The sequence below is a fragment of the Streptomyces sp. CA-250714 genome, assembly GCF_050936705.1.
Lineage (GTDB): Bacteria > Actinomycetota > Actinomycetes > Streptomycetales > Streptomycetaceae > Streptomyces.
Genome location: NZ_JBNJMI010000001.1, coordinates 566734 through 623661, shown reverse-complemented (window position 1 = coordinate 623661; position 56928 = coordinate 566734). Strand labels below are relative to the sequence as shown.

52 protein-coding genes and 1 pseudogene (2 of these 53 cut by a window edge) are annotated in these 56928 nt (G+C 72.4%); 32 read left to right on the top strand and 21 right to left on the bottom strand.

Annotated features, from left to right (window positions below; genetic code table 11):
• From ACQEU8_RS02990 to ACQEU8_RS02980, 3 genes and pseudogenes are all read right to left on the bottom strand, one after another.
• A pseudogene (locus ACQEU8_RS02990) lies at positions 1-195 on the bottom strand (PLP-dependent cysteine synthase family protein) (it extends 947 nt beyond the left edge of the window).
• A gap of 671 nt (positions 196-866) precedes the next feature.
• Positions 867-1310, bottom strand: a complete 444-nt coding sequence (locus ACQEU8_RS02985) for a hypothetical protein (protein ID WP_433096476.1) — start codon at positions 1308-1310, stop codon at positions 867-869.
• Between the two features lie 108 nt (positions 1311-1418).
• Entirely contained in the window at positions 1419-2117 is a 699-nt protein-coding gene (locus tag ACQEU8_RS02980) for an HAD family hydrolase (protein WP_433096474.1), read from the bottom strand.
• A 113-nt stretch (positions 2118-2230) separates the two neighbouring features.
• Here ACQEU8_RS02980 and ACQEU8_RS02975 point away from each other — a divergent pair, with 113 nt between their 5' ends.
• Both ACQEU8_RS02975 and ACQEU8_RS02970 read left to right on the top strand, forming a co-directional pair.
• Positions 2231-3799, top strand: coding sequence for an FUSC family protein (locus tag ACQEU8_RS02975; RefSeq protein ID WP_433096472.1), 1569 nt, complete (start codon positions 2231-2233; stop codon positions 3797-3799).
• Positions 3800-4057: 258 nt separating this feature from the next.
• Complete coding sequence (locus ACQEU8_RS02970; protein ID WP_433096470.1) at positions 4058-5179, top strand: lactonase family protein; 1122 nt, start codon at positions 4058-4060, stop codon at positions 5177-5179.
• Positions 5180-5385: 206 nt separating this feature from the next.
• On the opposite strand, the gene ACQEU8_RS02965 is transcribed toward ACQEU8_RS02970, so the two are convergent.
• From ACQEU8_RS02965 to ACQEU8_RS02950, 4 genes are all read right to left on the bottom strand, one after another.
• Positions 5386-6363, bottom strand: coding sequence for a sirohydrochlorin chelatase (locus tag ACQEU8_RS02965; protein WP_433096468.1), 978 nt, complete (start codon positions 6361-6363; stop codon positions 5386-5388).
• 156 nt (positions 6364-6519) lie between these two features.
• Entirely contained in the window at positions 6520-7662 is a 1143-nt protein-coding gene (locus ACQEU8_RS02960) for an N-acetylglucosamine kinase (protein WP_433096466.1), read from the bottom strand.
• Complete coding sequence (locus ACQEU8_RS02955; RefSeq protein ID WP_433096463.1) at positions 7659-8336, bottom strand: uracil-DNA glycosylase; 678 nt, start codon at positions 8334-8336, stop codon at positions 7659-7661. The genes ACQEU8_RS02960 and ACQEU8_RS02955 overlap by 4 nt, the downstream gene beginning before the upstream one ends.
• Positions 8337-8401: 65 nt before the next feature.
• A complete protein-coding gene (locus ACQEU8_RS02950) occupies positions 8402-9511 on the bottom strand; it encodes a WD40/YVTN/BNR-like repeat-containing protein (RefSeq protein WP_433096461.1) in 1110 nt (369 codons plus the stop codon).
• 188 nt (positions 9512-9699) lie between these two features.
• Here ACQEU8_RS02950 and ACQEU8_RS02945 point away from each other — a divergent pair, with 188 nt between their 5' ends.
• A complete protein-coding gene (locus tag ACQEU8_RS02945) occupies positions 9700-10533 on the top strand; it encodes a DUF6214 family protein (protein ID WP_433096459.1) in 834 nt (277 codons plus the stop codon).
• A gap of 153 nt (positions 10534-10686) precedes the next feature.
• Here ACQEU8_RS02945 and ACQEU8_RS02940 read toward each other — a convergent pair whose 3' ends face one another.
• Positions 10687-11406 (bottom strand): TetR/AcrR family transcriptional regulator, encoded by a 720-nt coding sequence (locus tag ACQEU8_RS02940; RefSeq protein WP_433096457.1) that lies wholly within the window; start codon positions 11404-11406, stop codon positions 10687-10689.
• A gap of 356 nt (positions 11407-11762) precedes the next feature.
• On the opposite strand from ACQEU8_RS02940, the gene ACQEU8_RS02935 reads away from it, so the two are divergent.
• Entirely contained in the window at positions 11763-11888 is a 126-nt protein-coding gene (locus tag ACQEU8_RS02935) for a hypothetical protein (protein WP_433096455.1), read from the top strand.
• A 43-nt stretch (positions 11889-11931) separates the two neighbouring features.
• Here the strand turns inward: ACQEU8_RS02935 and ACQEU8_RS02930 are convergent, their stop codons facing one another.
• The 4 genes from ACQEU8_RS02930 to ACQEU8_RS02915 form a co-directional block, all read right to left on the bottom strand.
• The gene (locus tag ACQEU8_RS02930) at positions 11932-12630 is read right to left on the bottom strand and encodes a phosphatase PAP2 family protein (RefSeq protein ID WP_433096453.1); all 699 of its coding nucleotides are present in this window, start codon (positions 12628-12630) and stop codon (positions 11932-11934) included.
• Positions 12631-12731: 101 nt separating this feature from the next.
• On the bottom strand, positions 12732-13670 hold the full coding sequence (locus ACQEU8_RS02925) for a M56 family metallopeptidase (protein ID WP_433096451.1): 939 nt from the start codon (positions 13668-13670) through the stop codon (positions 12732-12734).
• A gap of 148 nt (positions 13671-13818) precedes the next feature.
• Positions 13819-14439, bottom strand: coding sequence for a DUF5134 domain-containing protein (locus ACQEU8_RS02920; RefSeq protein ID WP_433096449.1), 621 nt, complete (start codon positions 14437-14439; stop codon positions 13819-13821).
• A 94-nt stretch (positions 14440-14533) separates the two neighbouring features.
• On the bottom strand, positions 14534-15004 hold the full coding sequence (locus ACQEU8_RS02915) for a hypothetical protein (protein ID WP_433096447.1): 471 nt from the start codon (positions 15002-15004) through the stop codon (positions 14534-14536).
• Between the two features lie 656 nt (positions 15005-15660).
• Here ACQEU8_RS02915 and ACQEU8_RS02910 point away from each other — a divergent pair.
• The 5 genes from ACQEU8_RS02910 to ACQEU8_RS02890 all read left to right on the top strand — a co-directional run bounded on the left by ACQEU8_RS02910 (position 15661) and on the right by ACQEU8_RS02890 (position 21116).
• Positions 15661-17112, top strand: coding sequence for a hypothetical protein (locus tag ACQEU8_RS02910; protein ID WP_433096445.1), 1452 nt, complete (start codon positions 15661-15663; stop codon positions 17110-17112).
• A 130-nt stretch (positions 17113-17242) separates the two neighbouring features.
• Positions 17243-17431: a hypothetical protein gene (locus ACQEU8_RS02905; RefSeq protein ID WP_433096443.1), complete on the top strand. Its 189-nt coding sequence runs from the start codon at positions 17243-17245 to the stop codon at positions 17429-17431.
• A 290-nt stretch (positions 17432-17721) separates the two neighbouring features.
• The gene (locus ACQEU8_RS02900) at positions 17722-18966 is read left to right on the top strand and encodes a cytochrome P450 family protein (RefSeq protein WP_433096441.1); all 1245 of its coding nucleotides are present in this window, start codon (positions 17722-17724) and stop codon (positions 18964-18966) included.
• Positions 18967-19434: 468 nt separating this feature from the next.
• The gene (locus ACQEU8_RS02895) at positions 19435-20190 is read left to right on the top strand and encodes an SDR family NAD(P)-dependent oxidoreductase (protein WP_433096439.1); all 756 of its coding nucleotides are present in this window, start codon (positions 19435-19437) and stop codon (positions 20188-20190) included.
• An 83-nt stretch (positions 20191-20273) separates the two neighbouring features.
• Positions 20274-21116, top strand: a complete 843-nt coding sequence (locus ACQEU8_RS02890; RefSeq protein ID WP_433096437.1) for a helix-turn-helix transcriptional regulator — start codon at positions 20274-20276, stop codon at positions 21114-21116.
• Between the two features lie 163 nt (positions 21117-21279).
• On the opposite strand, the gene ACQEU8_RS02885 is transcribed toward ACQEU8_RS02890, so the two are convergent.
• The 6 genes from ACQEU8_RS02885 to ACQEU8_RS02860 all read right to left on the bottom strand — a co-directional run bounded on the left by ACQEU8_RS02885 (position 21280) and on the right by ACQEU8_RS02860 (position 24639).
• Complete coding sequence (locus ACQEU8_RS02885; RefSeq protein WP_433096435.1) at positions 21280-21660, bottom strand: tautomerase family protein; 381 nt, start codon at positions 21658-21660, stop codon at positions 21280-21282.
• A gap of 121 nt (positions 21661-21781) precedes the next feature.
• Positions 21782-22405 carry a TIGR03086 family metal-binding protein gene (locus ACQEU8_RS02880; protein ID WP_433096433.1) on the bottom strand — a complete coding sequence of 208 codons (624 nt, stop codon included), beginning with the start codon at positions 22403-22405 and terminating at the stop codon, positions 21782-21784.
• A 94-nt stretch (positions 22406-22499) separates the two neighbouring features.
• Positions 22500-22973: an SRPBCC family protein gene (locus tag ACQEU8_RS02875; RefSeq protein ID WP_433102105.1), complete on the bottom strand. Its 474-nt coding sequence runs from the start codon at positions 22971-22973 to the stop codon at positions 22500-22502.
• A 44-nt stretch (positions 22974-23017) separates the two neighbouring features.
• Positions 23018-23359, bottom strand: a complete 342-nt coding sequence (locus tag ACQEU8_RS02870) for an ArsR/SmtB family transcription factor (protein ID WP_433096431.1) — start codon at positions 23357-23359, stop codon at positions 23018-23020.
• 4 nt (positions 23360-23363) lie between these two features.
• Positions 23364-23744 carry a VOC family protein gene (locus tag ACQEU8_RS02865; protein WP_433096430.1) on the bottom strand — a complete coding sequence of 127 codons (381 nt, stop codon included), beginning with the start codon at positions 23742-23744 and terminating at the stop codon, positions 23364-23366.
• Between the two features lie 49 nt (positions 23745-23793).
• The gene (locus ACQEU8_RS02860; RefSeq protein WP_433096429.1) at positions 23794-24639 is read right to left on the bottom strand and encodes a class I SAM-dependent methyltransferase; all 846 of its coding nucleotides are present in this window, start codon (positions 24637-24639) and stop codon (positions 23794-23796) included.
• Positions 24640-24746: 107 nt separating this feature from the next.
• Here ACQEU8_RS02860 and ACQEU8_RS02855 point away from each other — a divergent pair, with 107 nt between their 5' ends.
• The 14 genes from ACQEU8_RS02855 to ACQEU8_RS02790 all read left to right on the top strand — a co-directional run bounded on the left by ACQEU8_RS02855 (position 24747) and on the right by ACQEU8_RS02790 (position 42720).
• Positions 24747-25346: a TetR/AcrR family transcriptional regulator gene (locus tag ACQEU8_RS02855; RefSeq protein WP_433096427.1), complete on the top strand. Its 600-nt coding sequence runs from the start codon at positions 24747-24749 to the stop codon at positions 25344-25346.
• Positions 25347-25527: 181 nt separating this feature from the next.
• Positions 25528-27759 (top strand): MMPL family transporter, encoded by a 2232-nt coding sequence (locus ACQEU8_RS02850; protein ID WP_433096425.1) that lies wholly within the window; start codon positions 25528-25530, stop codon positions 27757-27759.
• Between the two features lie 4 nt (positions 27760-27763).
• Positions 27764-28954, top strand: coding sequence for a sensor histidine kinase (locus tag ACQEU8_RS02845; RefSeq protein WP_433096423.1), 1191 nt, complete (start codon positions 27764-27766; stop codon positions 28952-28954).
• Positions 28951-29613, top strand: coding sequence for a response regulator (locus ACQEU8_RS02840; protein ID WP_433096421.1), 663 nt, complete (start codon positions 28951-28953; stop codon positions 29611-29613). Before ACQEU8_RS02845 ends, ACQEU8_RS02840 begins: the two co-directional genes overlap by 4 nt.
• Before the next feature lie 256 nt (positions 29614-29869).
• Positions 29870-30913, top strand: a complete 1044-nt coding sequence (locus ACQEU8_RS02835; RefSeq protein ID WP_433096419.1) for a polyprenyl synthetase family protein — start codon at positions 29870-29872, stop codon at positions 30911-30913.
• 96 nt (positions 30914-31009) lie between these two features.
• Positions 31010-32086, top strand: coding sequence for a UbiA family prenyltransferase (locus ACQEU8_RS02830; protein ID WP_433096415.1), 1077 nt, complete (start codon positions 31010-31012; stop codon positions 32084-32086).
• Positions 32083-32337: an acyl carrier protein gene (locus ACQEU8_RS02825; protein ID WP_209213861.1), complete on the top strand. Its 255-nt coding sequence runs from the start codon at positions 32083-32085 to the stop codon at positions 32335-32337. Before ACQEU8_RS02830 ends, ACQEU8_RS02825 begins: the two co-directional genes overlap by 4 nt.
• A complete protein-coding gene (locus tag ACQEU8_RS02820) occupies positions 32338-33657 on the top strand; it encodes a beta-ketoacyl-[acyl-carrier-protein] synthase family protein (protein ID WP_433096412.1) in 1320 nt (439 codons plus the stop codon). It begins immediately after the preceding gene.
• On the top strand, positions 33654-34865 hold the full coding sequence (locus tag ACQEU8_RS02815) for a beta-ketoacyl synthase N-terminal-like domain-containing protein (protein WP_433096410.1): 1212 nt from the start codon (positions 33654-33656) through the stop codon (positions 34863-34865). Before ACQEU8_RS02820 ends, ACQEU8_RS02815 begins: the two co-directional genes overlap by 4 nt.
• On the top strand, positions 34862-36508 hold the full coding sequence (locus ACQEU8_RS02810) for a benzoate-CoA ligase family protein (RefSeq protein WP_433096408.1): 1647 nt from the start codon (positions 34862-34864) through the stop codon (positions 36506-36508). Before ACQEU8_RS02815 ends, ACQEU8_RS02810 begins: the two co-directional genes overlap by 4 nt.
• 123 nt (positions 36509-36631) lie before the next feature.
• The gene (locus ACQEU8_RS02805) at positions 36632-37360 is read left to right on the top strand and encodes an ABC transporter ATP-binding protein (RefSeq protein ID WP_433096406.1); all 729 of its coding nucleotides are present in this window, start codon (positions 36632-36634) and stop codon (positions 37358-37360) included.
• Positions 37357-39924: an FtsX-like permease family protein gene (locus ACQEU8_RS02800; protein ID WP_433096404.1), complete on the top strand. Its 2568-nt coding sequence runs from the start codon at positions 37357-37359 to the stop codon at positions 39922-39924. The genes ACQEU8_RS02805 and ACQEU8_RS02800 overlap by 4 nt, the downstream gene beginning before the upstream one ends.
• Positions 39925-39934: 10 nt before the next feature.
• Positions 39935-41308, top strand: a complete 1374-nt coding sequence (locus tag ACQEU8_RS02795) for a cytochrome P450 (protein WP_433096402.1) — start codon at positions 39935-39937, stop codon at positions 41306-41308.
• The gene (locus ACQEU8_RS02790) at positions 41305-42720 is read left to right on the top strand and encodes a cytochrome P450 (protein ID WP_433096400.1); all 1416 of its coding nucleotides are present in this window, start codon (positions 41305-41307) and stop codon (positions 42718-42720) included. The genes ACQEU8_RS02795 and ACQEU8_RS02790 overlap by 4 nt, the downstream gene beginning before the upstream one ends.
• 86 nt (positions 42721-42806) lie before the next feature.
• On the opposite strand, the gene ACQEU8_RS02785 is transcribed toward ACQEU8_RS02790, so the two are convergent.
• Entirely contained in the window at positions 42807-44618 is a 1812-nt protein-coding gene (locus tag ACQEU8_RS02785; protein WP_433096398.1) for a hydroxysqualene dehydroxylase, read from the bottom strand.
• A gap of 209 nt (positions 44619-44827) precedes the next feature.
• Between ACQEU8_RS02785 and ACQEU8_RS02780 the strand changes: the two genes are divergently transcribed.
• The 5 genes from ACQEU8_RS02780 to ACQEU8_RS02760 all read left to right on the top strand — a co-directional run bounded on the left by ACQEU8_RS02780 (position 44828) and on the right by ACQEU8_RS02760 (position 51490).
• Positions 44828-45874, top strand: coding sequence for an SAM-dependent methyltransferase (locus tag ACQEU8_RS02780; protein ID WP_433096396.1), 1047 nt, complete (start codon positions 44828-44830; stop codon positions 45872-45874).
• Positions 45875-45930: 56 nt separating this feature from the next.
• On the top strand, positions 45931-47124 hold the full coding sequence (locus tag ACQEU8_RS02775; protein WP_433096394.1) for an FAD-dependent oxidoreductase: 1194 nt from the start codon (positions 45931-45933) through the stop codon (positions 47122-47124).
• A 59-nt stretch (positions 47125-47183) separates the two neighbouring features.
• A complete protein-coding gene (locus tag ACQEU8_RS02770) occupies positions 47184-48092 on the top strand; it encodes an NAD-dependent epimerase/dehydratase family protein (RefSeq protein WP_433096392.1) in 909 nt (302 codons plus the stop codon).
• Positions 48093-48307: 215 nt separating this feature from the next.
• Positions 48308-50323 carry a GTP-binding protein gene (locus tag ACQEU8_RS02765; protein WP_433096390.1) on the top strand — a complete coding sequence of 672 codons (2016 nt, stop codon included), beginning with the start codon at positions 48308-48310 and terminating at the stop codon, positions 50321-50323.
• A 165-nt stretch (positions 50324-50488) separates the two neighbouring features.
• On the top strand, positions 50489-51490 hold the full coding sequence (locus ACQEU8_RS02760; RefSeq protein WP_433096388.1) for an alpha/beta fold hydrolase: 1002 nt from the start codon (positions 50489-50491) through the stop codon (positions 51488-51490).
• Between the two features lie 82 nt (positions 51491-51572).
• Here ACQEU8_RS02760 and ACQEU8_RS02755 read toward each other — a convergent pair whose 3' ends face one another.
• The gene (locus ACQEU8_RS02755) at positions 51573-52199 is read right to left on the bottom strand and encodes a TetR family transcriptional regulator (protein ID WP_433096386.1); all 627 of its coding nucleotides are present in this window, start codon (positions 52197-52199) and stop codon (positions 51573-51575) included.
• Between the two features lie 81 nt (positions 52200-52280).
• Between ACQEU8_RS02755 and ACQEU8_RS02750 the strand changes: the two genes are divergently transcribed.
• The 3 genes from ACQEU8_RS02750 (at position 52281) to ACQEU8_RS02740 (ending at position 55227) form a co-directional block, all read left to right on the top strand.
• Entirely contained in the window at positions 52281-53219 is a 939-nt protein-coding gene (locus ACQEU8_RS02750) for an oxidoreductase (RefSeq protein WP_433096384.1), read from the top strand.
• 144 nt (positions 53220-53363) lie between these two features.
• A complete protein-coding gene (locus ACQEU8_RS02745; protein WP_433096382.1) occupies positions 53364-53921 on the top strand; it encodes a TetR/AcrR family transcriptional regulator in 558 nt (185 codons plus the stop codon).
• 160 nt (positions 53922-54081) lie between these two features.
• Positions 54082-55227, top strand: a complete 1146-nt coding sequence (locus ACQEU8_RS02740; protein ID WP_433096380.1) for a PP2C family protein-serine/threonine phosphatase — start codon at positions 54082-54084, stop codon at positions 55225-55227.
• A 45-nt stretch (positions 55228-55272) separates the two neighbouring features.
• On the opposite strand, the gene ACQEU8_RS02735 is transcribed toward ACQEU8_RS02740, so the two are convergent.
• Positions 55273-55704, bottom strand: coding sequence for an ArsR/SmtB family transcription factor (locus ACQEU8_RS02735; RefSeq protein ID WP_433096378.1), 432 nt, complete (start codon positions 55702-55704; stop codon positions 55273-55275).
• A gap of 97 nt (positions 55705-55801) precedes the next feature.
• Between ACQEU8_RS02735 and ACQEU8_RS02730 the strand changes: the two genes are divergently transcribed.
• Positions 55802-56928, top strand: the 5' portion of a protein-coding gene (locus ACQEU8_RS02730) for a heavy metal translocating P-type ATPase (RefSeq protein WP_433096376.1). 883 nt of this gene lie beyond the right edge of the window; the window shows 1127 of its 2010 coding nt (coding positions 1-1127); the start codon lies at positions 55802-55804; its stop codon lies beyond the right edge, outside the window.

Sequence of the window (56928 nt, the reverse complement as noted above, 5' to 3'; positions counted from 1 at the left end):
ACGGACCCGGGCCCGTTCGATCATGTGCAGCCCCGGGCGGTCCTTGATCCCGCCGGGATTGAAGCCCTCCAGCTTCGCCCAGAAGCCCCGTCCGGGCGGGCTGAGGGGTTCGCTCACGTGCAGTACGGGTGTGTTGCCGACGAGGCCGGAAAGGGCGTGACGGCCGGTCGGGGCAGGTGTGGTGGGAGGATGCATCTCTCACTCTCGTTGGTGCTGGTCCGATGGTGGGTGGCAGGCGGGAAGCGCACTGCCGCACGGACTTGAGCGGTGCCTTGCCTGTGCTCGGTGACCGCGCGGAGCTACGGCGCGGCCCGGCTAAATGAGCCACCGGCAGACGAGAGCGAGAGTGGTATGTCGTGGCTGGACGACGGCGGGTCTTGCGCCGCCTGTTCCTGCGCGGCGGCCTGGCGATCGCGTGGCCGTGTCGCACCGGAGGCGTACCACCGGCAGGACGGACGCCTTGTGGGGTAACGCACTCCTGACATGGACGGTGGGCGGAAGCTCACGCGCAGGTGTGCACGAGGCTCCCGGACGGGTGGCGACCGGCCGGTCCGGCGCGAGGTGTTCCACTGGGTCGGTGACGGTCCCGATGGAGACCACATGCTGAACTGACGTGTTCTCGTGGCCGGTCGGTATGCAGGCGGAGGCGGTCAGCGAGAACAGACCGGACAGGACCACCAGCAGCCAGACCCAGCCGATGCGGGCGCGATGCGGCACAGTTCCTCCGTGCGACCACTGTTCCGGCGTGGGAGCCGCCGAGCAGGGGGCATGGATCGATCACTGGAAGGGACGAGCGGGAACGCCTGTGCCTGCGCCGTGGGATGTTCTGTTCGGCATGACGGGGTCAGGCAGCGGCGCGGCCGCCTCTAGACCCGCAGAACCGTGCTTCTTCTCTGCTGCGCTGAAAGACCCTCCCGGGGAGGGTCACTCACCGGGGCCGTACGGCACTGCCGGATCTCCGCGGAAGCGTGCGCCTCGTGCTGGGGCGAGGAGAGCGGGGCATCGAGGACGGGGCCGCTCTCCGGCTGTCCCGACAGGCAGTCCAGATGCTTGTCCTGGTGCCCGTCGTGTCCGTGGTCGGACGACGAATCCGGGTGGGAGTTCCCCGACGCGCCAGTATCGAAGTGGGCGCTCGCCGGCACGGAGGCGCCGAAGTGCGGTGCGCCGTCGGTATGGCCTGCGGGGTTCTCCGCGTTCATGCCGTGCGTGAGCATCAGCCCCAACAGGAGCACGGCCAAGGCGAGGAAGCGCAGCGGAGCCGCCGACGGGCGGTTCGCCTGCGCAACGCAGCGCAATCGGGCCGTGATCACGGCGTCATCCTAGCCCGGCCGTCTCACCGTGGTGTGCCGGGACCCCATCTGTCCGTCACCGGCCGGGCCCACCTCGTCGTACGGGGCGGGAGGGAAGAGGCACGGCCGTCACTGGCCGACCGGCTGGCCGATGATCCAGTCGTAGACCTTCTGCGCGTCGAACTCACGCTGTCCGCCCGGGAACAGCAGCTCCGCACCGGCGACCGCCGGGTCGGTCGCATGAGCGGGAACGTACGGTACGGCCACGCACCGCATCCCCGCCCGGTGGGCCGCCTCCGCGCCGGGTGGGGCGTCCTCGAGGACGACGCAGTCGGCGGGCGAGACGCCGAGCCTGCGCGCCGTCTCCAGGAAGATGTCCGGCTCGGGCTTGCCGTGCGGCACCTCCTCCGCCGACACTCGCAGCGGTAGCAGCGCATCCAGGCTGGTCGCTCCCAGTACGGCGTCGATGGCGGCGCGCGAAGAACCGGAGGCGACAGCGAGGGGGAGTCCGGCCGCGTGCAGACGTTCCACGAGCTTCCGCATCTCGGGGAATACGTCTGTGCCCGAGCGCGCTAGCTCCAGGTAGAGACGGTTCTTCTCCGCCAGCAGCCGGTCGACCGATGACGTGAGCCCGTGCTCGCGGCGGAGCGTCTCCAGAGTCTCCCGGGTGCCGATCCCGATGAACCGCGAATGGTCCTCCCAGCTGAAGCCGGGAACGCCGTGTGCGGCCAGCAGCCGCCTGCCCGCCTCGTAGTAGTGCGGCTCGCTGTCGACGAGGGTGCCGTCCAGGTCGAAGACGACCGCGGGGCCGGCAGGAGAACTGATCATGCGCTCCAGCATGCCAAACGCATGCGATTTGGTCGCAGGTGGGAAGGGGTGCTTTCCTCTTCGTATCAGCATGTGGACACATGGCCGACAGGTCGGCCCGGATTGGAGGGGTTTTGGAGAAGTCGCTTCGGAAGCCCGGGGGAAGGACCCCAGCACATCTCCTCCGTCGCACCGTCGCGACACTCGGCCCGGAACGCTCCCTCAGGGTGCGCGTCTCGTCCCGCGCCGTCCTCGGTATCGGACTGGCCGTCGCCGTCTGCGCCCTCAGCGGCCTCCCGTTGCAGGCCACTGTCGCAGGCGGGCTGGTGGCGCTCCTCGCGCTGTTCACCGTCGCGGACACCACCGTACGGGCACAGGCCGTCACCACCGCACTGCTGCCGGTCGTCGGATTCCCCGTCCTCGCGCTGGCCGCCTTCCTGCACGAGCTGCCGCTCGCCCGGGACGCCGCGTTCCTCGCTGTCGTCTTCGCCGGCGTCTACGCCCGGCGCTGGGGGCCGCGGGGCAACGCCCTCGGGATCTTCGCCTTCATGGAGTTCTTCGCCGCGCAGTTCCTGCACACCGGCCCCGGTCAGCTGCCGCAGACCCTCGTCGCCGGCCTCCTCGCCCTCGCAGCCGCCGCCCTCACCCGGTTCGTCCTGTGGCCCGTCGAACGGGGCACCGGACCGCAGCCCGCGATCGCGCCGGTGGGCGGCCGAGGACTGAGCCGCCCCACCACGCGGCAGGCGTTCCAGGCGCTGGCCGCCTGCGGATTCGCGCTGGCCGCCGGGCAGGCACTCTCACTGGACCGCTGGTACTGGGCGGTCGGCGCCGCCTGGTGGATCTTCGTGAACACCGCGTCGCGCGGTGAGACGCTGGTCCGCGGCTTCCGCCGGGTCCTCGGCACCGTCACCGGACTCGCTGCCGGACTGCTCGTCGCGGTGCCCACGGACGGCGCGATAGCGCCCACCCTCGCCGTCGTGGCCTGCTGCGTCTTCGGGATCTTCTACACGGCGCCCCTGTCGTACTCGTGGATGATGTTCTTCGTCACGCTCATGGTCGGCATGCTCTACGGCCTGCTGGGCGTGCTCCACCCCGGCCTGCTCGGACTGCGGCTGGAGGAGACGGCCGTGGGCGCCCTGGGCGCCGCGCTCGCTGTCGTCCTGGTGCTGCCCGTCACCACGCATGCCGCGACAGAGGTGTGGATACGGCGGGCGGTGCACTGCGTCCACGAGTGCGCCCTCGACGCGGCACGCCGCCTGGCGGGGGAGAGCGGCGACGGGCCCGAGGCCCGCATCGCCGAGCTGGAGCTGCTGTTGGGGCGGGTACGGCTGTCGGTCGCGCCCCTCGTCCACCCGCTGAGCCCCATGCGCGCCCGTAAGGCCAGGGCCCGGCGGGTGCTGGCTCTGCTGGACGACTGCGCCCGCCAGGTTCGCGGCTTGGCCGAGGCCGCCGCCGACCCGGCCGCCTCGCACGACGCGCGGCTCACGGCCGCCTGCGAGCGCCTCGAAGCCGCCGTACGCCGCCTTGCCGCCCCCGCGCCGACCCCGGCCGCCACGGCACCGAGCGCCGCCGTCCCGCCCGCCACCGCCACCGTCGACCCGCCACCACCGGGCGACCGCGCACTGGCCCACCTCCACGCCCTGGAAGACACCCTCCACCAACTCGCCACCCCGCTGCACACGCCCCCGAGGGCGACCGCTTAGGACGTACCCGGCATCGGGGGCTGCGCTTGCCCACCCTGCGCCCCTGGCGCAGACTGCCCAAGCACAGCGCAGGGGGACGGGACCGCGCCCCGTCAGGGGCGCGGGGAACTGCGCGACAAGCCACGACGTAGCCGCACGCCGCAAGCGCCGGGCAGGCGCACCCCCTTATCGGCACAACAGAGGGACGCAGCAATCGACGCCGGACACGGCGGGCCGAACAGCGAGTCGACGGAACGGCGAAGGGGCGGGGCAACCACGATGGCCGACGGCACCCAAATGCAGCCCCGCGCATACATCGGCTCGTTCACCTCCGCAGGAGGCCGCGGAATCACCACCGCGGCCCTCGACCCCCGCACCGGCGCCCTCACCCCACTCCACCACACAAAAGACGCCGTCCCCGACCCCTCATTCCTCGCGCTGGCGCCCAACAGCAGCGTCCTGTATGCCGTCAGCGAGACCGATCAGGGCACAGCCGCGGCCTTCTCCCTCAACAGTGGTGAACCGCCCAGCGATCACGGGCCGTCCCGCGACGGTCCCGTACTGCTCGACGGGACCGTTCCCGTGGCGGGCGCCGGACCCACGCACCTCGCAGCGACCGACAGCACCCTCTACACCGCGAACTACACCTCGGGCAGCGTCACCGCACTCCCGCTGCACGCCGACGGCCGCCTGAGCTCTGCTGCGGTCACTCACCAGCACCACGGCCGAGGCCCGGTGGGGGAGCGGCAGGAGGGGCCGCACGCGCACGCCGTCGTCCCGGACCCGTCCGGACAGTGGCTGCTCTCCACCGATCTGGGAACCGACTCGGTGTGGATCTACGACCTACGGGGAACGGCAGCCGGCCTGCGCCTGCACCGCGAGATCCCGCTCCGCGCCGGAACCGGCCCCCGCCACCTGGCGTTCGCGCCGGTACACCCCGGGCAACGGGACACGCCCCGGCGTGCGTACGTCGTCAACGAGCTCGACTCGACCGTGACGACCTGCCGTTGGGACGCCGAGACGGGCGAGCTGGAACCGCTGGGCGAGACGCGTCTTCTGCCGCCGGAGCGCGCGGCGGCCGCCAACTACCCGTCCGCACTCGCCGTCTCGCCGGACGGCCGCTTCGCCTGGGCCGCCAACCGGGGCGACGACAGCGTGACCGTCCTCGATCTGACCTCGGCGGACCTGCCGACGTATGTGACCACCGTGCCCTGCGGCGGCCACTGGCCCCGCGACCTGGCCCTGCACCCCACAGGCCACTGGCTCTACGCCGCCAACGAGCGCTCGGGGGACGTCACCTGGTTCGAGGTGGATCCGGCCACCGGAACGCCGTTCCTGGCCGGGTCCCTCGCCGCTCCGGCCGCCTCCTGCGTGGTCTTCGAGCAGGCCACCGACGGGTGAGCGGGCGAGCTGCGGCGCAGGCGGGCGGGGAACGCAGGAGCCGCAACCACTCGCCACGAGGCTCCCAGGAGGCGCATCGCAGCGTCGAAGGACAGTGGCCGGTACGGGGCCGGAGAAGTCAGCTCTCCGGCCCTGTCGGCGGTGCTCCAGCTGTCCGCCTGCCCGGGCGGCAGCGCTGCGAGCCTGCCCAGTCCGCGGCGCGGCCGTCAGCGAACCGGCGCGCCCTGCGGGGCCTGGGGCTGGGCGATCCCCGCCTTGGCGGCGTACGTCGAGGCCACCAGCTTGCCCAGCGCGGGATAGGCGCCCAGCGGCTCGGCTGTCGGACAGCCCGCTTCCTCGGCAGCCGCCTCCAGCAACCCCTCGGCGATCTCCGGGCCGATCAGGCACGGTGCTATGGCCAGCTGCTGCGAACCCGAGGTACGCAGCTGCTCGGCGGTGTGCTGGATGGCGCCCTCGTCGTCGAGTGCGGCGGCGAGCACCGGTACCGCCAGCCGTGCCGCCAGCAGCATGCCGGTGATACCGGCCGCCTGCACGGCCTCCTCGCCGCCGACGGTTGCCAGGACGATGCCGTCCGCTGCCGTCGCCACCGTGAAGAGCCGCGCCCGGTCGGCACGCGCCAGACCCGCCTCGGAGAGCCGTACGTGCACGGCCTCGGCGAGCAGCGGGTGCGGCCCCAGGACATCGGTCAGCTCGGCGCCGGAGCCGCTGTTGAGGACCTCCTGGCGGATCCGCCGCAGCTGCGCGGCGTCCGGGCCCGCCAGCAGCGGCACCACCACCGCGGGCAGGCCGTCGTCGGCGGTCCCGCGTGCGGGGGCGGCCACCGCGGCTTCCTGCTCCTGCGCCGCTTCCTCCGCCATGGCGGCCGCCTCGCGCGCGTACCGGCGGCGCGTCGCGCGATCGGTCACCGCCTGGGCGAGAGCGGAGCGGATGGTCGGGAACTCCTCGCCGTCGCCCTCGGTGAAACCGACGCGCGCGTCGAGACCGGGCAGCTCCGAGCGCGCGATGCTCAGCGTCTCCTCGGCGAGACTGCGCATGGCGCTGGAGGGAGTCCCGGGGACAGCCAGAACCAGTGCCGGCGCGCCCTCGGGGGCGACGACGGGCTCCGGTCGGCGGTGCCGTCCGGGCTGGCGGGGACGTGGCATTCGTACGGGCAGGCCATTGTCCGGTCCTGTGGGGGAGCTCATGCGCCCGCATGCTAATGCCTTCATGGGCTTTGCTGTTCGGCCGGGGGAGACCGATGGGCTTATGTCCCGATTCATCCAGGCGGGGCAGTGGTGTTGACCGGCGCACTGCGTGCACCAAGCTCGGGTCGTGCCCGAAACTGGGCAGGCGCCGACCCGCTACGCGACCGACAGCAGCGCCGGATCCGACGGCAGCGCCAGACCGCCGACCGCGAGCCGGGCGGCGATCAGCAGCGCACCGTCCAAAGGCCCGCCGGCCGCCTCGACGACCCGGGCCCCCGGCAACTGCTCCGTCAACGCCGCGCGCAGTGGCCCGTGCAGCGCCTCACCGAGATTGAACAGCCCTCCGGTGAAGGCGACCCGCACATCTTCGCCGACGGTACCCGCCGAGCCGTCGCCGGACCGGGGCACGGCCCCTCCACCCGGGCACACCGCGAGCGCACTCGCGGCCATCTCCCGCGCCGCCGCCCGCATGATCCCCGCGGCAACCGGATCCTCCCCGGCGCACCGTGCCACTTCCGGGGCGAACGAGGCCAGGACCGCGGCCCGGTCCGTACGCGGATACAACTGCCCCGGCAACACGCTGAGCGGCGCGCCGAACATCGCCTCCGCCCGGGCCCGCAGCGCCGCAGAGCCGCCCGCACGGCCGTCGAAGGCGCGCATGGCGGCCTCCAGCCCCGCGCGTCCGATCCACGCGCCGCTGCCGCAGTCGCCCAGCAGATGCCCCCAGCCGTCGGCACGCCGCCAGGACTCCAGATCGGTGCCCATGGCGATCATGCCCGTCCCGGCAGCAACCACGGCGCCCGGCCGTTCGCCCAGCGCCCCGGCGTACGCCGTCACCGCGTCCGCCGCCAGCGCGAGCCGTCGCACCCCGAACGCCTCCGCCAGCATGCCCGGCAACTCGGCCCGCAGCCCCCTGCCGAGAGTCGCCATTCCGGCGGCGCCCACACACGCTGCCGCGATGCGCGCGGCTCCGCCCTCCTCCGCACCCGCCCCGGCGTCCGCCAGCAGCGAGCGCACCGCGGGCACCAACTGCGCGGCCATGTGCCCCGCGTCGATACCCGCCTCACTCGTGCGCACCGGTTCGGGACAGGTGACGGCACCGACGACCTCCGGCCTCCCGCTCGGGCCCGCCGCCCCTGCACCGTCCGTACGTTCCGCAGCCGCGCCCGCGCCCGTGCGCTGCCGCGCCAGGGCGACCCGCAGCCCGGAGCCGCCCGAGTCGACGCCGAGCAGCCATCCACCCGCGTCGTCCGCGGCTCTGTCAGCGCCGTCGGCGGCTCCGTCAGCAGCCGGGCTCACGGCAGGCGCCAGTCCACGGGATCCGCCCCCTGCTGGGCCAGCAACTCGTTGACCCGGCTGAACGGACGCGAGCCGAAGAACCCGCGGTCCGCCGACATCGGCGACGGGTGTGCGGACTCGACCGCGGGCAGATCCCCCAGCAGCGGCCGCAGATTCCGGGCGTCCCGGCCCCACAGCACCGACACCATCGGGCGGCCACGCGCCACCAGGGCGCGGATCGCCTGCTCGGTGACCTCCTCCCAGCCCTTGCCACGGTGCGCTGCCGGCTGGCGCGGCGCTGTCGTCAGCGCCCTGTTGAGCAGCAGCACACCCTGCTCCGTCCAGGGCGTCAGGTCACCGTTGGAGGGCCGGGGGAGTCCAAGATCGCTGTTCATCTCCCGGAAGATGTTCTCCAGACTCCCCGGCAGCCGTCGGACCTCCGGCGCCACCGAGAAGGACAGCCCGACCGCGTGCCCCGGCGTCGGATACGGGTCCTGGCCGACGATGAGGACGCGCACCTCGTCGAAGGGCTGCTGGAACGCCCGTAGGACGTTCGCCCCCGACGGAAGGTAGGTTCTCCCCGCCGCGACCTCCGCGCGGAGGAAGTCGCCCATCGCGGCGATCCGTTCGGCGACCGGCTCCAGCGCCTTCGCCCAGCCTGGTTCGACAATTTCGTTCAACGGTCGTGCAGCCACGAGCCGTCACTCTACTGGCTCAGCGGCCCGCACCGACCCGCCCTCCGGAAACCGCTCCCGCAGTCTCAGTCGATCACCGCCGCCCGCACGCACAGCACATCCGGCAGGTGGGACGCCAACTGCCGCCAGCTCTCGCCCTCGTCCGCGCTGGCGAAGACCTCGCCGTTGCGGTTGCCGAAATAGACGCCGGCCGGATCGGCGTCGTCCGTACACAGCGCGTCCCGCAGCACTGGTCCGTAGTGCGCCGCCTCGGGCAGACCCGTGCCCAGCGCCTCCCAGCTCTCACCGGCGTCCTGGGTGCGGTGGACGCGGCAGCGGTGCTCCGCGGGCACCCGGTCCGAGTCCGCGTTGAGCGGGAAGAGGTACGCCACGCCGCCGCGCCGGGGATGGGTGGCGACGGGGAAGCCGAAGTCCGAGGGGAGGGAGTCGCCGATCGACTGCCAGCTCGTGGCGCCGTCGTCGCTGCGGAAGACTCCCCAGTGGTTCTGCAAGTAGAGCCGGTCGGGATTCTCCGCGTCCCGGGCGATCTTGTGCACACACTGCCCGTACTCGGGATAGCGCATGCTCTCGGGCAGGAAGACCGCGGAGACGCCCCTGTTGCACGGCTCCCAGCTCTCGCCACCGTCCGCCGTGCGGTACGCGCCGCCCGTCGAGACGGCGATCGTCACCCGCCGTGCGTCCCGCGGGTCGACCAGAATCGTGTGCAGCCCCAGCCCGCCACCGCCGGGGGCCCACTCCTGGCGTGTGGGGTGCTCCCACAGCGAGCGGACGAGCTCGAAGGACTCGCCGCCGTCCGTCGAGCGGAACAGCCCTCCGGGCTCCGTCCCGGCGTACACCACGCCCGGTTCGCTCTCTCCTCCCGGCTGCAACTGCCACACCCGTTCCAGAGACGTTCCGGTGTCCTTGGGGTACTTGATCGGGGGCTGCTCGGGCTCCGTCCAGGTCTTGCCCAGGTCGTCGGAGTGGAAGACCGAGGGGCCCCAGTGCGCGCTGTCGCCCCCGGCCAGCAGTCTGGGCGAGCCGGGGCCGCGCCGGTCGATGGTGAAGGAGTAGACCGCCTGCGCGTTGAAATGCGGGCCGGTGAACTCCCAGTCCCCCGAAGCTCGTCGGCCTGCCCTCTGCCGGGCGAGGAACAGACCCTTTCTCGTACCTACTGCGAGCAGTACATCCGCCATGGCGGCACCGCCTTCGAGACGTCGTTGTCTGAGGTACGGAACAGTCTGCACCCGCCCACTGACAATGCCTCCCGAGCTGCACAGACGCTCTGCCCGGGCGTGCCCCGACGCTCGCACGGCGGCACGCCGGTGCGCCGTTCGGGCTGCCGCGGCCTCCGTCGTCAGGGTTGCCCTCAGCGCGGCCGAGCGTGCCGTGCCGTCCTCGCCCGGCCGCCCGGGTCTACGGTGCCGACGTGTCGGAGAGATCCTGTTGCTCTTGCTATCTGTCGGATCACTCGTACGAACGGGATGGCTGCCCGCCGGAGTGCGACCCGCTGTCGCCGCCGTGCCCGGCCTGGAAGCTTCGGGGGTACGGCACCGGAGCGGGCCCGCACGCTGTCGGCCCCCAGCCGCCCTGGTTCGCCGTCGGGGTCAGCCGCGCGGACGGTACCCAGGTCGAGGTGGTGGCCGCCGTGGTGGACGGGCGGGTCCGGCTGGAGGAGGTACGGGCCGACCCGCCCCTGACGCTCCAGGAGTTCGCCAGGCTCGCGCCGAGTCTCCGGGAGCCGCTGACGAAAGCGTGCCCGCCGGCCATCCGGCCGCCGCAACCCGCCCCCACGGCACGGACCACGGGCGCCTGCGCCCTGCTCTCAAGGCAGCTGCCGACGGCACCGCGGCCCCAGGCACCAGCCTTTTCCGGACCGCCCCCACCGCCCCAGGCACCCGCCTATTCCGGACCGCCCCCACCCCCGACGGCTCCCGGGCCGCCACCCCCTCCGGCTCCGCCGCAGCCGTCGGCGCCGCCACCACCCCCGGCGGCGCCCTCGCCCACCGCGGTCAGGCGCCGGAGGCGGCCGCCCGCACCACGCGGCCGGAACGCGCTCCGTGTGGCGGCCGAGGCGTACACGGAGGCCCGGAAGCAGGGCCAGGATCCGGTGCTCGCCGTCATGCGGGTCACCGGGCACAGTCGGCGCAAGTCGTTGCGCCTCATCGCGAGCGCCCGGGACGCGGGGCTGCTGAGCCCGCGGCACGCTCGGCGCTGAGCGTCGGACAGTCGCCGGACGGTCGGCACCCGCGCGTCGGCGACCGGCGCACCGACAGAGCCGCGTCACTCCGGGCGAGCCGGCTCACCGTCCGGACACGGCGGACCACCGCGCACCCGCCCAGCCGGACGACTGCTGCTCCGCAGGGGCCGACTACTGCTGCTCCTCCGCCCTGAGCGCTCCAGGGCTCACGTCCCAGCCGCACGGCCGCAGCCGCTCCAGACGAAGGACACGTGCTGTCGGCGTCGCCCCGGCCAGTCCTCTCCCCGTGCCGTCAGGTGGTTCTCCCCGCTCCCACTCGAGGCCGTACCGGGCGAACAGCTCACCCCGTAGCCGCTCCAGCGGCATGGGTGCGCCCGGCAGCAGTGCCGCGACGACAGCTCCCATCAGATTGGCGCGCAGCAGTGGGTAGTCGGTGTCCGGGTCGGGAGAGCCGTACCGGACCACGGCGGCTCGCAGCAGGGACGCGAGGCGCTGCTGCTCGTCGCACTGGACGAACCCCTCCTGTTGCAGGATGCCCGCCATATGGGCGCGCATCAGCACCGGCTGATCGCGCGCCAGCCCCAGGACGGCGTCGATGGCCCGGGCCAGCATCTCCTGTCCGCCGTCCGGCCCTTCGGGCAGCGGGCCGCGCTCCAGCGCCTCGGCGAGCGTGAGATGCATCAGCCGGTGCACCGCCGACTGGAACAGCTGCCGCTTGCCCGGGAAGTAGTACGAGATCAGACCGCGTGCCGAGCCCGCCCGGTCGGCGATCGCCCCCAGCGTCGTCGACTCGTAGCCGCGCTCGGCGACCAGCTCGACGGTCGCCTGTAGCAGACGTTCGCGCGAGCGTCGGCGCAACTCTTCATTGACCGATGCGCTCCGGGGGGACATGCTGTAACTCCTGCGTTGACTGGCTGGCAGCCAATATACTCAGCACGACTTCGGGTGTTCGCGTCCCCTTTTGAGCCACGGACCACGGACGCCCGGTACGACGGCCGATATCGGGGCGACGCGGGGGATCGCCCCGGTATCGGCTCAGCCCAGGCAGCTGGGCGAGGCGGACCGTGAGGCGACCGACGAGAGTTGGCCGACCGCGCCGACAGCGGCAGCCGTCGGGCTGACTCTAGAGGACGGACACACCCCTCGCAGCCCCCACTTTCTCCGGCCGACGCCCGAACACCGGCCCACGGGTACGTTGGTGCGCTGCGCAGCGCACAGTGCGGACGCACCGAGGGCAGGGGAGAGCCATGACGGACGACCGCGCCTACGACGTCGTGGCACGGCTGACGTCGGCCCTTCCGTCCGGCAGCGACCTGGTGTTCAGCGACTCGGCCGAGGTCGACAACGTGGGGGCCATGGCCCGCAAACCCTGAGCTCCCTCAGCGCCCGGCTCCGAACCCCGCTGAAGGACCCGCGCTACCCTCTCCGGCCCACGGGGTCCGGGAGCCGCTCACCGGGCCGCAGAGCCGCCCACGCCGCCGCGGACGCCAGGGCCACCGCCGTTCCCAGCAGAACACCCACCACCGTGTCCGTCAGCCAGTGCACGCCCAGCCACACCCGGGTGAACGCCACCCCGACCACGGACACCACCGCGGCGACGACGGCCGACCGCCACCACAGGTCGCTCACCGGCGCCCCCCGCTCACGCCACAGCCACAACAGCAGCACGCAGGCCAGTGCGGCGGTCATCGCGTGCCCCGAGGGCATCGCGGCGTACTCCGCCGAGTCCACCGGCTGCCGCCACCGCGGGCGTTCCCTCCCGAGCGCCGCTTTCATGCCCTGCTGCACACCGGAGCCGACCAGCGCCGTCCCAGCCGTCCAGTACGCCATCAGACGCTCTCCGCGCCACAGCAGCCATCCGAACACCGCAGTCAGCAGCAGCCGGAACGTCCATGGGTCCCACACCCAGTCGGTGAGGATCCGCATCGCCCGGGTCGGCGCCCGGTGCTCCAGCGCGGCTGTGTGCAGCTCGGACGCGGTGCCGCGGTCGAGCGCGGCCAGCGGCTGCCACGGCAGCAGCGCCAGGACGATCAGCAGTACGGCGGCAGCCCCCAGTACGGCGGCCATCCCGGCCTGCCATACGCCGGGCGGACTCGGACGGTTCGCACCACTCATGTGCCGATCATCACCTCCACTGCCTGTGCCGGCACAACTTGTGGGCGCGTCCTTCCGGACACTCATGGTGCGTCCCTCCGAGTCGGGCATCGCGCCGGCCGCTAGCGCAGCGCGGACAGTCCCGGAGCGAACGCCACCAGCAGCGGGACCACCGGCACCAGCGACGCCACCGCCGTCATCCGCAGTCTGCGGCTGACCGGAAGCCGTGGAACGGGCGTGAGCAGCCGGTGCACACGCTGGGGCACCATCGCCACCGGAGCCGGGCAGGGCCCGAAGACCCCCCGGTCCTCGTTGAGTTCCACCAGCGCCAGCGCGATCGTCAGCCTGCCGTAACGGCGGGAGGCGGCATCGTCGGCGGCCAGCTCCACCAGCCGGTGCACCTGGTCGCGGAAGCCCGCGAAGACCGGCACCCGGGAGAAGCCGGTGGCCAGCGCGGCCGAGCAGTGCAGCAGCCAGTCGTGGCGCGCCCGCGCGTGTCCCTGCTCGTGCTCCAGCACCGCGTCCAGCTGCCGCCCCTTGAGCCGCCGCAGTGCACCTGTGGTGATGATCAGCTGTGGGGTGGCGCCCGGCAGCCACCAGGCGTCCGGCTTGTCGTCCTCCAGGACGAGCAGCGGCTCGCTCGACGAGGTGTCCTCGCCCGGGAGTTGGGGCGCCCGTGCCCGCAGCTCCGCGCGCCGTTTGCGGCGCCTGGCCCGCGCGTCCCTGATCTCCCGCAGCAGCATCGCGCCCGTCCAGGCACCGCCGCATGCCAGCAGCACGGACAGCGCCCCCGCCCACGGGGTGTGCGCGCTGGAGGTGTACGCCTCCGCCACTCCGTTCGGTGCCCCGGCGAAGACATGGCTGCGGACCACGGCGAAGGCGGCGGCACCCGAGAGCGCCATCGCCAGCAGACAGCACAGCAGCACCGCCCCGACGACGCACTGCCACACCCACAGGGCGAGCACCGGCTCCCGGTCGGGCCATGTGCAGCGGGTCAGTACACGCGGCGCGAGACCCGCGGCGAACAGGGCGAGCACCATCAGCGCGAGCGGGACCGTCATGCCGCTCAGCCTAAGAGGCTGTTACGAGACAGTGATACGCCCGACAGCGGATAAGTGACGCGGCTCACTGCATTGTTCTGGTTGCCGACTGTTGCGCGCTCACGACGCAGCAGTGGACGCCGACGTGCCGACAGCAGGTGCTTGCCGCTCACACCGTCAGCAGCATGGCGAACATGCCCGCACCCATGGCCACTCGGCACCCGGCCGCGACCCCGGCCTGCCGCACCACGGGCAGCCCTGCTGCCGCTCGGCTGCCGTGGGTACCTGCCGTGGCGACTGCCCCCGCGCCTGTTGCCACGGGCATCAGGCGCGTGCCCGTCCACAGCACGTATCCCGCGAAGTACAGCAGCAGCACGCCGGTCACCACAGGCACGCCGTTGGCTCCGGAGTGGTGTGCGCCGGTACCAGGGGTGGCGCCGAGAGCCATGGAGAGCGCCATGTACACCATCGCCGCGCTGACCAGAAGGTGGTGCAGATGCCCCGGCATGGGAGCGGCCCGGTGCCGTCCGCCCGCCATCAGCCACAGTTCCCGTGCCAGCAGCAGTACGAAAACAGTGGTGAAAGTCCACGCGGCCGCTGTGTGCAGCAGTGGTGTCCCGCCCCACAGCACAGGCGCGGCCATGGCCGCCATGCCGAAGCCCATCACCGCCTCGTTCTGCGCCTCCGCCCGCTGTCCGCGTCCGGCGTCGCGCGCCCGCAGCACGCACGAGGCTCCCGTCACCGCGCAGAGCGCCACCAGCAGCCACCCGACCGTGGCAGGGCCGTGCATCCGCTCACCCCCTCGCTCGCGGAGAGGGTGCCCCCTCTCGTACCGCATACGGGAGCGCACGGGAGCAACGAGGGCGCGCCGCGGCAGGGGCTGCTCAGCGCGGGCGGGGCGTGGTGTGGCCCATCATTTCGGAGGCCTCCAGCAACGGCATGCCCAGATCCCGGTGGAGGATACGGGCGTCGTCCGCGTGGTCGGGCAGAAATGAGCTGTCATGGTGCCCTGTTCGGCCCTCGGCGTCGTCCTCCTGCCCGTCCCGTTCCTCCTCCGCGGCGCGCGCGTGGGTGCGGACGTGCCGGTTGAGGATCCGCCAGGCATAGGCGTTGGTGTGCGGGCTCCGCAGCGCCTGGTCCCACTGGTCGGCCAGTTCGGCGAAGGCCAGCCGCACGGCGGTGTCCGCCTGTCGCGCATCGGCCAGCCGGCTGTGTGCGTACTCCAGATACCGGTGCCGGTAAAGAGCGCAGAAAGCAGCGAACTCCACGGGTACTTCACGTACCTCTCGTTCGGGTTCCGGGCTGGTCGGCCGCGGGCAGGTCTCCGGCTGCGGCTGCGGCTGCGCCGAATTCATGGTGCAGTGGTGTTCGCACGGCAAGGGCATACGAACGCTCAACGTTCTCTTCCCCTCCCATTCCCTCCGTTACGGGCCCCCTCCCGCGGAAGCTACAGCTCCAGATGGGCCGTACGCTACGGAGATCTGCTGCGTGCAAATTCATCGGCAATTGCACGAGCAGCCGCCATGAACGGGAGACGTCAGCACGTCGAACTGCCGGGCGAGGAAAAGCCGTATTTTCCTTCCTCTGTGATCGAAGACGATCGCCTCCGCTGGCGTCGAGACCGCTTTCGATGCAACATCTGGCCACTCGGCGCAATTCCGTCCGCCACGACGGCGGTGGAAACCGTCAGGGCGCGACGCGTGAATTTCACCCGTCAGAGTGGCGAACCGGCACCACGTCCGAATCCACCCGGATGTCCCCTTCCGGCGCCGCGGGCTGCGGCAGCCGGATCGCCGACGCAGACGCGGTCGTGTTGAATTGGAGTCCGCCGTCGATGGGTTGGAGGTCGCTGCCAGCAAGGGCTCTGCTGCCAGGCCCGACATGTGCGCCGTCGCCGGGCCCGATACGGCCCGGCACGGGCCGGCTCCGACCCGGCGGCGGCAACGGCCCGCCGGGGCCTTCGGCTGAAGACTGTCCGTGTTCTGATCGGTTTGGTGTGTGGGGGGTTCTGGTGTCGGTTCCGGGTGTGGGCTCCGAGGGCGCGGGCGACAGTGTGCTGGTGGTGGCGGGGGTCGGCGGCGGGCTGATGGATGTCGGCGTCGTTGTGGCGGGCCTGGGCGGGGTGTCCTGGAGCGGTGTACTGGCCGGCATGGGCGGTGCCCCCGGCGGCAGCGGAGGTGGAGTCGGGGTCGTCGAACTGGTCGGCCCTGTCGACCCGCAGATGGTGCTGGCACGGGTGCGCCTGGTCGCCGGGGTGTCGGGGCAGCTCCTGGTCGTCATCGTCGGCGAACTGCGCACGGACCCGCGCAAGGGCGGGCTGCATGTCGGACTGGGAGCGCCCGGCCAGCACTCGGCAGTGGTGCGCTACAGCGGTCTGCCGTGGGAGTGGCTGATAGGGGAGTTGGCCATAAGGCCGCCCAGGGCGACGACCGTGCTGCTGGATGTGGCGGCGGAGACGGGCACCTGGGAGGCGATCCAGGCGGGCGGCCTGCCGGAGGCCCCCGGCGTAGGGGTGTTCGGCCGGGTGGTGCGGCAGAGCCGTCAGTCGAAATGGCGACGGCGCCGGGGCGGCAACGCCCCCGTTGAGCCCGCGTACCTACAGGAGTGCGTACGACTGTGGCGTGCGGGCGGCCGGATGCCCTTCGCCGAACTGCACGAGCGAGCGGCGGCGGTCTCCGGTACGACGGAGAGCGAGCAGGCGCTGTTCGTGTCCTCGGCGACCGCCGCCGCGTTCCAGGCCCCTACGGCGTATCCCACACCGGCCGCGAACCAGGCGCCGGTGCAGGCGGCCGGCATGCCGAACGGCTCGCAGCCCGCGGCAGCGCCCGTCGCCCACAACGGCTGGGAGCACCAGCCCCGGCCGGATCTGCCGGCGGAGTGGCAGCGGGAGAACAACCACCCGCTGCCCGCCCAGCAGTTGCCCGCCCCGGCACCGGCCGCCCCCGACAACGGCGCCGTCCCCCAGCGGCAGCCCGCGCCGCAGCCCCCGGCGGCCCCGCCACCGTCAGCGCAACCCCCGTACGGGCAGCCCGCGGAGGACCCGCACGAGACGATCATGGCCGCCGCGCGGGCGGGCCGACACGACGAGGCGGAGTCCCTCGCGGCCTCCTGGCAGGACGCCGCCGAGCGCACCGAAGGCCCCGGCTCGGAGGGAGCGCTGCACTGGGTGGAGGTCCGCGCCGACCTCGCCCGGCTCGCCGGTGACCCGGCCCGCAGCTGCGATTTGTGGCTACGGGTGGCCCGAGGCCGCCTCGAACGCGGGGAGGCCGAGAACGCGTTGGAGGTGGAGGGCGCCGTCGACCGCGCCCACCACCAGTGGCAGTGCCTGGAGGACGGGGAGACGGCCCGCGAGCTGGCCCCGGAACTGGTCCTCCTGCGGCGCCGGGTACCCGGCCGCCAGCCCGGTGCCGTACGGCTGGTGGAGGAACGCGCGGAGCGCCTGCTCGGCAGCGTCGAACAGTGAGCAGGGGGACAGCCGCAGGAGTGGCACCGGGTGGTCCGTTCGCAGCAGCACCGGACCAGCCGTCCGCCCATCCGGGGGCATATCTCGGACGCTGTATCGCGCACTGTCCGTGACACCCCGAGGAGCATGCATGTTCCGTCGAATCGCACTGACCCTGGTGACCTTGCTCGCGGCGACCGCCCTCGCCGCCGCCCCCGCTGCCGCCGCCACCAACCCGCAATCCGACGAGCTGACTCCGCGCGAACAGGAGGCCGTGAAGGTCGCGGAGAAGCTCCTGGGCAAGGTACTGGGCGGTGACATCACCTTGGGCGGCAGCTGACAGCAGGGCTCGCAGACACCGGCCCGGCCGGCACCGGCACTCTGCGGGCGTGCCGGTGCCGCGCCTTACGTACGCCCGGACGGCGCGGCGCGCACGGGGAGGCGGGCGCTGCCTCCGCCCACTGAGCCGGAGCGGGCCTGACGCGTACCGCAGCGGCCGCACGGGGAGTCCCCGCGACGGCGTGAGATGATCTTGCCGCTTCTGCCCCCTACACGGACCTGTGATCGGCTCGTACTGTGGCAGTTGTCACCGCGTCAACTCCCCGCCCCGAACGGAGATTGCGACTCACCGTGTCTGTTACCGAGCCTTTGACTCTCGACCCCACCGGCAGTGACCCGCACGGTGAACACAAGGCCCTGCGCGAGCGGGGTCCGGCGACCCAGGTCGACCTCCTCGGCGTCACCGTGTGGTCGGTCAGCGACCCCGCCCTCCTCAAGAAGCTGCTGACCGGCCCGGACGTCTCCAAGGACGCACGGCAGCACTGGCCCCGGTTCGCCGAGACGGTTCCCACCTGGCCGTTGGCGCTGTGGGTCGCCGTGGAGAACATGTTCACCTCCTACGGCAGCGATCACCGCAGACTCCGCCGCATGGTGGCCCCCTCCTTCAGCGCCCGCCGCATAGCCGCACTCGGCGAGCGCGTGGAACGCATCGTCGACGATCTGCTGGACGTGCTGGAGCGCACCCCTGAGGGGGAGGCGGCGGATGTGCGCGAGCTGTTCGCCTATCCGCTGCCGATCCAGGTCATCTGCCACCTCATGGGAGTGCCGGAGGAGCGCCGCGAAGGCTTCCGCGAGCTGGTCGACAACGTCTTCGCGACGACCCTCACCCCCGAGGAGGCCGCCGCCAACACCGCCAGCCTGTACGCGGTCCTCGACGACCTCATTGCCGAGAAGCGGGAGCGGCCCGGCGAGGACATGACCTCGCTCCTGATAGACACCCGGGACGAGGAGGGGGACGGCTCCTCGCTCTCGGAGGCCGAACTGCGGGACACGCTGCTGCTGATGATCAGCGCCGGCTACGAGACCACCGTCAACCTGCTCGACCAGGCCATCACCGTGCTGCTGACCCACCCCGAGCAGCTGGCGCTCGTGCGGGAGGGCCGCGCCGGCTGGGCGGACGTGGTCGAGGAGACGCTGCGGTTCGAACCGGCCGTCAAGCATCTGCCGCTGCGCTTCGCGGTACGCGACATCCCGCTGCCCGACGGACAGGTCATCGCCAAGGGAGAGCCGATCCTCGCCTCGTACGCGGCGGCCAACCGGCACCCCGACTGGCATGGCGAGACTGCCGACACCTTCGATCTGACGCGCTCGGCGCCCGGACCTGAGCATCTCGCCTTCGGGCACGGCGTCCACTTCTGCCTGGGTGCACCGCTGGCCCGGCTGGAGGGCATCACGGCGCTGGAGAAGTTCTTCAGCCGCTTCCCCGACGCGCAACTGGGGGTGCCGGCGGAGGAGTTGCGTCCCGTGCCCTCACTGATCAGCAACGGTCACCAGACCCTGCCGGTGGTGCTGCGCCCGCGGTCGGCCGCCGGCTGACCCTCGCTGTTCGGGGAACGGCAGATTGCTCGGCCTCGCCTGGCCCTGGCCGTCGGTTCCGGCGGCGTCGCACACGTCACTCGTATGACGCCGCCGGACGAGCAGGGTCGCGCCCGTGATCACGAGGCCGACGGCCGCCACCTTGGCGTCATTCGCCGGTGCCCGGCGAGAGCGGGCCGATCTTGAGCATCGATCCCTCGCCCGCGGCGGGGGACGGACGCCCTTGACCAGGCGGGGCTTCGAGGCATCGCTGTCCTTCTCGCCGCATCCCGTCAGCAGACACCCGCCGCCGGCGCCGTGGCGGCACCCGCCGCCGCCCTCGCCGGGCGCGGCACGCCTTCGTACGCCGTGTCCGCAAAGGGGGACCGGCGATCCCTGGACAGCTGCTGCCTTCATCCCGTTCCGCGGCGGCGGCACCGTTGAGCTGTAGGCATTGCTCATCGCATCACCTCGGAACGGAGAACACGCATGACCCGCATCGCCCTCATCACCGGTGCCAACCGCGGACTCGGGCGCAGCACGGCGCTGCACCTCGCCGAGGCGGGCACCGACCTGCTGCTGACCTACCGCTCGAACGCCGAGGAAGCCGAGGCCGTCGCCGAGCAGGTCCGCGCCATGGGGCGCACCGCGGTGGCGCTGCCGCTGGACGTCTCGGACACCGCCGCCTTCCCGGCCTTCGCCGACACCGTGCGTAGTCGGCTCAAGGAGCACTGGGACCGCGAGGACTTCGACATCCTCGTCAACAACGCCGGTCACGGCACCTACAGCCGGTTCGTGGACACCACCGAAGAGGACTTCGACGCGCTGATGAACGTCCACGTCAAGGGCGTCTTCTTCGTCACCCAGGCGCTGCTTCCGCTGCTCAGGGACGGCGGCCGGATCCTCAACACCTCCACCGGGCTGACCCGTTTCATCGCCGCCGAGACCTCCGCGTACGCTGCCGCCAAGGGCGCCGTCGAGGTGCTCACGCGGTATCTCGCCAAGGAACTGGGTCCGCGCGGTATCTCGGTCAACGTCATCGCCCCGGGCGCCACCGCCACCGACTTCGGCGGAGGTGCCGTCCGGGACAGCGCGGAGGCCAGGACCTCCCTCGGCTCGGTCACCGCGATGGGCAGGGTCGGGGAGCCGGACGACATCGGTGCCGCCGCCGCGGCGCTGCTCGCCGAGGGCAGTGCCTGGATCACCGGGCAGCGCGTCGAGGCGTCGGGCGGCATGCTGCTGTAAGGGCCGCTGAGCACGGCAACCGGAAGGCGGCGACCGGGCCGGGAACACCGGAACGGGAGCGAAGGAACAGGGAGCATCGAAGCGTGGACAGAGCGCAACTCGCGGACTTCCTGCGCACCCGCCGGGAGGCTCTGCAACCGGAGGACGTGGGCCTGCCCCGTGGGCAGCGCCGCCGGACCAGGGGGCTGCGGCGGGAGGAGGCGGCGGCGCTGAGCGGCATGTCGACCGACTACTACAGCCGTCTGGAGCAGCAGCGCGGACCGCAGCCCTCGGCGCCGATGCTGGCGGCCATCGCCCGTGGCCTGCACCTGTCGCTCGCCGAGCGTGACCATCTGTTCCGGATCGCCGGGCACAACGCGCCCCCGCGGCTCGCTTCGGACCACATCACGCCCGGACTGATGCGGATCCTGGGCCGTCTCGACGACACTCCGGCGCAGGTACTCAACGATCTGGCCGAGACGTTGTGGCAGACGCCGTCGGCCACGGCGCTGCTGGGAGACGAGTCCCGCTTCACGGGAGCGGACCGCAGTATGTACTACCGGTGGTTCACCGACCCGGCCACCCGGCTGATGTACGCGGAGGAGGACCACCCGCGGCACAGCAGGTTCTTCGCCTCGGAGCTGCGTGCAGCCTACTCGCGGCAGGGCAAGGGCAGCCGGGCCGAGGCGCTCGTGGAACGACTGTTGGCGGAAAGCGAGGAGTTCGCCGAGTGGTGGGGTGCGCACGAGGTCGGTGCGCCGCGGGTGGAGCCGAAGCGATTCCGCCACCCCGAACTGGGCGGGATCGAGGTGCACTGCCAAGTGCTCCTCGACCCCGATCAGGCCCAGACGCTGCTCGTCTACACGGCTACGCCCGGCTCCGAGAGCGACGAGAAACTGCGCCTCCTGCCCGCTGCCGGAACCCGCCCCATGGGAGCCGACGCGTAAGGCCCGCCGTCGAAGCCCGCCGAAGCGGCGCGTGTGCCGCGCCACCGCGCCATCGTTCAACGCGTGATGCCCCACATCGCGTGATGCAACGCACGCCGGAGCCCGAGAGACAGTGGCCTGTCCGCACCAAGATGCGGGCAGGCCACCGTGCTGTGCCGGACCGTCAGACGTACTGCGCCGCACCGTTGCCGAGCGACCAGTCGATCGACTCGTTCTCCGTCACGGTGATGAACATGTTGCGCGGCTCGGTTCCGGCGTACTCCTCGGCGAGTTCGGCGATCCGCCGGTACAGGGCCTGCTTCTGTGCGGGGGTGCGCCCGGAGCGCATGGTGATCGCGACGTAGACGATGCCGTCGTCGCGGCGCACTCCGAGGTAAGTGCCGTGGCGCAGCGTGCTGGTGGTGCCGTCGTGGCCGACGAGAATCTGGAACCGGTCGTCCGGCGGGATGCCGAGCGTCTCGACCAGCGCGTCGTGCACGGCCCGGCCGAGCGCGTCGAGTCGGTCGGCGTCGGCCCGCAGCGCGTCGATACGAACGAATGGCATGGCGACGGCTCTCCTTCGGAAGGGCGGGGCGAGGGCCCGCGGCTGATCGGTCCGTACATACTAGTAGGTACAGACTGCCGCGGGCTCGCCCGCCCATCTCGTGCCACCCCTCTCGATGCAGTCAGGGGCGGCGGCCGATGAAGCAGAGGAACGCGGTCTGCGCGTCGGCGCCGTCGGGTGCCGGGACGCTCGCGTCGAAGGCGCCGGTGTCCAGGAGTTCCGCGTGCAGGGGCAGCAGTGCCTGGTGGGTGCGGGCGACGGCGTCCTGGTCGAGTATCTCGTCGCCTCCGGTGGCGCGGGCCAGGTCCCAGGTGTGTCCCAGCAGTTCGAGGGCGCCGATCACATCGACGGCCTGCTCCAGTGGGACCGGCCCGAGCGGGCCGCCGGGCAGCGGCCGGGCCGCGAGCGCCGGGTCGCGGAGCGCCGCGAGCACATCGGCGCGGCAGGCCAGGAACGCGGCCGCCAGATCGGCGCCCGGCTCCACGGCGGGCGCCTCCGCCATGGGCGAGACGGCGACACCGTGCGCCGGGGACGGGGGAGTGCCGTGGATTGCGGCGAGGATGCCGCGGTGCCCGTTGATGACATGTGCGACGACATCACGGGCGGTCCAGCCCTGGCACGGGCTCCCGGCATCCCACCGGTCCGTGGGGGTTGCCCGGACGCGGGCCAGGAAGGCGTCGGCGAGCCGGGCGTAGCGGTCTGCTGTGCCGGGCGTGGTGGTTGCGGACATGGTGGTAGCGGACATGAAGAGCTCCTGTTGTTGGGTCTGTTGCTCGGTGGCTGGGCGGAATTCGCGGCGGCGCGTGTGGCCGGTCAGTGCGGTGGCACCTGGTGCCCGGTCAGCGCGGTGACATCTGGCGGAGGACGGCGTCCAGGCGGCGGCCGACCACCGAAACCCAGCCGCCGCCCATCACGTCGCGGGCACGCTGCTGGAGCGGACTGTCGGGGTCGAAGCCCTCGTGGACGAGGAAGAGCCGGGTTCCGCGGCCTTCGGGTCGCAAGGTCCAGGTGATGGTCCAGTCCGCACCGCTCGGGGCGGCGGGGTCGGCATCGCGCCAGCCGATCCGCAGCATGTTCCCGGGCTCGAAGGCGAGTACTTCGGCCTGGATGGTGCCGGAGAATCCGGTGGCCGGCATGGCCCGGGCCTGCATGGTGTAGCGGTGGCCGACCTCCAGGCGGAAGTCGCACGGCATGAGCCACTGTGCGATCAGTTGGGGTTCGGTCAGCGCTCGCCATACCTTGGCCGGTGGATGGGCCAGGAACTGGTCGACCCGGACGGTGCTGGGATCGTCTTCGGCCAGGCCGTCGGTCACGCCGTCCGCGCCGTTCGTGCCGTGCCCGGCCGCCTCGTCATCGGTCACGGCTCATCGTCCTCGAGGGTGTCGAGCAGGTCGCGCAGGTTGCTCAACTTCTCGCGCCAGAACCGCTCGAACGGATTCAGCCACTCCTGTACCTCGTACAGGGCGGCCGCCTCCAGTCGGTAGAGCCGCTGCCGGCCCGATCTGCTCTCGCTGACCAGCCCCGCTTCTCGGAGCACCCGCAGGTGTTCCGAGAAGCTCGGGCGCGCCATGGCGAAGTGTGCGGCGAGCTCTGTGACGGGCTGCGGGCCGTTGTCCCGCAGCAGTCCCAGTACCTCGCGCCGCACCGGGCTGGCCAGCGCCGCGAAGACCTTGCCGTCCTGTGTTCCGGTCGCGGCCATCGGTTCAGGCCCGGGATTCCGACGGCGTCGGCGTGGCGAGTACGAAGCTGTTGCCGTCGGGGTCGACGAGGGTGGCCTGGCGGCCCCACGGCAGTTCGTCCGGCCCCTCGACCGCGGCGCCGGCCTGCGCGAGTCCCGCGCAGTCGGCGTCGAGGTCCGAGGTCTCCAGGATGATGCCGCGCGCCGTGCCCGGGGTGAAGCCCTGCTCGGCGGAGGCGAGGGTGAAGCTGGTCTCGGCTCCGCGAGGGGCGACCTGGAGCCAGCGCACCGGGCCCATCTGCTGGTCGGCGAGCACCTCGAATCCGAGTGTGGAGACGTAGAAGTCCTTCGCCCTGTCCTGGTCGGAGACGGGCACGGTGACGGTCTTGGCGTGCGTGATGTTCATGCCGCCACTATACGTAGGAAATTTCCTACGTGTCACGGGTGCCGCGCGATCACGGGCGCACGGCGGTGACCAGCCAGGCGGAACTGCGCAGCCGTACCGTGCCCTGGGGGTCCTCGTGAGGGCGCAGGCGCTCGGTCAGCGCTTGGCGGGCCCGCGTGCCGGTCTCCTGGTCCACCTGGGCCAGCAGTTGGCGGCCGGGGCCCGAGTCGAGCAGGAAGTCCGCGGCGTCCCGGGCTCCCTGGCCCCACCTTCCATCCGCTTCCGCGTGCTGGACGGCGAGGTCCGTGAAGCCGGCCGCCGTCAGGACCTCGCGGATCCGCGCGGGGTCGGCGAGGGAGAACATGCCCGGCCCGCCGGTCACGCCGAAGCCGCCGAGCGGCAGGAGATCGCGCAGCGCGGCGAGCGCCTGGAGCCATTCGTTCCGCTCCGCGTCGGCCGCGCAGACGAACGCGAGCCGGCCGCCGGTGCGCAGGCCGCGGGCGATGTTGCTGAACGCGGCAACGGGATCCGCGAAGAACATCACGCCGTAACGGCTGATCGCCACGTCGAAGTCGCGGCCGGCCAGCGGGTGGACCTGGGCGTCGCCCTGCTCGAACGCCACGTTGCCGAGGCGTTCCGCGTCGGTGGTGGCACGGGCGCTTTCCAGTTGAGGGCCGGAGATGTCGAGCCCGGTGGCGTGCCCGTCAACGGCACGGCGGGCGGCGAGCCGGGTGGTGGCCCCCGCGCCGCAGCCGATGTCCAGCACGGCGTCGCCGGGTGCGAGGGCTGCGGCTTCGAGAAGGGGCTGGTTGAAACCTTCGTTGACGGCGTCCCAACGGTCCTGGTTGCGGGCCCAGTGGGTGCCCTCGTAACCGTTCCACGCCTGCTCCTGCTTGGTGTTGGCGGTCTGCTGCATGACGAACCTCGGCTTTCCCGGACTAGTATGGGCGCGTGCCCAAATGAATGTATGGGCACGCGCCCAAACTGTCCACCCGTACCGCTTACCTCTCCGAAAGGTCCCTGATGTCCCCTCGTGGCGTGGCCGTCCCCGATATCCGTGAACGTCTCTTCGCCGCTGCCGAAAGCGTTGTCGCCCGCGGCGGTCCGGGCGCGCTGACGAGCAGGGCCGTCACCGAGGAGGCGGGCTGCGCCAAGGGAATGCTGCACACCCACTTCGCGGGCGGACTGGACGAGTTCGTCGCGGAACTGGTCCTCGACCGCTTCGCGCGTACTGCCGCAATCGCCGCCGAACTGCCGCAGCGCGCCGGCCAGGAGACGGTCGCCGCGAACCTCACCACGGTCATGGGCGCCCTGCTCACCTCCGGCGGCCCGGCCATGGCAGGCATCGCCCTCACCCGGCCCGGTGCCGCCGCCCGCTTCCGCGACGCGATGGCCGCCGGAGCCCCCGGCTTCACCGCCGTCCAGGAATCCGTCGCCGCCTATCTGACCGCCGAGCAGCGCCAGGAGCGTGTTGCCGCCGACGCCGACCCGGAGGCACTCGCCCTCGCTCTGGTCGCCACCGCCCACCACCTGCTGATGACCAGCTGGCCGGGCGCCCCGGACCCGGCCGCGCAACTCGACCGGGTGATCGCGGCCCTCACCTCACCCGGCACCGCGCGCTGACACTTCGCTCCGTACGGACCGAGACGGTGGCACCGCCCGCTGACACCTGCGCTCCGTACGGACCGGGACGGTGGGCCGACGGTGCACCAAGAGGAACCACCGGGGTCCACCGACCGGTTGACGGCAGGTTCAACCTGCCGGTGCTGTCGCCGCCAACCCGCCCGCGACCAGCATGTTTCCCATGAAGAATCTTGTTGTACGCACGGCACGCTGGAGTGCGGCGCACCCCTGGAAGGGCATCGTGGGGTGGTTCCTCTTCGTCGCGCTGTGCCTCGGCGCCGGGATCGCCGCGGGAGCCAACGCCGCCACCACAGAGGACTACCGCATCGGCGAGGCGGGCCGCGCCGAGTCCATGGCCGCCGAGGGCGGACTCCAGCAACGGCCCGTGGAACACGTCCTGATCACCCGGGCACCGGGCGCCGGAACGAGCCGTTCGCTGTCCGGAACGGAGGCGCCCGCCGCTGCCCGGGAAGTCGCCGCCGGGATGCGGAAGCTCCCCGAAGTCCGCTCCGTGAGCGCGCCCGCACGTGCCTCGAACGGCGCCGCGCTGCGGGTGACTGTGACCATGAAGGGCTCCGAACTCGACGGGAAGAAACATCTCGATCCGCTGCTGGCGCAGACCCGGAAGACGGCCGCGGACCATCCGGGCCTGCGGATCGAGCAGACCGGCGGCCCGTCCATCAGCAAGGGCGTCGACGGGCTGCGCTCGGACGATCTCGCCCGCACCGAGAAGGTGGCACTGCCGGTCACCCTCATCACGCTGCTGCTGGTCTTCGGCTCGGTGGCGATGGCGCTGGTGCCGCTGCTGCTGGCACTGACGTCCATCGTCGCCGCCGTGGGGCTGTCGATGCTGGCCTCGCACGTCTTCCCCGACGCGGGCGTGGGCACCAACGTCATCCTGCTCATCGGGCTGGCCGTCGGCGTCGACTACACGCTCTTCTACCTCAAGCGGGAGCGGGAGGAGCGCGCCCGTGCCGGCGGCGGGCTCAGCTCGGCCGCCGTGGTCGAACTGGCGGCGGCCACCTCGGGCCGCGCCGTCGTCTGGTCGGGCCTGGCGGTCGCGCTCTCCAGCGCGACGCTCTACCTGGCGGACGACGTCATCTTCTCCTCGCTCGCGACCGGCGCCATCGTCGTCACCGTCGTCGCCGTGGTCAGCTCCCTGACCGTGCTGCCCGCGCTGCTCGCCGTGATGGGTGAGCGCGCCGAGCGGCGTGCGGCCCGGCGTGCCGAGCGCGGCACCCGGCGGCTCATACGCCGCCGCACCCGACCGGCGAACGGCAACGGCGAGGGCCGCGGTGGCGGCAGGCTCACCGGCACGGTGCTCCGCCTCGTCGAGCGCCGGCCCGCCGCCGCCCTCGCCCTCGCCGTGACCGGGCTGCTCGCCCTGGCGGCGCCCGTACTCGGCATCAGCCTCACCGACATGGGCCGCGAGACGCATCCGCGCTCCGTCGCCGCGATGCAGAGCTTCGACCGGCTGAATGCGGCGTTCCCCGAACTGAAGGCCGGCCACCAGGTCGTGGTGCGGGCCGACGCGGACCGCGCGGACCAGGTGGCCAGGGCGCTGCACGAGCTGGCCCGGGAGGCCGAGTCCGACCCGGCGCTCGGCGGCAAGCCGCGCACCCGGGTCTCCGCCGACGGCCGGATCAGCATGCTGCAACTGCCCGTTCCGCACCATGTGAGCACCGACGAGGCACGCTCCTCGCTGGAACGGCTGCGGGACCGCTACGTACCGCACACGGCGGCCGCGCTGCCGGGCGCGGAGATCGCCGTGACCGGTGACGTGGCACGCTACGTCGACTATCCAGCGCACCAGAAGCAGCAACTGCCGCTGGTCGTCGGCTCGCTGCTGCTGGTCACGTTCGCGATGACGGTGTGGGCGTTCCGTTCGGTGGTCCTCGGCCTGGTCGGCGTCCTGCTCAATCTGCTCTCGGCCGCGGCGTCGCTGGGTGTGCTGGTCGCCGTCTTCCAGCACCGCTGGGCGGAGGGGCTGCTGGACTTCACCTCCACCGGCTCCGTCGGCTCCCGGGTACCGCTGTTCCTGTTCGTGATCCTCTTCGGCCTCTCCATGGACTACCAGGTGTTCGTGATCAGCCGGATCCGGGAGGCGGCCCAGTCCGGACTGCCCACCCGGCAGGCCGTCATGGCGGGGGTACGCGGCTCCGCCGGAGTGGTGACCAGCGCGGCGCTCGTGATGGTGACGGTGTTCGCGAGCTTCGCGGCGCTGCACCTGATCGAGATGAAACAGATCGGGTTCAGCCTCGCTGTTGCCGTGCTGCTGGACGCCTTCGTCATCCGGCTGCTGGTACTGCCGGCGCTGATGCTGCTGCTGGGCGAACGCTCCTGGTGGCCCGCGCGCCGGGCACCGGCTCTCCCGGCCGCCCCCGAGACGCCGCTGCCGGCCCGCATAGGGTGAGCTCATGCGTCCCTGGCCCCAGCTCGGCGAACGGGCTTCCGCCGCCACGTTCCACCGTTGGTACTCCGTCACCTGGGTGCTGTTCGGGCTGGCCCCTCCCGTCATCGGCGTGGCCGACGACCCCCTCGGGACACGGCTGACCGCATGGGTGGTACTGGCCGTGCTCGGGCTCTGCTACGTCGGTCTGCGCGGCCGCACGGAGCGGCCGACGGTGCGGCCGGGGACGTTCTTGGTCGTGCTCGTCGCCGGGATGGCCGTGCTGTCGGCGCTGCTCGGCGGCGGCGCGGCCCTGTTCGTGGTGTCGCTGCCGCTGTTCTGGATCCACGCACGCGGCTCGCGCGCCCCGGTGCTGTGGAGCGGTGCCGCCGCAGTCGTCTCCGTCGTCGCGGGGCTGCCGCGGGAGCAGTGGAATCCGGAGTTCTTCACCGGCGACCTGGTGATCACCGCCTTCGGATACGCGGCCGGTGTCGGACTGGGGCTGTGGGTGCGGCGCCTGGTGGCCCAGGGCGAGGAGCGCGCCCACCGGCTGGGCGCCGAACTGGCCAGCGCACAGCGGCAGCTGGCCGAGGCGTACCAGCGGCAGGGCGCGGCCGAGGAGCGCGAGCGGCTCGCCCGCGAGATCCACGACACCCTCGCCCAGGGGTTCGCCTCCATCGTCGTACTGGCCGAGGCCGCACAGGACAACCTTCCGGCGGCACCCGGCGAGAGCCTGCGGCAGCTGGAGTCGATCGAGCGGACGGCCCGGGAGAACCTGGCCGAAGCCCGCGTCCTGGTCGGCTCCGCGCCACGCAGCGGGATCGCGCCCGGGTCGGTGGCGGCAACCCTGCGCCGAACCCTGGACCGGTTCGCGCAGGACACCGGAATCCACGTCGAGACGGACCTCCAGGACGTCGCCTGCGACCAGCCGACGCGGATCGCGCTGCTGCGCTGCACCCAGGAATCGCTGGCGAACGTCCGCAAGCACGCGGCGGCCTCCACTGTCGGCCTGCTGCTCACACATGACGCCGACCGCATCGAGTTGGAGATCACGGACGACGGGAAGGGCTTCGTGGTGGAGCGTGCCCGTGGCTTCGGGCTGGACGGTATGGACCGGCGACTTGCTGAGCTGGGCGGCGAACTGACCGTCACCAGCGCGCCCGGAGAGGGCACCCGCATCCTGGCCGCGCTGCCCGTCACCGAGGAGGCCGCGGCATGAGGCGCGGTACCGGCCCTGAGCGCCCGGACGACGACGCCGTCCGGGTCCTCGTGGTGGACGACCACACGGTGATGCGGGCCGGCGTGGTGGCCCTGCTCGCCCCGGAGCCCTCGATCACCGTTGTCGGCGAGGCGGGCGAGGGCGCCGAGGCGCTCGCCCTGGTGGAGTCGCTCCGGCCGGACGTCGCCCTCGTCGATCTGCGGATGCCGGTCCTCGACGGGGTGCAGCTGACCGCCCGCGTGGTCGCCGCACCCGTGCCCACCCGGGTGCTGATCCTCACCACGTACGACACCGACGAGGAGATCGAACGCGCCGTCGAAGCGGGTGCCGTGGGCTATCTCCTCAAGGACACCACCCGGGAACAACTCGTCGACGCCATCCGCGCCGCGCACCGGGGCGAGACGGTGCTGGCGCCCCGGGTGGCCGAACGCCTGGTGGCCCGGATGCGGCGACCGGCCGCCGCCGCGCTCACCTCCCGGGAGGTGGAGGTGCTCTCCGCCGCCGCCGACGGGCTCTCCAACGCCGCCATAGGCCGCCGGCTGCACATTGCCGAGGCCACCGTGAAGACCCATCTGCTGCGGGTGTTCGCCAAGCTCGACGTCAGCGACCGCACCCATGCTGTGGTCGTCGCGCTGGAACGCGGACTGCTGCAGCGCTGAGACGCCGGAACACGGACCGGCAGCCCCTACGAGTCCACGCTCGAACTCACCGACCGGGGGATCAACTTCCGCTTTCGCAAGGGGCGTTGGGTCGCGCAGCACCCGGCACCCGCCTCACACGAACCCCTGTTGCCCAGCCCGTGAGTTCCGTACTCTGGCAAAGGCACCAGTCACGTTCGAATCGACCGTCTCCCTTCTGACGCCGCACCAGGCGCGGGCGTGCCGAGGCGGGTCATTGGACAGACAGGGGGAAGGTGTGAGCTCAGGGCAGCAGCATGCCGAACAGCCTCCGTTAGCGGGACAGCCCCCGCTGACCGACCAGGAGCTGGCGAGCGCGCTCAAGGCCGATCTGGCCGTCGTCGAAGAACTCATCCGCGACTCCATCGCCTCCGACGCGCCACTGCTGCGCGAGGCGTCCCGCCACCTCATCGACGCGGGCGGCAAGCGATACCGCCCGATGCTGACACTGCTGGCCGCCCGCTTCGGCGACCCCGACGATCCGGACGTGCTGCGTGCGGCAGCCGCCTGCGAACTCGTGCACGCGGCGGCGCTGTGCCACGACGACGTCCTGGACGGCGCTTCCCTCAGACGCGGCCGCAGCAGCGTCAACGCACGGTGGAGCGACGCCGTCGCCATCCTCACCGGGGACTTCCTCTTCGCGCAGGCGTTCCTGCTGCTGGCCGCCGTGCCGCGGCAGGAGGCGCGGATGGAGGTCGAGACCTTCGTACGGCTGGTGACCGGGCAGATCCGCGAGATGACCGGACCCGCCGACGGCGAGGACCCGACCGACTACTACGTCACCATGGTCTCCGACAAGACCGCCTCGCTGATCCGTGCCTGTGTCCGCCTCGGGGCGCTCACCTCGGGTGCGGGCGAGACGACGGTACGGGCGCTGGAGGAGTACGGGGACGCCTTCGGGGTCGCCTTCCAGATCTCCGACGACCTGCTGGACCTCTTCGGCGAGGAGGAGCGGTCCGGCAAACGTCAGGGCACCGACCTCCTCAAGGGCGCGCCGACGCTTCCGCTGCTGTACGCCCTGAGCGGTACCGGCCAGGACAGCGAGCGGCTGCGAGCCCTCCTCGGCCCCGTACCGGGAACGGAGCGCCGCTCCCGGCTGACCACCGAAGAGCGCGCCGAGGCCACCGAGTTGCTCCGCCGCCACCCCGCCGTGGAGCAGACCCGCGAACGGCTCGACGCCTACATCACACGTGCCCGCGCGGCGCTCGCACCGCTGTCCGAGGGCCCCGCCAGGGACACCCTCGAAGCGCTGTGCGCGGGCGTCGCCCACCGGGCCGGCTAGCGCCGGGCAGCCGCCGTCGGGCACTCGACGGCCCGGCGGACCGCCACCGAGCAGACCACTCGCCGCAGCAGTCCACCACCATGGGGTTGCGATCTCTTGACCAGAACAGGCGCGATCCTGCGCGCCAGCAGCGTCCGGTTCACAGCTCTGTACTTCCTGCCCTACTACACGGCCCTCGTCGCCGAAGGCCAGGCACGCTGGCAGTGGGTGGCACTGGGAGCCGTCTACTGGTGCGCGCACGGCCTCGGCACGGAGTCCCTCAACCGGCTCGCCGACCGCGCCGAGGACGAGATCAACCGGCCCGAGCGCACCGCTCTGTGCCACCGTGCGGGCTTCCCGCTGCTGCGGCGTGCGGCGCTCGTCGGCTGGGGCACGGTGCTGGTGCTGGACGTCGTGCTGCTCCTCGCGCACCCGGACTGGTGGCTGGCGCTGTTCCTCTTCCTCGCCGGGTTCAGCGGCGTCAACTACTCCTACGGGCTGCGGCTTTCCCGCAACCGGTGGCTCGCGCCGCTGCTGTTGACCTTCCACTTCGGCGGCACGTTCGTGATCGGCACCGTACTGGCGCAGGACCACTGGGACGCCGCCGTGCTGCGCGACTTCGCCGGGTACGGGCTGCCGTTCTTCATCGTCGGCATGGTGACACTGCTCGCGCTGGGCGGCGCCAAGGACCTCACCGATCTGGCGGGGGACGCCAGCATCGGCTACCACAGCGCGTGGGTCGACCTGCTGCGCCGGCACGGTGCCTGGCTGGCCGCCGCCATGGTGGGCTCCACCTACGTCCTCGTCGCCGTCTTCACGCTGAGCGGTGCATTCCCGCCGCGCTTCTGGCTGTGGCTGCTGCTGATCCCGGTCGCCGCGGCGCTGGGCCGCTGTCTGTGGCGGGCCGCGACGCCCCAGGAGCGGCATGCGACGAGGGAGTTCTTCTACCAGTACTGGGTGCTGACCCTGGCCCTCGCCGCGCCCCTGTACGCGCCCCGGTGGGAGCTCCTTCCCGGGCTCGTGGGCGGCCTCGCCTTCTGGGCCCTCACCACCCAGCGCCTCCACTGGTCCAGCGGGATCCGCCGGGAGACCGTACGCACCGCCGCCGCACTGGCACGCGGAACCCACCGGCGGCGAGGAGAGCCGGCCGCCCGTGCCGCATACGCACCGGAACGAGAGGAGAGGACCGGATGACCACCCCCAGGACGGAGCAGGAGATCCGCGCAGTCGTACGGGAGACCGCGCTGCGCATCTTCGAACTGGAACCCGAAGAGCTGGCCGACGAGACGGACTTCGAGACGGCGGGCGGCGACTCACTGTTGCGCCTCGAACTGGTCGCCGCCCTCCGCGACCGGCTGGGAGTGGAGTACTCCGTCGCCGACGAGACGGAGATGACCTCGGTGAAGGCGGCCGTGGAAGTCACCCGGCGCGCGCTGGGGGTGTGAATGCGGCAGGCCCCGCGCCGTCGCGTCGTCGTCACCGGCATCGGAGTCGTCTCCGCGCTCGGCACCGGAGCCGAGGAGTTCTGGTCCGCCGCCCGCCAGGGGCGCGTCGGCACCGGCGACGTCACCCTCTTCGACACCGGTGACTGCCTCACCCACCGGGGCGGTGAGATCCGCGACTGGGCGCCGCCCTGGCCCGACGAGGCGTACGGACACGGCCCGCTGACCCGCAGCGAGTCCTTCGCGCTGGCCGCCACCCGGCTGGCACTGGAAGACGGCGGCCTCGGGGACGGGCACGGCCGCCTCACCGGCCCGTACGACGACACCCGGGTGGGTACCTCGTTCGGCATCGTGGTGGGCAACAGGCCGGGAATCGAGGGCCCGTTGCGCGCCGCGTACCTCCGGAAGCAGACACACCGGACACCCGGCACGACGCCGGAATTCCCGGTTCCGCCCGCGCACAACCCGTTCCGGATCAGCGCACTGCCGGCCACCGCCTTCGGGCTGTACGGGCCCAACCTGCTGCTGCCCACCGCCTGCGCCGCGGGCAACGGCGCCATCGCCCAGGCCGCGGACGCCGTTGCCGAGGGCCGCGCCGACGCCATGCTCGCGGGTGGCGCCGACGAGCTCTCCGAGGCGATGTTCCTGATGTTCACCAGCTTCCGCGCGCTCTCCCCCGACGTCGTACGGCCCTTCGACACCCACCGCGCCGGGCTGCTGCTCGGCGAGGGCGCCGCCGTACTGCTGCTGGAGGCGGAGGACAGCGCCCGCGCCCGGGGCGCCCCCGTGCACGCCGTCGTCGCCGGGCACGGCAACTACTCCGACGCCCACCACATGACGGCCCCGCATCCCCGGGGCCAGGGCGCCGCCCGGTCGATGCGGGCCGCGCTGCGCATGGCGGGCCTCGGCCCCGACGACATCGACTGCGTCAGCGCGCACGGCACCGGGACGCTCGCCAACGACGCCGCCGAAGCCAGGGCCCTCGCCGATGTCTTCGGCAGCCCCCGCCGGGCCGGCCCGCTGCCGGTGACCGCGCTCAAGTCGCTGCTGGGCCACGCGCAGGGCGCCGCGGGAGCCCTCGCCGCCGCCGCGTGCGTGCTGGCCCTGCGGGACGGCGTCGTTCCGCCCACCGCCAACGTGGCAGCCCCCGACCCGGACTGCCTCACCGGCGACTTCGAACTGGTGCGGGGGCAGTCGCGGCAACTGCCCCTGCGCGCTGCCATGAACAACGCGTTCGGCTTCGGCGGCAACAACTGCTGCGTGGTCTTCACCCGGCCCGGCAGCGGGGCGGCACGTGGCGGACCCGGGAGGGAGCGGGCATGACCGGGGTGGTGGTCACCGGAATCGGCGCGCTCACCTCGGCCGGCCTGGGCCACGAGGTGCTGCGGCAGCGTGCGGCGGAGGGCGCGCCCGCCCGCCGCGACGCGGTACGGACGCTGCCCGCACCGCCCGGGCAGCCGCAGGCCGCCCCGGTGCGGCTGGCCGCGCTGCCGCCGTACGATCCGGCCGAACACCTGGGCAGGCGGGGGTTGCGGACGCTGAGCGCGGAGAGCAAGGCGTTCGGTGTCGCCGCGGTGAACGCCTGCCGGCACGCGGGGCTGCCCGGCTCCTGGGAGCAGGAGCCGTCCGTCGGCGTCGCGGCAGGCACCACCAGCGGCGGCCTGGAGGACTACGCGGCACTGTTCGCCACCCGGCTCGCGCGCGGCGTCCGCGGCGTCAACCCGGCGCAGGGCCCGCAGACAGGGCTGAACGCGCCCGCCTCCGCCGTCTCCATCCTCACCGGCGCCGCCGGACCCAACCTCACCCTCTCCACCGGGCGCGCCGCAGCGCTCGACGCGCTGGCCGCCGCGGCCCGCGCCATCGCCTCCGGTGCCGCAACCACCATGCTCGCGGGCGGAGTCCAGCTCTTCGGCCACGCCGAACTCACCGCCCGCCGCCGCGCCGGGCAGGAACTCGGCCCCGGCGGCCCAGGTGCGGAGGACGGTGCCGGCTTCGGAACCGTCGCCGGTGAGGCGGCGGTGGTCCTCGTGCTGGAGGACGCGCAGGTGGCCCGGGCGCGGGGTGCCCGGCCGCTGGCCCGCGTGCTGGGCGCGGGCTCGGCGTTCGGCCCGGCCGCCACCCGGCCGGGGCAACGGGCCGCGCACGCCGCGCTGGACGAGGCCGGAGTGGCGCACACCGCGCCCGGCGCGCCGACCCCGCCCGTGTTCCCGGCCCCGGCCGTCGACGCCGCCTTCGGGGACTGCGCGGGCGCGACCGGCGCCGTGCAGGCCGCGCTGACCGTGCTCGGCCTGCACCACGGCGCTATGCCGGACGACACGGCGCTGGTGCTCACCGTGGAGCCAGCGCCGACCCCGGAACCCACGGCATCCCGCGAACCGGCGGCCTCCCCGCAAGCCCCGACGGCCCCGCGACCCGCGACCCACACGGAGCCCGGCGGCTATGCCGCGGCCCTCGTCCTCGGCACGTCCCGCACCGGCACCCCGTCCACCGGTTCCACCGGCCCGTCCCCCGAGGGAGGTCACTCCGCATGACGACCGGAAACGGCACCAGCAGCGGTATCGACGGCGGTTCCGCGGCGCTCGTACCGCCCGACGGCAACAGCGTCCACCGCTTCCTGGACGACCATGTGGCAGCCGGTCACGGCGACGCGCTCTGTGCGCTCACCGAGACCGAACACGTCACCTACCGCGAGATGCACCGCAGGGCTTGCCGCGCCGCCAACGCCTTCGCCGCCGCCGGCGTCGGACATGAGACGCGGGTCGCACTCGTCCTGCCCGACAGCCCCGACTACCTCGCCTGTGTGCTGGGGCTGTTGCGGCTGGGCGCGGTCCCCGTGCCGCTGGCCACCCAGCTCACCCCCGACGACTACGGGCGGATCTTCGCGGACTGCCGTCCGCGGCTCGCCGTCGTCGGACCCGGCCAACTCGCCGCCGTACGCGCCGTATCCGGGGGCCGGGCGGCGGCCGGAGCGACCTGGCCGCGTCAGGTGTGGGTCGCGACGGCCGGTGCTGAGCACGACGGGCCCGAACCCACGCTCGGTGACCGACTCGCCGCCGCGTCCGACGAGTGCCCCGTCGCCCCCGTCAGCGTCGACGACATGGCCGTCATCCAGTACACCTCCGGCAGCACCGGCACCCCGCGCGGCGTCGTCCACCTGCACCGGGGGTTGCTCGCGGTGCTCGGCACCTTCCCCGCGCGCCTCGGGCTCACCCGCGACGACATATGTCTGTCGGCGGCCAAGCTCTCCTTCGGCTACGGCTTCGGCAACTCCTTCCTCTTCCCGCTCGCGGCGGGCGCCGCCACGTTGCTGATGCCCGAATCCGCCGACGCGGCACGGGTCCTGCGGCTGGTGGCCCGCTGCCGCCCCACCGTGCTGTGCGCGGTGCCCGCGCTCTACTCCGCGATGCTGACCGTCACCGAACGCAGCGGCGGGGACGTCGATCTGACGAGCGTGCGGCAGTACGTCTCGGCGGGGGAGCCGCTGCCCGTCAGCCTTGCCGAACGGTGGCGGAAGACCACCGGTGCGGACATCGTCAACGGCCTCGGCTCCACGGAATGCCTGCACATCTTCATCGCCGCCGAACCGGGCAGCACCCCGCCCGGCTGCTGCGGCACCGTGGTGCCCGGTTTCGAGGCGGAACTGCGCGACGAGCACGGACGGGCGCTGGGGCCCGGCGAGATCGGCCATCTGTGGGTACGGGGCGAGGCCAACGCGGCCCGCTACTGGAACAACGAACCCGCCACCCGGGCCACCATGGTGGGCGGCTGGGTGCGTACCGGCGACCAGCTCAGCCGCGACGCGGACGGCGTCTTCACCTTCGTCGCCCGCTCCGACGACATCCTCAAGGTCGGCGGCCTCAAGGTCGCTCCGACCGAGATCGAGGACTGCCTGCTGCGGCACCCCGCGGTCGCCGAGTGCGCCGTCGTCGGCGTACCGGGCGAGCACGCCACCACCGACGTCATCGCCTACATCAGACCGCACAACGGCGCCGACGATGCCGGACCCGAGGCGCTGCGCAGGGAGTTGCGCACTCACCTGCGCGCCGGACTGGCCCGGTACAAACAGCCTCGGGTGCTGCACCTCGTCGACGCGCTGCCGCGTACCTCCACCGGGAAGATCGCCCGGCACGCGCTCCGCGACGCCGCACCGGCCCATGACGATGCCGAGCCCTGATGATCCATTGGATTCGCGGTTTCGTCTCGGAGAGACTGTCCTCCGCACGGATGCACCGGCCCGGCAATCAGGCCGCCAGGTCCCGCACATGGCGGTCCGCCTCGGCAGAGGGGAGACCCGTACATGGCCACACTCCGGCTCGACGGCGTGGTGCACGACTACCAGCGCGGACGCCAGCCCGTACGCGCCCTGAACGGCGTGACGTTGACGATCGGGGGCGGGCAGTGTGTCTCCGTGCTCGGCCCCAGCGGTTCGGGCAAGAGCACCATGCTGCACGTCATGGGTGCGCTCGACACCCCGTCCGAGGGCAGAGTGCTGCTCGACGAGACGGACTTAGCCGGCCTCGACGACGACGCGCTCTCCGACATCCGGCGCAGGCGCTTCGGATTCGTCTTCCAGTTCTTCAACCTGCTGCCCGCGCTGACCGCGTGGGAGAATGTCGCCGTCCCGCGGCTGCTGGACGGCGACAAGCTCAGGTCCGTCCGGGACGAGGCCCTCGCGCTGCTGGACCGCGTCGGACTCGCCGACCGCGCCGAGCACCGTCCCGGCGAACTGTCCGGCGGCCAGATGCAGCGCGTCGCCATCGCCCGCTCCCTCATCATGGACCCCGGCGTCCTCCTCGCCGACGAACCCACCGGAAACCTCGACTCGCGTACCGGTGAGGAACTCCTCGACCTGCTGGCCTCCCTCGCCCACGACGGGTCCGAACGCTCGGTGGTGATGGTCACCCACAGCGTGGACGCGGCACTGCGCAGCGACCGTGCCGTACTGCTGACCGACGGCGACATCGTCGCGGACGGCATCCCGCAGGACGTGGTGGCCAAGTTCGTCGGGGAGGGGCACCGGCCGTGACCGCTGACGTACGGAAACCCAGGACGGCGGGGCCTGCCGTCCTCGCGGCCCGGCTGCGCCTGTTCAACCTCCGCTATCTGCGCCGCCATCCCGCCCGCACCGCACTGTCCCTCGGCGTACTGACCGTCGCCGCCGCCCTCATCGTGGCCGTACTCGGTATCTACGGCTCGGTCGGCGGCTCCTCGGGACGGCTGGCCGGCCAGGTGGCGGGGAACGCCGACGTGGAGATCACCGGCCGTACGGACGACGGGCTCAGTACCGCCGCCGTGCACCGCGCCCGCGAGCTGGAAGGCGTCAAGGCGGCGGTGCCGCTGGTGCGTTCACCCGTGGAGGTCGACGGCGAGCGGATGCTGCTGTTCGGCGCGGACCGCGCGGCCGGCGCCCTCGACAGCGACTTGTCCGGCGTGGCCGCCGACGCAGCCCGGGACGCCGCCAAGGGGGCGGAGCCGGGCGCCGTCTTCGCCGGCCCCGGCGTCAAGGGCGCCGAGGACGGCGGCAGCGTACGGGTCGCGTCGATGGCGGGCCAGTCGCACCGGGCGCCCGTGGCCGGCACGCTCGGCGGGGACGCCGCCGAGAGCGTCAACGACGGCGCGTACCTGGTGGCGCCGCTGCCCGTCGCGCAGCGCCTCGCCGGACTGGGGGACCGCGTCGAGTCGGTCCTGGTGGTCGCCGACCCCGGTACCGACACCGGCGCGCTGCGCGACCGGCTGGCCGAGGAGCTGGGCCCCGGCGCGTTCGTCGCCGATCCGTCGTTCCGCGCCGACCAGGCTGACGACGCCACCGCGATGGTCCGCAACATCACCCTGCTCGTCGCCTTCATGGCACTCGTCGTCGCAGCGTTCCTCATCTTCAACAGCATGAACATGGCCGCAGCCGAGCGCCGTGGTGAGATCGCCTCGCTGCGCGCGCTGGGCTCCAGGCGCCGCCCCGTCATGCGGGACTTCCTGCTGGAGTCGCTGCTGCTGGCACTGGTCGGTGCCGCAGTCGGCAGTGCGCTCGGCTACGCGATGGCGGGCGCCAGCATCGACTCGCTGCCGCCGGTGATCACCGACGCGGTGGACGCGAAGGTCGAGCTGGCGGTGCCAGCGGGCGCCGTACCCGCCGCCGTCGTCGCAGCCGTCGCCGCCTCGCTCGCGGCCTCCTGGCTGGCGGCCCGCCGCGCCTCGCGGGTGCCGCCCGTGGAGGCCATGCGCACTGCCGACCCGTCGGCCGACACCGGCGACGACGAACAGCGGCGCGCCGGGCGGCTGTGGGCCCTCGGACTCGGTGTCGTGCTGGTGGCCCTGGCGTTCGTGACGGCGGCCGTCTTCGACGACGAACGCTCCTTCGGCGGCGGTTCATTGCTGCTGCTGGGCGTGATCCTGCTCGCCTACGCGCTGATTGGCCCGATCACCCGCACCGTCGCCCGGCTCGCCGGCCGCCTCGGCCCCAGCGGCCGGATCGCGGCGTCGGCGGTGGAACGCGCCCCACGCAGGGCCTGGGCGACGTTCATGACGGTGCTGCTCGCAGTCGCCATCGGCGTGGCCACCACAGGATCCTCGCAGAACACGGTGGACGCCGCCTCCGAGAACGTCTCCACGCTCGCCGACTCGGACCTGATCGTGCAGCGCGCCGCCAAGGACGTACTGCCCGTACGCCCCCTGCTGCCCCGCGAGTCCCAGCGGGAGCTGGCGGACACCGACGGAGTGCGGCGGGTGGTGGCGGGCCAGTTCACCTACCTCAACCAGCCGGGCAAGCGCGCCCTGCTGCTCGGCATGGACGGCCCCAGCAACGCCACCGCCTACCGCCTGGCGTCGAAGAAGGCGCGCGCGGAACTCCTCGCCGGCCGCGGGGCCGTCGTCTCCGGCACGTACGCCAAGGAGAAGGGGCTGTCCGAGGGCGACATGCTCACCCTGCCGACGGCCCGGGGTGAACAGCGCATCCGGGTCGCCGACATCGTCGACTACGTGAGCATGGACGCGGGCCTCATCGCGCTCTCCCTGGACCGCATCGCCCAGTGGTACGGGCCCTCAGGGGCCTCCTACTACGAGGTCATCCTGGAGCCAGGAGCAAACAAGGCCGCCGTGCGCGATCGGATCGAGCAGCAGACGAAGGCACAGCCGTACCCGGTGCACGTCCTCGACGGCAGCGAGAGCGTGAAGGCCACCGAATCCGCCGTCAAGCAGGTCGGTTCGCTCGCCCTCGCTCTGCAATGGGTCATCGCGGGCGTCGCCGGGCTCGCGCTGCTCAACACGCTGATGCTGTCCGTCGTCGAGCGCCGGCGCGAACTGGGCATCCTCCGCGCCCTGGGCAGCAGCAGACGGTACGTACGCCGGGTCATCCTCACCGAGGCCACCGCTGTCAGCGTCCTCGGCGGACTGGCGGGGCTCGTCGTCGGTACCGCGCTGCACTATCTGTCGGCCGATGTGATGGCCAAGACCCTCGCGATGGACATCCCCTTCAAGGTGGCCCCGGCAGCCCTCGGGCTCGCGGTCGGCGCCATCCTCATCGCCCTCGCGGGCTCCGTCCCACCTGCCCGGCGCGCGGGCAGGCTCAACGTGGTGCAGGCGATCGGATACGAGTAGGGGCGAGTTGATGAGACGGGCACCGGGGCCGCGGCCCTACCGGATACCCGGCCTGCTGCGGCTGGCGGTCTCCGATCCGCTGCGGTCGATGTACCAGACGGTCGGCCGGTACGGGGACGTGGTGCGGGTGCCGCTCGCGCCGGGTCGCGGCATCCACCTGTTCTGCCGCCCCGAGCACGCCGAGCACATCCTGGTGGACCGCGACCAGCGGTACGGCAAGGCGTTCACCTACCGTCCGCTGCGCGAGTGGATCGGGCTGGGCCTCATCACCAGCGACGGCGAACTGTGGGAGACCCAACGCCGGCTGATCCAGCCGCTGTTCTCGCACCGCCGGGTGGAGACGCTGCGCCCGCTGATGATCGCGTCGGTGGAGCGGATGCTGGACGAGTGGGACGCGCAGCCGGACGGCACCGTCGTCGACGCCACCAACGCGATGAGCGGGCTGACCCTCGACATCGTCGGCGCCAGCCTCTTCGGCGCCGATCTGACGGGGGACAGGGACAGCGTCTACCACGCGGTTGAGACCCTTCAGGACGCCGTCACCAAGGTCATCAAGAACCCTCTGACCTGGGTCTCACCCCGCGCCGCGCGCCGCACCAGCCCCGGCTTCCGGCAGTGGGACCGGGCCAAGGACACCATCGACCAGGTGGTGGCCCGCGTCATCGCCGACCGGGCCGAGGGACGCGGCGGGCCCGGCCGCGAGGGCGCCGGGCGCGACCTGCTGGACGCGCTGCTTCAGGCCCGCTACGAGGACGGCTCCGCAATCGACCCCGGGCAGTTGCGCGACGAGATCGTCACGTTCTTCATGGCGGGACACGAGACCAGCGCCACCTGTCTGGCCTGGACGTTCTATCTGCTCTCCACCGCTCCCGAGGTACGTGCCCGGCTGGAGGAGGAGGTCGACAAGGTGCTGGCGGGGCGGCCACCGGGTCCCGAGCACACCGAGCAGCTCGTATGGACCAGGGCCGTGCTCAACGAGTCGCTGCGGCTCTTCCCGCCGGTGTGGACGGTCGAGCGCGACGCGACCGCTGACGACGAGGTGGGCGGGTGGCCCGTGCGCAAGGGAGACACCGTCATCACCCCGCCGTACCTCCTGCACCGGCACCCCGGCGTGTGGGAGAGCCCCGAAGCGTTCGACCCCGCGCGCTTCCTGCCCGACCGGTCCGCCGGGCGCCATCGGCACGCCTTCATCCCCTTCGGCGGCGGCAAGCGCGGCTGTATCGGCAACGCTTTCGCGCTGATCGAGGTCGTCGTCGCCCTCGCCATGATCACCCAGCGGTACCGGCTGGATCTGCTGCCGGGCTTCGAGCCCGTACCGAAGGTGACGGTGACCCTGCGGCCTCTGCACGAGATGGCCATGACACTGCGACGGAGGGTGCCGTGACGGCCACGTCCGCCGGAAACACGTCCTCGGCCACGCCCGACAACCGCCGCCCCCGCCGTGCCGCCGGACCCCGACCGCGCGAGGTGCCGCAACTGCTCGCCGCCATCGGGCGCGACCCGCTGACCGCCGCCATCGGTCTCTACCGCCGCTACGGCGATCTGGTACGGGTCCCGTTGCTGCCCCGGCGTCCGCTGTTCCTGCTGTGCCACCCCGCGCACGCCGAACACGTCCTCGTCTCGCGCCAGGACAACTACCGCAAGGCCGCCACCTACCGCCCACTGCGCGTCTTCCTCGGCGACGGCCTGGTCACCAGCGAAGGCGAACTGTGGGAGCGGCAGCGCAGACTCATCCAGCCGCTCTTCTCGCACCGCAGGGTCAGCGGCTTCCTGCCGGGCATGGTGGGCGCTGTCCGGCGCACCCTCCAGGAGTGGGACGGGCAGCCGGACGGCACGCTCGTACCTGTCTCGGAGACGATGAGCCTGCTCACCCTCACCATCGTCGGCGAGGCGCTGTTCGGCGCCGACCTGCGGGGCACGGGGGCGCGCGTCTCGGCTGCCGTCACCAGGATGCAGGACTTCGCGACGACCGCGATGCGCAACCCGCTGCTGCTTCCGGCGCCCCGGCTCGGGCTGCGTACCACGCCCGGCTACCGCACCTGGCGCGGCACGGTCGACGCCGTCGACGAGGTGGTCGAACAGCTCGCCGCCGAGCGCCGCCGCGCCGGCTCCACCGGACAGGCAGCCGGCGGGGACCTCCTCGACGCGCTGCTGGCGGCCCGCTACGAGGACGGCTCGGCCATCACGCCCGGCCAACTGCGCGACGAGATCGTCACGTTCCTCATGGCCGGCCACGAGACCAGCGCCACCGTGCTGACCTGGACCTGCTATCTGCTGGCAGCGCACCCCTCGGCGCGGCGACGGCTGGAGGAGGAGGTCGACACGGTGCTGGGCGGGCGCGAACCCGAACTCGCCGACCTGGACCGGCTGGTGTGGACGAAGGCCGTCCTCAGCGAGGCGATGCGGCTCTACCCGCCCTTCTGGACACTGGAGCGGGACGCCCTGGAGGACGACGAGATCGACGGCGTACCAGTTCCGGCCGGGAGCACGGTCGCCGTCCCGCCGTACCTCGTCCACCGGCACCCGGCAGCCTGGGACAACCCGGAAGGATTCGACCCCTCCCGCTTTCTGCCCGGCACCGCCCCCGGCCGGCCCCGGTACGCCTTCATCCCCTTCGGAGGCGGGCGGCGAGGCTGCGTCGGCAACGTCTTCGCCCTGCTGGAGATGACCGCCGCCATCGCCGTGATCGCCCAGCGCTTCCGGCTCGATCTCGTTCCCGGCGGGGTACCCCGCCTCCAACCGACGGTCACGCTACGGCCGAAGGGCGGGTTGCACATGGTCCTACGACGCCGCTGAGTCCCCGTGCGGCACACGCGGCGCACACACGCGGCACACAGGGCGCACAGTCGCCGACCGGCCGTACCGTCCACCGGCCTTCCGCGCTACAGCGGCCAGGGCTTGTCCAGGATGTGCGGGAGGCCCAGGCGATAGCGGGCGTCATCCGCCTTGCGGAGCAACCGCAGCTCCGGCGGCACATACAGCTCGTGCACCGTGCACGGGTCGGCGTCGGAACCCGCGGCTTCCAGGAGGGCGTTGACCGCTCTCTTGGCCGTCTCGTTCGCGCCCTCCATCGTCGCGCAGCTCAGATTGTCGCGGACGTAGTCGGAGGCCAGGAAGAGGTTGGGAACGGCGGTGCGGTGGCTGGGGCGGTAGTCCCAGGAACCGGCTTCGGAGACGATGAGCGGCTCGTCGTTGGCTGCCGTCGAGCCCCCGCCGGGGTAGCTGATCGCCGGGTCGAGGTGCCAGCTCTTGACGGACTTCTCGGGCAGCACCGTGCGCCCGGTGTCCTCCAGCGCCGCCCGCATCTGGGCGAGGGTCTCCTCGGCGATCTGCTCCGGAGTGCACTCACGCGCCGGCTTCCGGTACACGATGCCCGGCGCGTCCCACTGCGCGATGTTCACGGAGAACGACTCGGCGACGCTGCCGTCCCCGTACTCGGCCGGCAGGTCGCGGTCCCAGTACTGGGCCTGGCTGAGGGAGACCAGCGCCCAGGGGGAGTCGAGGTAGTCGACGAAGCCGTTGAGGACGGGGGTGGGCCTGTCCAGATAGAACTGGATACCGTTCATCCACTCGGTACGCAGCTTGTCCATGCGGGCCAGCGCCGGGTCGGCCTTGCGGAGCGCGGGGCTCCACAGCTTGCGGGCGCGCTCGGCCGGGACCGCGCACACATACCAGTCGGCCTCGACGCGCTCGCGCTCGTCGCCGGGCCCGCGCACCAGGGCACCCGAGAGCCGCCCGTCGGCGCCGAGGGCGAGCTCCTCCACCGTCCAGCCGACCCGGAACCGGACCCCGCGGCGGCGCAGATACGCCACCCACGGCTGGATCCATGCCTCGCTGGTCGGCGCGTCCAGCACCCTGCCCAGCGTGCCGGTGCTGCCCCGCCCGGCGAGCGCGTAGAAGTACAGCTCGGTGAGGATGCCGGTGGCCCGCGTGGAGGCGATGTCCGGGCGGGAGGCGACCAGATGGGTGGTGAGACCGTCCGCGAACAGCCTGCGGAACTCCTCGCTCATCTCGTCCGTACGCAGAAAGTCCCGCCAGGGCGTCTTCTCCCACTGCCCGAACCGCCGCTTCTCCCCGCTGGTGGCGAAGACGGCGATCTGCCGGGCGAAGAACGCCGTCTCGTCCGCCGGTACGGCACCCAGCTGCTGGACCAGCGCGATCACCAGCCGCTGGATCTCCTCCAGCGAGGGCAGATCGTCCGGGTTGGACTCCAGCTGGAGGTCCTCGCGGCCACCGGAGCGCGAGTAGAGCACGCCCGCCTGGGCCACCAGATGGTCGTGGACGCTCTCCTCGTCACTGCCGGCGGCCGGGATGCGGGCCATCGTCTCCGGCAGATGGTGGTAGAAGCCCGGCACATACCGGAAGCCGTGCTCGCCCGGCAGATCGCGCCGACCGCCGGTGCCGGTTCCCTTGACGGGGATCGAACGCGATTTGCCGCCCAGCTCCTTGCGCTCCCAGACGGTGACCTCGAAGCCCCGCTCGGTCAGCTCCTGGGCCGCGGTGAGGCCCGCGACCCCGCCGCCGAGGACCGCCACCCGGCGCCGCTCGGCCGCCGCGGCCGGTGTCGGTGACCCGCCGAAGCCGAGCACGGTCGCCCCCGCGCCCAGCGAACCGGCGACGAACGTACGGCGAGCGGTACCGGGCCGATGCTCCCGGGCTGCTGACGAGGGTCTGCCTTCCACCGCTTCCGCCACCCGTGTTCTCCTCGCTCCGCAGGGCCGGCGTTCTCGACGTCGAACGCCGGGTTCGGTTCTCGCCGTCGTACGCCACGCTCCGGATTCGGCCGTCCCGGATTCGGCGGGAAACGACGCTACCGGTCATCTGGTAGGCGTCAAGGGGGAGTTCTACGCTGAGCGGTCACCTGTCAATTCCTCGCCACCGGGCGAACAGCAGGAGGTTCGGCGTGCCTTCCAGCAAATGGAGCAGGACCCTTCGCGCGGCGTTCGGCCAACCCGATCCGGCCGCCCACGCACTTCTGCTGCGGGATTCCCAGCAGCTGACGCGGACACATTTCCTCTCGGCCGCCGTTCAGCTCGGGCTGCTGGAGGCCCTGAAGTCGCCGGCCCCGTGCGCCGAACTGGCGGAGCGGCTCGATATCACCCGGACCGAGCAATTCCGTATCTTTCTCGAGCTCGGCGTCTCGGTGGGGGAGCTGTCGGTCTCCTCCCGGGTCTCCGGGACCGCGGCGGACTCTCCGGCCCCGGGGACCTACGCCCTCAAGGGCAAGCGGGCCCGCGCCCTCGTCGGCCGCAACGGCAGCGTGCTCCGCGCCCTCCTGGAGGAGCAGACCGCCTACCACGCCACCGTCTACCGCGAGCTGCCCGAGACGCTTCGCGGCGGCGAACTCGGCGACCACCTGCCCCGGTACGCGGGCGTGATCGCCGAGTCGTCCCGCATCGCGGAGGGCGTGATCTCCGGGTACGTACGCGAGGCCGTGAGCGAGGCCGCGGGAGGCCATGTGCTGGATGTCGGCTGCGGCTCCGGCGTCTATCTGCGGGCGGCTTCCGCCAGGCCGGGCAGCACGGGCACCGGGCTCGACGTCCAGCCCGCCGCGGTCGAACTGGCCGAACGCAACCTGCGCGGCTGGTCCCTTCACGACCGGTTCGGCGTCCGTCAGGGCGACGTTCGCGAGGCCGAACTGGACGGCCCGTACGACGTGGTCCTGCTGCTCAACAACATCTACTACTTCGCACCTGAAGAGCGCCCCGCACTCCTGCGCACCCTGCGCGGCGCGCTGCGCGAGGGCGGCACGCTGGTGCTGGTCTCGATGTTCCACGCCAGCAACCCGACAGCCCTCAACCTGGATCTGATCCTCGCCTGCACCCGGGGGTGCTACGCGCTGACCACCCCCGGCCAGCTGGCGCCCGAGCTGCGTGAGGCCGGCTTCCGGCGCATCCGCACCGACCAACTCGTGGCGGGCCAGAGCCTGTACGCGATCCGGGCGGAGTGAACCCGTGTCTTGCGCGGCGCACACCCGGATGCGAACGTTGGGATGTGGTGAGTGACGTGGCACGTCCCGCTGTGGAGAAACCCGATATCACCATCGTCGGCGGTGGTCTCGCCGGCTTGTCCACGGGCATTGCACTGGCCGAATCCGGAATCGACACCGTCATCGTCGAGTCGCGGCGCAAAGCCAAGGCGGACATCTTCGGATTTCTGCTCTGGCCGCCGGGAACGCGGACACTGAGCTGGTTAGGAGCGCTTCCCGAAGCACTGCGGAACGGCGCCGAACTGGAATCCCTCACCTGGTTTGTCGCCAACCGCGGGAGCAGCCGGCTGCGGGTGAATCTGGACGAGCTGGGTGCGGGCACCTTTCTCGGAATTCTGCCCTCCCGGCTGGAATCCGTACTGCGGGACGCGGCCCTGCGCGCCGGGGTGCGGATTCTGGACTCGGTCGACGACTGGACCCTCAGCCGCGAGCGAGCCACCTGGTCGATGCGGCTCCAGCGTCCCGACGGTCCGCTGAGCCTCCGTACGCCACTGCTGATCGGCGCCGACGGCTCCGGCTCCCGCCTCCGCGGCGAGCTGGGGCTCCGGTCCTCCCGTTGGCAGCCGCGCGGGCAGGTCGTCGTCACCGGTGTCGGCGGCCCGCTGCCGGTCCAGGAGTCCCGGCAGGCGCTCTCACGGGCGGGCTCCGGAGGGTGCGTGAGCCTCGGTGACAAGCACAGTTGGCTCTACACCGTCGCCCGGGAGTCGGATGCGGGCGACCCCGACCGCGCCCTGCGGCAGTACGCGGACCTCGACCCGGCGAACGCCCCGGCCTACGACCAGCTCCAGCGTGCCGTCGTGGTCCGCCCGTGGACCATCACCGTGCCGCGCTGGACCACCGACGGCGCCGTACTGATGGGCGACGCGGCGCACGGGATGCTGCCGCACCTGGGGCTCGGCGGTTCCCTCACGCTGGAGGATGTGCCACTGCTGCGCGAGGTCGCCGAAGAGGCCGTCCGCACAGGCGACTTCTGCGCCGCGCGGCTGTCCGCGTTCCAGCAGCGCCGCCAGGCCCGTACCGCCTACGCCCAGCGCATCTCCAACCAGTGGGCCCGCGTTCTGTGCAGCAGCACGCCGGGCGCGCGCACGGCACGTGACCTCGCCATGCGGCGGATGGCCCGCGACATGGAGCTGGCCGAACGCTTCTACCGCGAGCTGGCCTCCCCGTCCGTGCCGTCCCTGGGCACGCGGATGCGGATGATGATGCTGTAGCCGGCGCCGCCTTCCGACCCCGACCCCCAACCCGAACTCTGTCGCCGACGGGATGAGACATGACCGCACGTGGTGAGCGAGGCACGGCCGCCGTCGTCGGCGGCAGAGGATTCATCGGCGGCGCCTGCGTCGAGGCGCTGCGCGAGGCGGGCTGGGACGTCGTCGTCGTCACGCACGACGCGCGGCTGGCGGCGCGGCACGACGGCTACCGCTGGGGCGACATGCTCGACCCCACCACGCTGGGCCCGGCCGTCGAGGACGCCGATGTCGTGGTGCAGAGCGCCAACTTCCCCAACTACCCCTTCGAGAAGCCGCGGCAGCGGCACACCTACCTGGAGTACGACGGACTGGGCACCGAGCGGCTGGTACGGGCGGCCCGCGCCGCCGGCGTACGCCGGTATGTGTACGTGGCGGGCGTCGGCGTCACCGAGAACCCGGCCAAACCGTACTTCCGCGCCATCCGCCGTGGCGAACTCGCCGTCGCCGACTCGGGGATGGAGCACGTCGTCGTCCGACCGGCGTTCGTCTACGGCCCGCGCGACAACGGCATCAACCGCGTCATCCGGGCCTGCCGCTATCTGCCCGTCCTGCCGCTGCCGGAAGGCGGCCGGCAGAACCACCAGCCGGTGCACGTCGACGACGTCGGCCGCCTCGTCGCGCAGGCGGCGGCACCCGGGGCGCCCGAGGGGACGTTCGAGATCGGCGGACCGGACCGGATGACGATGCGGGCCATGCTCACCACCGCGCTGCGCATGGCAGGCCGCAGCCGCCCGGTCGTCGATGTCGCCGACCGGGTTGCCCGCCCCGGCGCGCACCTGCTGGCGCGGTTGCCCGGGCCGCTGATCACGCCCGACGCGCTCGACTTCATGCTGGAGGACTTCGTCGCCGACCTGGAGCCGCTGACCAAGCACTACGACCTGCGCCTGACGCCGTTCCTCGACGGACTGCGGGGCTGCCTGGCGCGGTGACGACGGGGCACGGGCTGCGGGGCTGCCTGGCGCGGTGACGACGGCGCACGGGCTGCCCGGAGATCTTCCGCGCCGGAAAATCCTTTGCGTCCGGCTGGCGGGCCGGTCAGGATGTCGGCGACCTTGACCAGCACCGCGGGAGAGTGACATGCGGCGATTCCTCGAAACCATCCAGCGCCCCCACCGGCCGACGGACTTCGAGGACTCCCGCATCCATGCACGCACCCCAGGCAGGGCACTCCACCGCTGCCCGCACCCCGCACACCCGCTCCCGGACCCGCAACATCGGCATCCTCGCGCACGTCGACGCGGGTAAGACGAGCCTCACGGAGCGGCTGCTCTACGACACCGGCGCGATCCGCACACTCGGCAGCGTCGACGCCGGCAGCACCCAGACAGACACCGGCACGATCGAACGGCAACGCGGCATCACCGTCCGCTCGGCCGTCGCGTCCTTCACCGTCGGTGACACCCCCGTCAACCTCATCGACACCCCGGGGCACTCCGACTTCATCGCCGAGGTCGAACGGGCCCTCGGCGTGCTGGACGGCGCCGTACTCGTCCTGTCCGCCGTCGAAGGCGTCCAGCCGCAGACCCGTGTGCTGATGCGGACCCTGCGCGAACTCGGGCTGCCCACCCTGCTCTTCGTCAACAAGATCGACCGCTTCGGAGCCCGGTACGCCGGACTGCTCGCCGAGGTACGCCGCAAACTGGCGCCGCACATCGTCCCGCTGAGCCTCGTCCACAGCCTCGGCACCCGCGAAGCGCGGGCGCTGCCCCTCCGGCTGGACACCGACCCGCACGACCGGGACCGGGTCGCCGAGGCGCTGGCCGAGCACGACGACACCCTCCTCGAACGCGTCGTCGAGGGGCCGCCGCTCACCGCAGCCGAGCTGCGCACAGCACTGGCCGCGCACACCGCCGACGGGACCGCACACCCGGTGTACTTCGGCTCCGCACTGACGGGGGAGGGCGTCGGGGCGCTCATCGAGGGGATGGCCCGACTGCTTCCCGGCGCTCCCGTACATGCCCCCACCGAGGGCCGCACCGACCCCGGACGCGCCCAGCCGCGCGGGACCGTCTTCGCCGTGGAGCGCGGTCCCTCCGGCACCAAGACCGCGTATGTCCGGCTCTTCGCCGGGGAGTTGACGCTGCGGCAGCGCGTCACGCTGTACCGGGACGCGCCGGAGGGCACCCGCGAGGAGTCCGCCGGGCAGATCACCGCCCTGGAGGTGGTCGGCGACCCCGGACGGCATCCGGCGCGCCTGAGGGCAGGGGACATCGGGCGCGTCGGCGGACTGCCCCAGGTCCGCGTTGGCGACCGCCTGGGGGAGAGCACCGACGAGGGCGAGGGCGGCGGCCACCGCACCGAGCGGCGCCCGCACTTCGCCGCGCCCACCCTCCAGTCCGTCGTCCGCCCCGCCGACCCCGGCCCCGCGGCCGCGGCCCGGCTGCACACCGCGCTGACGGACATGGCCGAACAGGATCCGCTCCTCCACGCGCGGACCGAGGCGGACGGCGCCACCTCGGTACTGCTGTACGGCGAGGTGCAGAAGGAGGTCATCGCGGCGACGCTCGCCCAGGAGTACGGCATCGAGGTGGTCTTCACCCCGAGCCGCACCGTGTGCCGCGAACGCCCCACCGGCACCGGGGAGGCGTACGACGGGATCGGTGCGACGGGACGCAACAGCCCCGCGTCCAGCGGCCATTGGGCCACCGTCGGACTGCGCGTCGAGCCGGGCCCGCGCGGCAGCGGCACCGTCTTCCGTTACGAGACGGAGCTGGGCGCCCTCCCGTACGCCTTCCACCGGGCCGTCGAGGAATCCGTGCACGCCGCGCTGCGCACCGGCCCGCACGGCTGGGCGGTCACCGACTGCGTCGTCACACTTGTCCGCTCCGGCTTCGCCGGTCCTGTGAGTACGGCAGCCGACTTCCGCGGTCTGACCCGGCTGGTGCTGGCCAGCGCGCTGGAACGGGCCGGCACGCGCGTGTACGAGCCGTACCACTCCTTCGAGCTGGAGGTCCCCGCTGACACCCTCCCCCAGGTGACGAGGGCGTTGACCGCGTTGGGCGCGCTGCTCACCGACACCGTGCCGGGCCGTGACACCTGCGCTCTCAACGGCACGATCCCGGCCCGCAACGTCCCCCGTGCGGAGCGCACCTTGCCGGACGTCACCCGCGGTGAGGCCACCTGGTGGTCCCGCCCGGCAGGCGACCGGCCGCTGGCGTGACGGCCGGGCCCGGGCCGGCCGCGGTTTTTGCCGGTCCGGCAACAGGGCTGGCATCCGGGCGCGGGTGGGCCACATGATCGTCACCGGGCCGGTCGGCCGACCGGCGGCTGTGTCCGGCCCGGGCCCGGGCACGGTGTCCGGGAGTCCAGCAGCCTCGGAGGGCATATGTCGCCGCACACCACGGACCTGACGCAAGACCTGACACACCGGCTGGTCCCCTCGCCGGCCGGCCGGATCCACCTGGTCGAACAGGGCAGCGGTCCGCTGGTGCTGCTCGTGCACGGCTTTCCCGAGTCCTGGTACTCCTGGCGCCACCAGCTGCCCGCACTGGCCGCCGCCGGATACCGCGCCGTCGCCCTCGACGTACGGGGCTACGGCCGCTCCTCGAAGCCTGCCGAGGTGGCCGCGTACCGGATGCTCGACCTCGTGGAGGACAACGTCGCGGTGGTGCGCGCCCTCGGCGAGTCGACCGCCGTGGTCGTCGGACACGACTGGGGCTCAATCATCGCCGCGAACTCCGGCCTGCTCAGGCCGGACGTCTTCCGCGCTGTGGGGATGCTGAGCGTGCCCTACAGCCCGCGCGGCGGCCCCCGGCCCACCGAGGTCTTCGCCCGGGTGGGCGGCGACGAGGAGTTCTACGTCTCCTACTTCCAGCAGCCCGGCCGTGCCGAAGCCGAGATCGAACCCGATGTACGCGGCTGGCTCGCCGGCATCTACGCCGCGCTGTCCGCCGACACCATGCCCGGCCGCGGCGCGCCGGACCCGCATTTCATCGCCCCCGGCGGCCTGATGCGCGACCGGTTCCCGACCGGGCGGCTGCCCGGCTGGCTGAGCGAGGACGCGCTCGACTTCTACGCCGCGGAGTTCGAGCGGACGGGTCTGTCCGGTGCGCTCAACCGCTACCGCAACATGGACCGGGACTGGGAGGACCTCGCCGACTTCGACGGCGCCCCCCTCACCCAGCCGTCGCTGTTCGCAGGTGGCGCCCTGGACGCCTCCACCACCTGGATGCGTGACGCCATCGAGGCCTACCCCACTACGCTCCCCGGACTGCACGCCTCCCACCTGCTCGACGACTGCGGCCATTGGATCCAGCAGGAGCACCCTCAGGAGATCAACCGGTTGCTGACCGACTGGCTCGGCTCGCTGCCCGCCCCGGCTGCCTGATCCAGCCCCCCCCGCAGGACGGCCCCTCCGCGAACCCCGTCACACCCGCGTGTCACGTCACCGCAGGCAGGGGCGTGTCAACTCACCGCCCTGGAGGGGCCGTTCGTCCGACGGCGTCGAGGGCCGGGCCGATGACGGCGAAGGCCCGGTCGGTCAGTGCGGCCGGGTCCTCGGCGCCGTCGCTGTCGCTCCACCGTTGCAGCACGGCGTCGAAGGCGGACAAGGCCGTCCCGGCGGCCAACTGCGGGTAGAGCTCCGCCTCCCCGTCGAGTTCCAGGCGGCGTGCCAACTCCGTCGCCAGATCGGCGCGCCACTGCGCCTGGCGCTCCAGGAAGCGTGCGTGCAGCGCCGGCGTACGCAGAATCAGCTGCACCACCCGCAGCGCCCGGTCGGCATGGTCGGCGCAAGCGGCCAGGGGGACCCAGACAGCGTGCCGCAGTGCCACGGACGGCGGTTCGGACAGCGGTCGGGATGCCAACTCCGCCCGGACATCGGTGCCCATGTCGGCCAGGAACTGGACGACCACGTCCTCCTTGGACGCGAAGTACCGGAAGAACGTCCGCTTGGACACGCCCGCGGTGGCCACGATCTCGTCGACGGTGACCACGTCGAACCCCTTCAGCGCCAGCAGTTGCAGCGCCGCCTCGGTCAGTTCGTCGGCGACGAGCTGACGTTTGCGCTGGGCGAGGCTCACTCCGCGGGAAGTCACCGGGACATCGTAGCCGCATGCCTTTTACGACGCCAACTGCCGCAGTTGACACCAAGTGCCACCCGAGGCAAGGTGTGCCGCATGACTCGGAAACAGGGTTGGACCGCCGAAGAGATCCCCGACCAGACCGGACGGGTCTTCGTCGTCACCGGAGCCGGCAGCGGCCTCGGCCTGGCGACCACCCGGGCCCTCGCCCGCCGGGGCGGGCATGTGGTCCTCGCGGTACGGGACGTGGACAAGGGTCGGCGGGCCGTCGCGGAGATCACCGCCGAGCAGCCGGACGCCGGTCTCGAGGTGCGCCACCTCGACCTGGCCGATCTCGACTCGGTCCGCGCCTTCGCCGACCGGCTCCGTGCCGATCACCCGCGGCTGGACGTACTCGTCAACAACGCCGGTGTGATGGCCCCGCCCCGCTCGCTGAGCGCACAGGGGTACGAGTTGCAGTTCGCCTGCAACCACCTCGGCCACTTCGCGCTCACCGGGTTGCTGCTCGACCCGCTGACCGCCGGGCGGGATCCCCGGGTGGTCACGGTGACTTCGGTCAACCACCGGAAGGCACGGCTCGACTTCGACGACCTCAACGGCGAACGCCGCTACTCGCCCATGGGCGCCTACAGCCGGTCGAAGCTCGCCAACGCCGTCTTCGGGCGGGAGCTACACCGGCGGCTCGCCGCGGCCGGCAGCCCGGTGCGCAGTGTGCTCGCCCACCCCGGCTACACCGCGACCAACCTCCAGCGGGGTACGCCGACCGGCATCTGGCGGCTGCTGCTGGGCCGTATCGGCAATCCGCTGCTCGCCCAGACCCCGGACCGCGGCGCGCTGCCCCAGCTGTACGCCGCGACCGAGCCGACCGTGGCGGGCGGCGGGTTCGTCGGGCCGGACGGACCGGCCGAGTTGCGCGGCAGCCCTACCCAGGTGCGGCTGTCCTCCGAGGCGGCCGACCCGGAAACCGGCCGCCGCCTGTGGGAGGTGTCGGAACAGCTCACCGATGTGCGTTTCGGCTTCCCGACCCCGGTCTAGAACGCCACCCTCACGACGTCCTCAGCGGCAGCTGCCCAGGCCCCCGGGTTCACCCGGGGGCCATACGATTGCGTACAGATCGAAGTGGCCCCGTGGATACGGCTCCGTATGGAAGGCTCGGGGAGACGTGAGGGGAGACACAGCATGGGCGTGACCCGCACGCCTCGCGGCAAGTGGATCGAGGAGGGGCTGCGCGCACTCGCATCCGGCGGCCCGGAGGCGGTCCGCATCGAGGTGCTGGCGCAGGCGCTCGGCGTCAGCAAGGGCGGCTTCTACGGATACTTCCGCAACCGGGAGGCACTGCTCACCGAAATGCTCGACACCTGGGAGCGTGCGGCCGCGGACGAAGTGATCGAGCGGGTGGAGCGTGCCGGGGGAGATGCCAGGGAGAGACTGGAGCGGCTGTTCACCCTCGCCTCGGCGAGCGAGGGGCCGGTGACGGGCGTCGTCGCCGACCTCGCGGTCCGCGACTGGGCGCGGCGCGACGAAGCCGTCGCGGAGCGGCTCCACCGGGTCGACAACCGGCGGATGGCGTATCTGCGCTCCCTCTTCTCCGCCATCTGTGCCGACGAGAGCGAAGTCGAGGTCCGCTGCATGCTCGCGGTCTCCCTGCGGATCGGCAACCAGTTCATCGCCGTGGACCACGATGGCCGCAGCCGTGCGGAGGTACTGGAACTGACCAGGAAGTGGCTCCTCAGATAGCTCGGTTCGCAGCAGCTCCGTCCATACCGGCGGGGCCGGTGGCCGGGTGTGCTCACCGGGTCGCCACCGTGCCCGCACCGCCGGGGCCGCATGCCGGAACCTGCGGCACCGGCGGTGCGGGTAAGCGCGCAGCAGCACGATCGACGGGCAGGATGTTCGGGTGAGTGAGGTGTGGGTGTGGCGACGGATCTACCGGTGGGTGCCCGCCGGGGTGCTCGTGCTCGCTGTCGGGCTCGATCTGCTCGCGCGTCATTGGGTCTCCACGGCGCCCCTGCTGGCGGTCGCGCCGGTGGTGGCCGCGCCGGTGCTGGAGCCGCTGACCATCATCGCCGTGGGCATCGCGGCCATGGCCGCACACGCCGGGCTGTCCTACTCGGACGGGACGTTCGGGCCACAGAGCGGCATCGGCACCCAGCTCACCCTGGTGGCCATCACCGCGCTGGCGGTGGGGCTCAACCGCACCATGCGCTCCCACCACGCCACCGCCGACAAGGCCCGGCACGCCGCCCAGGTCGCCCAGCAGGCAGTACTGCCCACGCCGCCGCAGCGAACAGGCGGCCTGCATGTCGAGGCCAGGTACGTCCCCGCCGACGAGACGGCCCTCATCGGGGGTGATCTGTACGTGGTCCAGGAGACGCCGTACGGGGTGCGCGCGATGGTCGGCGACGTACGCGGCAAGGGGCTGTCCGCCATCGCCGTCGTCAGCGCGGACATCGGCGCCTTCCGCTACGCCGCCGACCACTGCGCGGACCTGCCCACCGTGGTGGAGACCCTGGAGGAGACCCTCGTACGGGAAGGGCAGCGGCAGGGCGGACTCGAACAGACCGAGGGCTTCACCACCGCGCTGCTCGTCGAGTTCACCCCGGACCTGGAGCAGGTGCGGCTGGTCAACCGGGGCCATCCGCCACCGCTGCTGCTGGATCCGGCGGGCCGTGCCCGGGTGCTGGAGCCCAGCCAGGAGGCGCCGCCGCTGGGGATCACGACGCTCGGCAGCTGGATCTCGCCCGTGGAGACCTACGAGCTTCCCCCGGGCGCGACGCTGCTGTGCTTCACCGACGGAGTCACCGAGGCGCGGGACCGCAGTGGCACCTTCTACGACCCGGCGGACCGGGTCTCGCAGATGCTGGACGCGTATCGGCGCAACACCGGTTACCCGGCGGACGCGCGGACCGTCCTCGACTTCCTGGTCACCGACGTGCACCGGCACAGTGCCGGACCCGCCCAGGACGACCAGGCGCTGCTCGCCCTCACCCGTCCGACCCGCCGCAGCGACCTTCTGGTCCCGGCCCCGCCGCCCTCGCTCTGACGCCGCTCCCCGGCACCCGGGCGTTTCACCGGACAGCGGTCTCCGTCACGACTCGGCGAGAGCGCGCTGCGGTTCGTCCGGCTGTGCGGCTGGTCCGTCCGGCCGGGCGACGGTGCCCTCAGCGGCGTCGGTGAGGCCGAGGCTGAGGTGCTCCACGTGGTAGAGCGCCTGGTCGAGCAGGGCGGCGACGTGGTTGTCGTGCAGCGCGTAGACCACCGAGCGGCCCTGACGGGTGCCGGTGATCAGGCCGAGATTCCGCAGCAGCCGCAGCTGGTGGGAGCAGGCGGACTGCTCCATGCCGACGGAGGTGGCCAGTTCCGTCGCCGCGCACGGCCCTTCGCGGAGCCGGGCCAGGATCAGCAGCCGCGACGGGGTGGCCAGGGCCTGGAGCGTGGTGGCGACCTGCGCCGCGTTCTCCGAGGTGAGACGGGTGCGCGGGGTCGCATCGGCATCGGGGGTGTTCGCTGCATGGCCCATGGGTACATCCTACGGAGATGAACACATGAATGGCTGTTCAATCGTTCCTGTATGGTGACGGAGTCGCTTCTCCCCCAGCGAAGGACCCCTGTTCGTCATGGCCTCCACCCTGACCAAGCCCTCCCCGTCGCCGGTCGCACGGCCGGTGGCTCCGCGCCGGCGCACCCGCGTACTGGCGCTCCCCGAGGCGCGCTGGGCACTCGCCGCGCTCGTGCTGTTCCTGCTCGCCCTGCCGCTGAACCTGCTGGGCGCCCCGGCGTGGACCTGGGCGCCGCTGTTCGCCGCCACCTACGTCACCGGCGGCTGGGAGCCGGGCTGGGAGGGGCTCAAGGCACTCAAGGACAGAACGCTCGACGTGGACCTGCTGATGGTCGTCGCGGCGCTCGGCGCGGCCGCGATCGGACAAGTGCTGGACGGCGCGCTGCTGATCGTCATCTTCGCCACCTCCGGCGCCCTGGAAGCCGTCGCCACCGCGCGGACCGCCGACTCGGTGCGCGGCCTGCTCGACCTCGCTCCCGCGACCGCGACCCGGCTGCTGCCCGACGGCGGCGAGGAGAGCGTCCCGGCCCAGACCCTCGCGGTGGGCGACACCATCCTGGTACGTCCCGGAGAGCGGGTCGGCGCCGACGGCCTCGTACTGGACGGACAGAGCGAGGTGGACCAGGCGACCATCACCGGCGAGCCGCTGCCGGCCGCCAAACAGTCCGGTGACGAGGTGTTCGCCGGCACCGTCAACGGCACCGGAGCGCTGCGGGTCCGGGTGGAACGCGATCCGTCCGACTCGGTGCTCGCCCGGATCGTGGCCATGGTCGAGGAGGCCTCCGAGACCAAGGCCCCCACCCAGCTGTTCATCGAGAAGGTCGAGCAGCGGTACTCCCTGGTGATGGTCGCCGCCACCCTCGCCCTCTTCGCGGTGCCGCTGCTCCTCGGCGCAGCCCTCCAGCCGACGCTGCTGCGCGCGATGACGTTCATGATCGTCGCCTCGCCGTGTGCGGTCGTCCTGGCCACCATGCCCCCGCTGCTCTCCGCCATCGCCAACGCAGGGCGGCACGGGGTGCTGGTGAAGTCCGCGGTCGTCATGGAACGCCTCGGGCAGACCGACGCGGTGGCCCTGGACAAGACCGGCACGCTCACCGAGGGCACCCCGCAGCTGGCCGAGCTGTGCCCGCTGCCCGGCTCGGGGCTGACCGAGGAAGCGTTGCTGAGCCGGGCGGCCGCCGCCGA

What these genes read in the sequence shown, in the direction of transcription:
- ACQEU8_RS02895 (WP_433096439.1), top strand. Translation starts at nt 19,435, where the DNA reads ATGACCCGCATCGCCCTCATCACCGGTGCCAACCGCGGACTCGGGCGC.
- ACQEU8_RS02850 (WP_433096425.1), top strand. Translation starts at nt 25,528, where the DNA reads ATGAAGAATCTTGTTGTACGCACGGCACGCTGGAGTGCGGCGCACCCC.
- ACQEU8_RS02925 (WP_433096451.1), bottom strand. Translation starts at nt 13,670, where the DNA reads ATGACGGTCCCGCTCGCGCTGATGGTGCTCGCCCTGTTCGCCGCGGGT.
- ACQEU8_RS02980 (WP_433096474.1), bottom strand. Translation starts at nt 2,117, where the DNA reads ATGATCAGTTCTCCTGCCGGCCCCGCGGTCGTCTTCGACCTGGACGGC.
- ACQEU8_RS02930 (WP_433096453.1), bottom strand. Translation starts at nt 12,630, where the DNA reads ATGAGTGGTGCGAACCGTCCGAGTCCGCCCGGCGTATGGCAGGCCGGG.
- ACQEU8_RS02760 (WP_433096388.1), top strand. Translation starts at nt 50,489, where the DNA reads ATGTCGCCGCACACCACGGACCTGACGCAAGACCTGACACACCGGCTG.
- ACQEU8_RS02860 (WP_433096429.1), bottom strand. Translation starts at nt 24,639, where the DNA reads ATGCAGCAGACCGCCAACACCAAGCAGGAGCAGGCGTGGAACGGTTAC.
- ACQEU8_RS02795 (WP_433096402.1), top strand. Translation starts at nt 39,935, where the DNA reads ATGAGACGGGCACCGGGGCCGCGGCCCTACCGGATACCCGGCCTGCTG.
- ACQEU8_RS02935 (WP_433096455.1), top strand. Translation starts at nt 11,763, where the DNA reads ATGACGGACGACCGCGCCTACGACGTCGTGGCACGGCTGACGTCGGCC.
- ACQEU8_RS02805 (WP_433096406.1), top strand. Translation starts at nt 36,632, where the DNA reads ATGGCCACACTCCGGCTCGACGGCGTGGTGCACGACTACCAGCGCGGA.
- ACQEU8_RS02855 (WP_433096427.1), top strand. Translation starts at nt 24,747, where the DNA reads ATGTCCCCTCGTGGCGTGGCCGTCCCCGATATCCGTGAACGTCTCTTC.
- ACQEU8_RS02915 (WP_433096447.1), bottom strand. Translation starts at nt 15,004, where the DNA reads ATGAATTCGGCGCAGCCGCAGCCGCAGCCGGAGACCTGCCCGCGGCCG.
- ACQEU8_RS02825 (WP_209213861.1), top strand. Translation starts at nt 32,083, where the DNA reads ATGACCACCCCCAGGACGGAGCAGGAGATCCGCGCAGTCGTACGGGAG.
- ACQEU8_RS02965 (WP_433096468.1), bottom strand. Translation starts at nt 6,363, where the DNA reads ATGAGCTCCCCCACAGGACCGGACAATGGCCTGCCCGTACGAATGCCA.
- ACQEU8_RS02820 (WP_433096412.1), top strand. Translation starts at nt 32,338, where the DNA reads ATGCGGCAGGCCCCGCGCCGTCGCGTCGTCGTCACCGGCATCGGAGTC.
- ACQEU8_RS02840 (WP_433096421.1), top strand. Translation starts at nt 28,951, where the DNA reads ATGAGGCGCGGTACCGGCCCTGAGCGCCCGGACGACGACGCCGTCCGG.
- ACQEU8_RS02750 (WP_433096384.1), top strand. Translation starts at nt 52,281, where the DNA reads ATGACTCGGAAACAGGGTTGGACCGCCGAAGAGATCCCCGACCAGACC.
- ACQEU8_RS02940 (WP_433096457.1), bottom strand. Translation starts at nt 11,406, where the DNA reads ATGTCCCCCCGGAGCGCATCGGTCAATGAAGAGTTGCGCCGACGCTCG.
- ACQEU8_RS02865 (WP_433096430.1), bottom strand. Translation starts at nt 23,744, where the DNA reads ATGAACATCACGCACGCCAAGACCGTCACCGTGCCCGTCTCCGACCAG.
- ACQEU8_RS02970 (WP_433096470.1), top strand. Translation starts at nt 4,058, where the DNA reads ATGGCCGACGGCACCCAAATGCAGCCCCGCGCATACATCGGCTCGTTC.
- ACQEU8_RS02845 (WP_433096423.1), top strand. Translation starts at nt 27,764, where the DNA reads ATGCGTCCCTGGCCCCAGCTCGGCGAACGGGCTTCCGCCGCCACGTTC.
- ACQEU8_RS02815 (WP_433096410.1), top strand. Translation starts at nt 33,654, where the DNA reads ATGACCGGGGTGGTGGTCACCGGAATCGGCGCGCTCACCTCGGCCGGC.
- ACQEU8_RS02735 (WP_433096378.1), bottom strand. Translation starts at nt 55,704, where the DNA reads ATGGGCCATGCAGCGAACACCCCCGATGCCGATGCGACCCCGCGCACC.
- ACQEU8_RS02810 (WP_433096408.1), top strand. Translation starts at nt 34,862, where the DNA reads ATGACGACCGGAAACGGCACCAGCAGCGGTATCGACGGCGGTTCCGCG.
- ACQEU8_RS02870 (WP_433096431.1), bottom strand. Translation starts at nt 23,359, where the DNA reads ATGGCCGCGACCGGAACACAGGACGGCAAGGTCTTCGCGGCGCTGGCC.
- ACQEU8_RS02745 (WP_433096382.1), top strand. Translation starts at nt 53,364, where the DNA reads ATGGGCGTGACCCGCACGCCTCGCGGCAAGTGGATCGAGGAGGGGCTG.
- ACQEU8_RS02905 (WP_433096443.1), top strand. Translation starts at nt 17,243, where the DNA reads ATGTTCCGTCGAATCGCACTGACCCTGGTGACCTTGCTCGCGGCGACC.
- ACQEU8_RS02770 (WP_433096392.1), top strand. Translation starts at nt 47,184, where the DNA reads ATGACCGCACGTGGTGAGCGAGGCACGGCCGCCGTCGTCGGCGGCAGA.
- ACQEU8_RS02765 (WP_433096390.1), top strand. Translation starts at nt 48,308, where the DNA reads ATGCACGCACCCCAGGCAGGGCACTCCACCGCTGCCCGCACCCCGCAC.
- ACQEU8_RS02950 (WP_433096461.1), bottom strand. Translation starts at nt 9,511, where the DNA reads ATGGCGGATGTACTGCTCGCAGTAGGTACGAGAAAGGGTCTGTTCCTC.
- ACQEU8_RS02885 (WP_433096435.1), bottom strand. Translation starts at nt 21,660, where the DNA reads ATGCCATTCGTTCGTATCGACGCGCTGCGGGCCGACGCCGACCGACTC.
- ACQEU8_RS02920 (WP_433096449.1), bottom strand. Translation starts at nt 14,439, where the DNA reads ATGCACGGCCCTGCCACGGTCGGGTGGCTGCTGGTGGCGCTCTGCGCG.
- ACQEU8_RS02880 (WP_433096433.1), bottom strand. Translation starts at nt 22,405, where the DNA reads ATGTCCGCTACCACCATGTCCGCAACCACCACGCCCGGCACAGCAGAC.